Here is a 54,786-nt window from a genome sequence, read left to right as displayed (position 1 = left end):
GCCGGACCCGTTCATCGCGGTGAAGATGGGCGCGGCCAGCACGCCTGCCTATCGCGGAACGGCTTACGTGGTCTTTGAGGAACTGGCGCTCTTGACCTATGGAAACCGCCTGCCGCAACTCTCCTTCGAGGTCTTCCGGCCACTGGCCGACCCCGACACCGCCGAGGGGCTGACGCAGGCCGTCACCATGATCCCCGCCTCGGGCGAGTTCACCTACGCGACGCAGGCCATCCGCAAGACCGACGACGGCGCGACGCAGGCGGAGAACCTGAACGCGCTGGCCGACTCCACCGACATGGTGGTGGCGCTCGACCGGCTGCAGGCCATGGCCCCGGCCGCGGAGAGCGTCAGCCTCGTCGTGGCATGGTTCGGCGACGACCTGCGCGCGGGCTCCTGCAAGGTGCGGCCGGGCGTCGAGGTCTCGGCCAAGTCGACCACGCCCGCCAGCTGGTCGGTCAATGGCGTGAGCCGTGCTGGCGCCTTCCTCGTCAGCCGCGACGATCAGGATCGCCCTGTTTATGGCGGCACGCCGTCCGACTTCGCCGTGGTGCAGGCGATCCAGGAGATGAAGGCGCGCGGGCTGCGGGTGACCTTCTATCCGTTCATCCTGATGGACGTGCCGTCCGGCAACACGCTGCCGAACCCGTATTCCGACAACGCCGCCGAGACCGGCCAGCCCGCCTTTCCATGGCGCGGCCGGATCACCTGTTCGCCTGCGGCAGGCTATGCCGGCAGCGTGGATAAGACCGGTACGGCGATGGCGCAGGTCGCCGCGTTGTTCGGCACGGCCACCCCCGCGAGCTTCAGCGTCTCCGGCGAGACCGTCTCCTGGACAGGCGTCGCGGGCGACTGGGGCTTGCGGCGCATGGTGCTGCACTACGCCCATCTCTGCGCGGCGGCGGGCGGGGTCGACGCCTTCCTGATCGGCACCGAGATGCCGGGGCTGACCACCATCCGCTCGGGCGCGTCCACGTATCCGGCGGTGCAAGCCTATCGGGACCTCCTTGCGGATGTGCGGTCGATCCTCGGGCCCGGGACCAGGATCGGATACGCGGCGGACTGGTCGGAGTATTTCGGGCACCAGCCGGGCGATGGAAGCGGTGACGTGTTCTTCCACCTCGATCCGCTCTGGGCGGATCCGGAGATCGATTTCGTCGGGATCGACAACTACATGCCGCTCTCGGATTGGCGCGACGGGTTCGAGCATGCCGACGCGGCCGAAGGCTGGCCCGCGATCTACGACCGCGCCTATCTGCAGACGAACATCGCGGGCGGCGAAGGCTTCGACTGGTTCTATGCCAGCGCGGCGGATCGATCGGCGCAGGTGCGCACTCCGATCAGCGATGGCGCCGCGGCCAAGCCGTGGGTCTTCCGCTACAAGGATCTGCGCGCCTGGTGGTCAAACCCGCACTACAACCGCCCGGGTGGGGTGGAGAGCAGCACGCAGACGGCATGGGTGCCGCAGTCCAAGCCGATCTGGTTCACCGAGCTCGGATGTCCCGCCATCGACCGGGGCACGAACCAGCCGAACGTCTTCTTCGATCCGAAGTCGTCGGAGAGCTTCACGCCGCATTTCTCGCGGGGATGGCGCGATGACGCGATCCAGCGCGCCTATCTCGAGGCGACGTATCTCTGGTGGGGTGAGGCCGCGAACAACCCGGTGTCCTCGGTCTACGGCGGCCGGATGGTTCATGTGCCGGAATGCGCCGCCTGGACCTGGGACGCGCGGCCGTATCCGTTTTTTCCGGCGCTGACCGACGTCTGGACGGACGGGGCGAACTGGCGGCTGGGGCACTGGCTGACCGGGCGGCTCGGCGCGGTGTCCCTGGCGGCGCTGGTCCGGCACCTCTGCCTGCGCGCCGGGCTGGCCGAGTCCTTGATCGACGTCACCGGCCTCTGGGGCGCGGTCGAGGGCTATGCCATCACGGCGCTGGAGAGCCCGCGCGCCTCGATCACCACGCTGTCGCGGCATTTCGGCTTCGATGCCGTCGAGACCCAGGGCGTCATCCGTTTCGTCATGCGCGGCCGGGCCTCGGTCGTCACCCTCGGGCCCGACGATCTGGTGGCCACCCGCGAGGGCGACGGGTTGGAGCTGACGCGTGGCCAGGAGACCGAACTGCCGCAGGCCCTGAAATGGCAGGTCGCCCGCGCCGACGAGGATTACGATGCGGCCCTCGTCGAGGCGCGGCGCATCACCGTGGACACGACGCGCATCGCTTCCGAGTCCTTCCCGATGGCCGTGCCGCCCGAAGAGGCCGAGCGGCGCTGCCGCCGCGCGCTGATGGAGGCGTGGGTCGGGCGCGAGACGGCGGCGTTCCGTCTGCCGCACTCGCGGCTCGCGCTTGACCCGGCCGACGCGATCCGACTGGAGCATGACGGGCGGCTGGTCGATCTGCGGCTCGTCTCCATCGCCGACGCCGACGCGCGGGGCATCGAGGCGGTGCGCCAGGACCGCGCGACCTACGACCTGCCGCCCGGCGATCCGCGCGCGGCGTCGCTGACGCGCGCCGTGGTGTTCGGGGCGCCGGAGGCGGTGCTGATGGACCTGCCGCAGCTGACCGAGGACCAGCCGGCGCACAGGCCGCTGGTCGCAGCGCACGCGGTTCCCTGGCCCGGCGAGATGGCGGTGTTCCGCAGCCCCTCCACGGATGGCTTCGAACTGCTGACCACGTTCGGCAGCCGCGCCCGGCTCGGCACGCTGGTCTCTGACTTCTACACGGGCCCCACGTCGCGCTTCGATCTCGGCAACGCGCTGGTGGTCGATCTGCTGACCGGCACCCTGGAAAGCGTCACGGACCTGACGCTGTTCGGCGGGGCGAACGCGCTCGCCATCGAGAGCGCGCCAGGCGTCTGGGAGATCGTGCAGGCGGGCGCAGCGGAATTGCTGGCGCCGGGTCGGTATCGTCTGACCCGGCTCCTGCGTGGCCAGCGCGGCACCGAGGATGCCATGGGCAATCCCGCTCCGGCAGGCGCGCGGGTCGTGGTGCTCGACGACAGCCTCGCAACGCTGCCGATCGCCGAGGCCGACCTTGGGATCCCGTGGAACTGGCGCATCGGCCCGGCCAGCCGTTCGGTCAGCGACGAGACCTATGTCGCGCAGGCCTTCACGCCCGCGGGTGTGGGGCTGCGGCCGTTCTCGGTCGCTCATGTCGAGCAGCCGTGGCGCAAGCCGCGCACGCCCGGCGACCTGACGATCCGCTGGACGCGACGATCCCGCGCGCTCGCCGCCGACAGTTGGGGCGGGCTGGAGGTGCCGCTGGCAGAGGAACTGGAAGCCTACGAGGTCGAGATCCTCGACGGCGCGACCGTGAAACGGGTGCTGAGCGCGACCACCACCAGCGCGCTCTACACCACCGCCCAGCAAACCGCCGACTGGGGCGGGCCGCTCGGCCCCGGCGACACACTCGACGTCCGCATCTCCCAGCTCTCCGCCCTCGTGGGGCGGGGCGCACCCAAGACCGTCACGCTGACACTCTGAAGGCCATACCATGTCCGATGCCACGACCCATCTGCTGCTTCCCTACATCCTGGCGGCGCAGGCTCAGAAGCACGTCACCCACAACGAGGCGCTGCGGATCCTCGACGGGCTCGTCCAGCTCTCGGTGCTCGACAGGGATCTGACCGCGCCGCCCGGCAGCCCCGACGATAGCGACCGCTACATCGTCAGCTCGGGCGCGGCGGGCGACTGGGCGGGGTGGGATCTGAACGTCGCGCTTTGGACCGATGGCGCTTGGCTGCGCCTGCCGCCACGAACGGGCTGGCGAGCGTGGGTCGAGGACGAGGGGCTGCTGCTGGTCTACGACGGGTCTGGCTGGGTCGGGACAACCCCGGCATCGCTGCAGAACCTCGCGCTGCTCGGGCTGGGCACGACTGCGGATGCGTCTAACCCGTTCTCGGCCAAGCTGAACGCCGCGCTCTGGACGGCGAAAACTTTGGCCGAGGGCGGGACCGGCGATCTGTTCTACACCATGAACAAGGAGGCGGCCGGCGACGATCTGGGCCTGACGCTGCAGACCGGGTTCGTGACCAAGGCGCTGGTGGGGCTGTTCGGCTCGGACCGCTTCCGCCTCGCGGTCTCGGCCGACGGCAGCACCTTCTTCGACGGTCTGAACGTTGACAACGCCACCGGCATCGTCGACCAGCCGCGCCTGCCTCGGTTCAAGGCGTACACCAACTACGACAACTATGTCGGCGTCGGGACCTGGACGAAGATCGGTCTCAACAACACGGATTACAACGATCAGGGGGCCTTCGACGCCGCGAACAACCACTTCGTGGCCCCGGTCGACGGCACCTACCTCTTCGGCGCCACGCTCATGTACAAGGTGAACGCCAGCACGACCGCGCGCATGCGCGGCCGGCTGGCGCTGAACGGAACCACGGAAATCCGTGGCTCCCTCGGCGAAATCTCCGCCACCCACGTCTCGCTCGCCACCGCGATCTGGCTGCAGACCATGGTCCCGCTCACCGCGGGCGATACCGTCGAGCTGCAGGGGTATTTCCGCGTCGCCGACGGCTATTTCGCCGCCGATCACACGTCCTTCTGGGGCTGCAAGATCGGTTGAGGGGCGGAAGGAGGATCCCGATGACACCACCCCGATCCGAGGGCTTCGTGCGCATGCCCGACGCCGAGTTCGAGGCGATCCTGACCCGGGCGGCCGAGGAAGGCGCGAAGCGCGCGCTGGCCGATGTCGGGCTCGACGGCGACGAGGCCGCGCTCGACATCCGCGATCTCCGCTCGCTCGTCGACTGCATCCGCCTGGTGCGCCGCACCGCCATGCAGACCGCCGTCCGCATGATCACCACTGGCGTCATGCTGGCGCTGCTCGCGGGCATCGCCATCAAGCTGAAGATCTTCGGCGGCAGCCCGTAGTCGCGCCCCATCCCCATTCATCAGCCCGCAATGACCCGCCCTCGTGGCGGGGTGAGCCGTGGTCTGCCTGAAAGGCAGACGAGAAGGTCCAGTGGACCTTCCCGAACGGCGAACGCACCGAGCCCTGCGAGGGGCCGGAAACTCGTTTCTGGAGGACCCCATGACCACGACCTTCCACCGCCATTGGCGTGATGTACCGGAGAGCACCTGGCACTGGCCGAATTTCAGCCCGGCCGAAATCGCATGCAGGGGCACCGGCAAGCTGCTCGTCAACGAACCCGCGCTCGACAAGCTGCAGGCGCTCCGCGACCGGCTGGGCAAGCCACTGATCGTGCGTTCCGCCTATCGCAGCCCCGAGCACAACCGCGCTGTCGGCGGTGCTACCCGGTCGAAACACCTCGAGGGCGCCGCCTTCGATATCGCCATGGCGAACCACGACCCGGTGGCCTTCGAGGCCGCGGCGCGCGAGGTCGGGTTCCTCGGCTTCGGCTTCTACCCGCGCTCGGGGTTCATGCATGTCGATCTCGGGCCCGCGCGACAATGGGGCGAGCGGTTCCCGGTCCGGGAGACCGCATTCGCAGCGGAGACGCCGCCCGCGCGCGAAGTGCTCGCCGACAGCCGCACCATGAAGGGCGGCGGCGCGGCGGGTGTCGCGACGCTCGGCGCGGCCGGCGTGGAGGTCGCGCAGAGCGTCCTGACCGAGACCCAGACCGCCATCCTGCCGCTGGTGCCGTATCTCGACACCCTGCGCTGGGTGTTCATCGCCGTGGCGCTCGGCGGCATCGCGGTCACGATCTACGCCCGCCTCGACGACTGGAAGCGGAGGCGGCGATGATTGCCACCTTGCTCGGCGCAATAGCCGCCAGCCCCTGGATGCGGGCGGCGCTGCGCTACGGAGCCATCGCGGTCGCCGTGCTCCTCTTCCTGCTTTCGCTTCGGCGGTCCGGCGAGCGCGCGGGACGCCTCGCCGAACGCCTTGAAACAATGGAGAATGCCGATGATGTCCGACGCCGGATGCTGGAAGCGGCGGCTCGCCGCCCTCGCGATCGCAGCGATCTCGCTGACCGGCTGCGCAACGGTCGGTTCTGAGCCGCGCATCGCAATCGTCTGCCCCCCGGTGTTAGAGTATAGCCATCAGTTTCAGGCTCGGGCAGCCGAGGAACTGGCTTTGCTGCCGAAATACTCGGCGATTGCAGAGATGCTGAGCGACTACGCCGCGATGCAGGATCAATTACGCGCCTGCACAAAGTGATGCATGAGCTCGGCGTGCCGCACGGCGTCCGGATTTTCGATCCGGCGCTCAGGCAATTTGTGCTGGTTGGCTCCTTCGCGGAAAAGGGTGATGTAGCGCAGCGAAGGATTGCCGTCCTCGGAGAGACCATCGGCGACCAGGCTGAAGGTGCGGAGGTTGGCATTGAGGGAAGGTGCGGCTTACTCATCGTTGTGTGGCTTTTTTCTTGGTAGCTTCGCTATTCGAGCCGGCACAGGTGAGCTTTTGTCGACCGACCGGACCGGCTATGTTAAAGCCTCATGGCCAGCGTTTCAGACATAGAGCTTCTGCTTCCCGAACTGCGGGCTTACGCCACCGCGATCTGCGGCATGCGCGACGATGCGGAGGATCTGGTTCAGGACGCGGTCGAGCGCGCTCTGCGGAGCGGCAACCGGCCCTCGCGCCTCAATGAGCTCCGACCGTGGATGTTTCGAGTCATCCGGAACCTGCACTATGACGAGCTCAGGAAAAGACGCGTGCGGCGGGAATATCTGGCGGCCGAGAGACGTCTATCGAATGAAGCGGGTGCATCGGATGCGCCGCGGGACGTCCTGATCCGGCTGGCATTCGGAAAGCTTCCGCCTGAGACACGCGAGGTGCTCTGCCTTGTGGACATCATGGGGTTGAAATACGCGGAGGCCGCCGAGGTGATGGCCGTGCCGGTCGGGACGGTGATGAGCCGGATCAGCCGCGCCCGGAAGGCCCTGCTGGAGTTGGTCGATGGATCCGGGCAGGTCGTGGAAAAGGTAGAGCGCAGGACATGAGCGGGCTGAGCGAACGGGACTGGGAGCTTGTCAACGCCCACCACGACGGCGAGCTGGGACAGGAGGAGCGCCGTGCCTTCGAAGCGCGCCTCGGCCAGGAGCCGGCGCTCGCCGCGGCGCTTGACAGCGTCAGGGAAATCTCCGGCAGCCTCGGCGCGCTGCGGCCAGCGCTGAAGGAGACATATCCGGCAACCTCGGCAAGCTCCCCCGCCAATCGGAACCGGCATGTGGCGAGGTGGTGGATCGGCGGCGCGGTCGCTGCAGGGCTGGCGGTGGCGATAGTCTTCGGTTCCGGTCAGTTCACCCGTGAGACGCCGTATGACATCCACCGCGAGCTGGCGGCCGAGAGCTTCGCCGTCGACGCGGCAAACGTTCGGCGCGCGGCGACGGTATCCGGCGTCGGCGTTCCCGACCTCGCGGCCGCCAATCTGGCGCCGGTGGCCTTCAGGACGTTCGAAGACGGCAGCTTGACGCACTACACTGGAGCGAACGGCTGCAGGCTCACCTACTTCCGGGCACGCGACGGGCTTGATGCGATGCCGCGCCCCGACGGTTATCGGAGCGCGTCCTGGACCACGTCCGACGGGCTGCATCATGCCGTGATTGCCACTCGCATGGACCAGAACAAGTTCGACGCCATCGCCGCGTATCTCAGCTTGGTGACGCGAAAGGAGACGGGTGGCGAAGTGGTGGCCGCGCTTTCGGAGGCTGCGCGAGCCGCGGGACCCTGTATCGGCTGATCTGGGCTGCGGATAGTAGGTCAGAACCCGGCGCTTCACAGGCGCCGCACTAACGGGAGCCGCTCCCGCCGGTGCACTTTCCGACCTAGAGGGTGCAGACCGGCCCGAGCGAGGCCCCGGATCGGGAGGAACTTTGCCGCTGGGAACGCGCTCGGAGCCGCGGCGCAGAGCCGCCCTCGGCATGATTTACTGGTCCCAGCGGCCTGATCACGAACTTATCTACTGCGCGTCTGCATCCTCGTCGGCGGCCGTGCCCCCGGTGACCTTTGCGACATATAGTGAAACAGCCTCGATTTCCTCGGTGCTCAGAATTTCCTCGAAAGCCGGCATGACGCCGATCCCGCCGGTAACGGCGGCGCGGACCTGATCGGCGGTCGGCTTGAACTCGTCGAGGTTGGGACCGATCTCGCCTTCGGCTTCGGCGTCGGCAAGCGTGTGGCAGATCGCGCAAGGCGGCTGCGCGGTCTCATTGAAGATCGTGCGGCCGGCTTCGAGATCGGCTTCGGCGGCTGCGGGACTCGCCGCCAGTGACACAAAGAAAACGGCGCCCGCAAAGAGCGTTGGTCGGGTGTGCATGAAGAAGACTCCGGGAAGATGGTTGGGCCGGCGTAAGAGACCGCCGGCCGGGCTGTGTCAGGAAACGGTGACGTCGACGGCGTGGCCGCGCCAACCGTTGTGGCCATAGCCACGTTCGTTCGGCGGGAAATCCTCGGGCTGCGACAGGCCGTCCTTCGCGGTGGCGCGGCTGGCCAAGGTGTGGGTGCCTGCCGGAAGGTCGGCGATCAGCACGAAGGGTCGCCAGGCATAAGGTCCAAGCTCGGGCCCGAGGAGCTGCGCCTGGGTCCAGCTTTGGCCGTCATCGGTCGAGACCTCGACCTGTTCCAGGTCACTGACGCCACCCATGGCAACGCCGTGGATCTGCACCTTGCCGGTGGCCGCGTCCATCAGCGGTCCGGTGATCCAGGACTTCACACTCATCTCGTACATCGAGGGCTGCGAGGGGTCGCCCTTTACGCCGACGGGACGCACACGATAGCCCGTCTGCTGGATCTTGGCCGGCGATTCCTCGGACGTGAGCGCCAACCGCTTGAGATACTTCACGTTGTTGACGCCGTAGTAGCCAGGAACGATCAGACGCAGCGGGCCGCCATGGGCCAGCGGTACAGGCTCGCCATTCATTTCCCACGCGAGGATCGCGCGCTCCATGGCCTCCAGCGGAACAGAGCGTTCCACCTGCACCGTCTCGGGAGGCAGGCCCTCCGGGATCTCTTCGCCGCCGGTGCCGGTCAACCAGTTCATCCCCTCGGCCACGCCGCCCATGGCCTCGACGATGGCGCGCACCGGAACGCCGGTCCAGACGACGTTGCCTGCCGCTCCGACCGACCATTGCGTGCCGCTCGCCTCGTGGTCGAAGAACGCCCGGCCGTTGCCCGAGCATTGCAGGACGCAGACCACAGTCTCGACGCCGAGGGTCTTCATCTCACCCACCGTCAAGCTGCCGGGATTGGCGACACCCTCGATCTCGACCGTCCAGCTATCCCGGTCAGCGACAATATCGCCAGACGGCGCCGGGAGGTTGTTGCGAACGTAGAGCTCACCCGAAGGCGTAATCAGCTCCGCACCTTGCGCCGCGCGCTTCGTCTCGATCGTCTCCTTTGAATGGACGATGACGTCCTCGGCATCCTTCCAGGCGACATAGTCGGGCAGCGCCCCGTCACCGGCCTGCGCGAAGGCCGGCGCGCCGATGGCGGCGGTGCCGACCATGCCGGCCGAGCCGATCAGGAAATGGCGTCGTCCGGCGTTATGGATCATGGTCATTGTCGTCCTCCCGTTGTTTCGAGGGCGGCCGTGCTCCGCGGTGCTCGGCCGCCCATGATGAGAGACGGGTGACGGCGCAGGATTATTCGCGGCTTCAAGAAAAAATCCTCACGAGGGCGAAGTCCCTGCCTCGTCAAAGCGCGTCGTCCCTTATCTGCGCCACCCCTCCGTCGCCATGATCTCCTGCGCCTCCTCGGTCAGGAGGAAATCGAGGAATTCCTGGGCTTCCGGATCGGCATCGGGCGAAAGAACCACATTGATGTCGCGGTAGATCACGCGGTCGGGGTCGAGCTCGATCATGTCGAGATCGTCCTTGGTCAGCGGCCAGTTTGGCCAGGTGATCCAAGCGTCGGCATCCTGCTCGCCGAACTGCTGGTAGCTGGCACCGGAGCCGAGCGCATAGGCGACGATGTTCTCGCGGAACCGCGCGATGTCCTCGAGCCGGCCGAGACGTCCCGCGACGTCCTCCCAGGTGCCGGTGCCCGAGGTGTTGTAGACGCCGGCGCCCTCGGTCACGACGATCTTCATGCCGTCGGCCAGCAGGTCGTCGAAGCCTTGAATGTTCTTCGGATTGCCTGCCTTCACCGCGATCACGGCGGGGCGCAGGTAGATCGGTTGGACCCCTTCCGGATCGAAGGCCGTATAGGTCAGCAGGAACGCGGTCATCGACTGCTCGGATGTGCCCCAAAGGATGTCGGCATCGGCCTGGGCGTCCTGCGTCCACTTGGCCTCGGGCCCCGCGATCACCTCGACCCCTGTCCCCGTGCGTTCCTGCCAGACGTCCGCGACCTTCTGGAACGCGGTGTGCGGCCCACCCGCACCGTAAAGCTTCACCACGCCGTCGGCGGGCGCGTGTTCGATCGAGGGGTCGTTGAAGGCCGTATCGCCGCGGCGATCCGCGGCGGTGTCGGCCAGGGCCGGGGCGGCGGCGAGCAGGGTGGTGGCGAGAAGTGCAGTGGCACGCATGATGTCTCCTTTTCGGGATCGAGAGTATCCCGCCGCGGTGTGCGACGGGTTCCACCTGACTGACGGGCCGGAGCGCCGGACCCTTCCACGCCCAACGGTCACGGTGTCGTGATTTCAGGCTGGCTCGCCGGCGTCTTCGAACTGCGCCTGAAGGAGGTGCGCGACCTCCAGAAGCCGCGCGCGCGGCATGGCGCCGGTCAATGCGTAAGCAAAATCGCTGTCACTCCAGTAGAACGCGTTCTCCGTCGCCGATGTGGCGAAACGGAAGGCTGGATCGGCATCGACGCCGCTTTTGAGATAGAGCGTCATGCGCCGGCCGGTTTCGTCCTCGTACATCAGCTGCGCCGCCGGCTCCGTTGGCGACGGGAGGAGTCGACCGCCAATCAGTGCCAGTCCCGCAATCCGCAGATCCGGAACTATGAAGGGGCGCCCGAGCCGGTTGGTGAGCCATGTCGCCAGGTGCCCCTTGTTCTCCGCCGTCACCTCGACGGGATGCGCGACCTCCACGACGAAGGTGCGGTGCGCCGCCAGCGCCTCCGCCACGAGGCCCGGTGCGGACGCGATGGGCGACGCGGCCGGGCGCAGGGTCCAGCCCGCCGCCCCGCCGAGCAGAAGTGCGACGGCCACCGACGCCGCCCAGGCGAGGGCCATGCGAGGGCGCGTTGTTGGCCGCGGCATGGCCGGCGGCGCAGCGGCGACAAGACCTGCAAAGGCCCGGCGCAGATCACGTGCGATGGCGATGTCGGCTTCCACGCGTCGGGCGTCCTCGGGGCTTGCCCGCAGGTAGGCCTCGACTTCGCGCCGTCGATCGGGTGATAGTGCGTCGTCGACATAGGCAACCAGATCGTCTTCGCGGATGTCCGTCGGCGCGCCGCTCATTTCACGCTCCTCAGTTTCGGGAACGCGTCGCCGTTGGCCTCGCGCAGCGCCGCCCTGGCGCGGCTCACCCGGCTGAGGATCGTGCCCTCAGGCACGCCGAGCGTCTCGGCCGCCTCGCGATACGTGAAGCCCTCGACGCTGACGAGCACGAGTGCCGTGCGCTGATCCTCGGGCAGCGTCAGGACCCGGCGCAGCAGCTGGTTGAGCTCGACATGATCCTCTTGGTTCGGGGAAAGCGCGGGCAGCACCGCGACTTGGTCCAGGGGCTCGGTCACCCAGCGCCGTCCCCGCCTCCAGCCATCGATGTGAAGATTGCGCATCATCGCGAACAGCCAACTCCGGAGTGGCACGCCCTCGCGCCGCAGCGTCCACTTTCGGAGAGCGCGCTCCATGCAGTCCTGCACCAGGTCGTCGGCCGCGCTCATGTCGCGCGTCAGCGTGATCGCGTAGCGCTTCAGGGCGTCGGCTTCGCCGGCCAGGGTATCGCGTGTCGGCATGATTAGCTTTCGGTTGCTCTCGATCAGAGACGGAGCAGCGACCCAAATCATTCCCTTTTGCCCATACGAAATTTTCTTGGAAGGGTTTCTGAGGGGGAGACGTCATCTGTCCGAAGGGCCCGTGAGGCGGCGCCTTCATGTCATCAACGAAAGGAAGACTTCATGCCGAACATTAGGTCCATCACCCTCGCGATTGCCCTCGTTCCCGCGCTGAGCGGCGTTGCCGCGGCCGAGAACGCTCTCACGGCGCAGGAGCAGGATTTCGGGCAGTCGGTCACGGTCCAGTCGGTGTCGGCCGACCAGGATGGCTGGCTCGTGATCCACGCAGTGCAGGATGGCAAGCCCGTCGTGCCCGCCTCGATCGGCCACACCTATGTCAAGGCCGGCACGACCGAAAATGTCGCGGTCGCGTTGACGGAAGAGGCGGAAGACGGCCCTCTGATCGCCATGCTCCACGTCGATGACGGCGAACTGGGCGTTTACGAGTTCGGTCCCGACAGCACAGACCACGACAAACCAGTGGTGGGTGAGGGTGGCCCGCTCGTGGTCAAGTTCGAAGCGAACGACTGAGTGATCGCGCTCCCCGCTGACCGCGGGGAGCGCCGTCGAACCGGGACCAGTTTACAAGCCATTGAAACTAGCACCCGAGCAAACTGGCCTGTGTCAGGTGCGACCTACGCGTCCGCTCCTCCAGGCGCGTTCATGAACGCGTTCAAATCTCCTCGATACCTGAAGTCGGCAATCGAAGGACGAGAGCAATGATGCAGGGCGGAGCGCGCCTAGCCTGCTTATCGATAGAATCGAATGAAACATACAGAACGTTCGGTTGGATAAATTACTTCCCAAGCGCGAAGTTTGGGCATCGCATTCAAGATGAACGAGGTCGTGATGACGGACGTAGCCAGACCCCATTCCCACGCAACGCCGAGCCTGCTGGACCCGGTCCCGGGCATGGCCCTTGCCGGGGGGATTGCCGCAGCGGCCTTCGGGTTGCGCCAGCTGCCCGGCATCGGCGTCCTGTCCCCGCTGATCCTCGCCATCCTCATCGGCATGGCGTTCCACAACCTCGTCGGCACGCCCGCGGCTGCGAAGCCCGGTGTCTCCTTCAGCCTGAAGAAGATCCTGCGGGCCGGCATCGTTCTGCTCGGGTTGCAGTTGACCTTCGCCCAGGTGGCGGCGGTCGGCGGTGTCGGCGTCGGCGTAATCGTCACGACGCTGGTCGCGACGTTCGTCTTCACCAAATGGCTGGGGCGGCTGCTTGGTCTCGACCCGAAGCTGACCGAGCTGATCGCAGCCGGCACATCGATCTGCGGCGCGTCCGCGGTCATCGCCACGAATACGGTGACCCGCGGCAGCGATGAGGACGTCGCCTATGCGGTCGCCTGCGTCACCGTGTTCGGATCGCTGTCGATGGCTCTGATCCCGGTCGCCGAAACGTTTTTGCAGCTGGGGCCGCACGCCTACGGCCTCTGGACCGGCGCCTCGATCCATGAGGTCGCCCAGGTGGTCGCCGCCGCGTTCCAGCAGGGCGAGGAGGCAGGTCATTTCGGGACGATCGCCAAGCTGACGCGCGTGATGATGCTGGCGCCGATGGTGCTCGCGCTCGGCTTCTTCGCCACACGGCGCGGCGGCGAGGCGGGGGGCGCCCGTGTGCCAGTCCCCTGGTTCGTTCTGGGCTTCGTCGCGATGGTGGGCGTCGCCTCCACAGGATGGCTGCCCGCTACGGTCGCGCCCTGGACCACAGGCCTAACGCAGTTCCTGCTTGCGATGGCGCTCGCGGCGATGGGGCTTGAGACCGATGTGCGCAAGCTGGCGGCCGAAGGCCTGCGCCCGGCGCTTCTGGGCGCCGCGGCGTGGCTGTTCGTCGTCGCGCTCAGCCTCGGACTGGTCCTTTTGACACAAGGGGCCCCAGGATGACGCTCGATCAGCTCCGCATCTTCCTTGCCGTCGCCGAGCGCGAACACGTGACCCGCGCCGCGGAGGCGCTGAACCTGACCCAGAGCGCGACGAGCGCCGCGATCGCCGCCCTCGAGGAGCGGCACGCGGTCAGCCTGTTCGACCGGGTCGGCCGGCGCATCGTGCTCACGGACGCCGGGCGCAGTTTCATCGTCGAGGCGAAGGCGGTTCTGGCGCGAGCGGGTTTGGCCGAGCGCGCGCTCGAGGACATCGCCGGGCTGGTGCGCGGCCATCTGAGGATCGCGGCGAGCCAAACGGTTGCCAACTACTGGTTGCCGGGCCGTCTCGCCCGGTTCCGTGCGGCCTATCCGGGCATAGAACTTACGACGCTGATCGGCAATTCGGATCAAGCGGCTGCTGCGGTCCGCACTCTCGATGCCGATCTTGCCGTGATCGAGGGCGCATGCGACGATGATCTGCTGGATGCGACCGAGTGCGACGGTGATCGCATGGCTCTGATCTTGCCGTGCTCCGGTTCGCACCCACGGGCAGTGCTGGAAACGCCGGCCGAGGCCGACTGGGTGCTGCGCGAGCCGGGTTCGGGGACGCGAGCCGTGTTCGAGGCCTGGATCGCCGCCCGAGGACTGGCGGTGGGTGCCCTGCGCAACCCTCTCGAACTGCCCTCCAACGAGGCCGTCCTCGCCGCTGTCGAAGCGGGTGCGGGCGCGGCGATCCTGTCGGACCTTGTCGTGGCGCGATCCGTCGAAGCCGGTCGGACGCGGGTCGTCGAGATCGTCCTGACGCATCGGAAATTCCGCCTCGTCCGGCACCGGGAACGGCGCCTGACCCGAGCAGAGTCCGCCTTCTGCGCATTGCTGCCTGCATCACAGGGAAAAGCATGAAGCCATGCTGGGCGACACGCCTTGTGGGGAGCGGGTAAGGCGAGCGCGCCTCACAGCTATCACCGGGTCGTGAATGGCGGTCTCGCAATACTTTGGCCATCCCGGCCGTCTGTTACCGAGGGCGCAGATGGTCCGAACCTTTTTCTGGAGGAAATGATGACTGTCAAAAACTGGAAGCCGCTATCCATGCTCGGGGCGAGCACGATGCTGTCCGCCGTCGCGCTTGCCGGGCCCGTTGGGGCCCAGACATTGACGGCGGCCGGAACGTCGGTAGAGGCCGGCGTGCTGTCCTTCGATGTCGAAGGCATCGACGGACCCGCCTTCGTCGTTCTGCACCAGGCGGCGGAGGGCGGAGGCCCGGTGGTCCCTCAATCCATCGGACACGCCTTCGTCGACGCAGGACAGACGCGGGTGTCCGTGCCGGTGGGCGCGCAGGTGTCCGAAGGAGACACGCTCTACGCCATGCTCCACTCCGATACCGGGCGCGGGGAGATCTATGAATTTGGCCCGGGATCGACCGAAACCGACCCCCCGATCCTGCGTGACGGCGAGCCGGTGGTCATCCCGGTAGAGGTCGGCACAGTCACGGCGCGACAGGCGCCGTCGCTGCCGGGCGCGCAGCCGATCGGACCCGGCGACCGCGTCTACACGGCCGACCAAAGCTCCAACACCATCACCGTCATCAGCCCGGCAGAGGAAAGGGTGCTGGGGACCATCAGGCTGGGTGCGCAGCGCATCGAGAATAACATGGCGCCCGTCGATCAGCATCAGGAGAACGTCCACGGTCTGGGCTTCGCCCGCGACGGCAGCGGGTTGAGCGTCGTCAGCGTTCAGTCGAACGCGGTCCAGGTGATCGACCCGCAGACGAACGAGGTCGCTGTCACCGGTTATGTCGGCCGCTCGCCGCACGAGGCGTTCATCTCGCCGGATGGCGAAACCGTCTGGGTCGCGATACGCGGCGAGGATGGTGTCGACGTCGTGGACCGTGAAAGCGGTCAGTTAATCGAGCGTATCGACACGGCCCCCGGCGCATCCAAGGTGGTCTTCAGTCCCGACGGGCGCCGCGCCTTCGTCAACCATCTGTTCACCAACGTGGTGGCCGTCATCGATACCGAAAGCCGCGAGGTTATCGCAACCATCGACGTGCCCGAACAGGCCGGCGGTTCCGCGGACGAGGCAATCACCCCCGACGGGGAGGAGCTGTGGCTCGGTCATCCCGGCACGGGCCATACCACTGTCATCGACGCACGAACGCTTGAGGTGAAGGCGGTGCTCGAGACGGGACCGCGTACAAACCACCCGAACTTCGTCACCCGCGACGGCATCGACTACGCCTATGTGACCGTCGGCGGCCTCAACCAAACCAAGGTCTTCCGGCGCGGCGACGGAGAGCCCGAACAGGTGGCCGTTATCGAGCATGAGGGCGCCGCCCCGCACGGCATCTGGCCCAGCCCCGACAACAGCCGCCTCTACGTCGTGCTCCAGAAATCCGACGCGCTCGACATCATCGACACCGCCACCAACGAGGTCATCGCGACGCTCAGCGTCGGCCAGGATCCTCAGGCGCTCGTCTATGTGGCCGGCGCGGCTTCGGGCGCCGATGCCCCCAACCTCGGGCGGCAGGGACTGGACCAGCGGGTCGAGAACCTGGCGATTGAGGTTCGCGGTGCCGAAGGCGCCTCCGCGGCGGCCAACATCCGACAGGTGGCCGGCACGGAGGAGATCGACATCACCGCGCGCGGGTTGCCAGCCGGGCAGAGCTTCACCGTCTTCGCCCAGGATCAGGACGGCGGCACGAATCCCATCCGGTCGATCACCGCCGACCAGAACGGCGTCGTGGGCGAGGCGCTCGCCTATGCCGACTTCTTCGATGTCTATGACGGTCTGATCCTCGTCCCGGAGGGTGAGCGCCCTTAGTATGGCTGAGGATGGTCGGCTCGCTGCCGACCATCCTCAAGCCGCACCAGCGTGCGGTTTTCGATCCAGAGAAGGTTGGATATCAGGCCCATCCCCTCCGCCACATTCAGATACTGAATCCGTCCAGGGGCCCCGATTGGGGCCTTTTTTCTTTTTGTTTCAAAGGGCGTTGGCCGGGCCATCCGCCCTTCGGAGACTGGACGCTTGACGCAGAACGGGTCTCCGAATGGCCTGCGTCTCTCTTTGAACGCCCCTCAACGGCCACGGGACGGTGCGAAACATCCTCGTATTTCCAATGGGTTGTCAGGTTCATGAGGTCGCCCCGTTCGCGAGATAATCCGGTGACGGAGACCAACACGAAGGCGCAGGGCGGTCAGAAGGACGGCTCAGTGGCGGCCGATCTCCAAGTCCGGCGGAAGCGTCCGAAGCGAGCCAAGACCCTGCCAGAAGTCTCTGATGACAAACAGACTTCGCGCCCATAGCCTGGCGCAATGTCGAACGGGCCCTGGACGGATGCAGAGAACGACCTGATCGTCGCGGATTACTTCGCGATGCTGGCCGACGACATCTCCGCGCGCCGCTACAGCAAGGCCGAGCATCGCCGGGCGCTCCTGCCGCTACTGAACAACCGGTCCGAGGGGTCCGTCGAGTTCAAGCACCAGAACATCAGCGCGGTGCTGAAGGGCCTCGGCGAGGACTGGATCCCCGGCTACAAACCCGCGTTCAATTTCCAGATGACCTTGGTGGATGCCGTGGCCCGGTGGCTGGCTCTGAACCCCGCCTGGCTCGGGCGCCAACCGGGGCTGCACCCCGCCGCTGGCCTACGCGAGGCGGCGCAGATCTGGATCGGGCCGCCGCCGACGTTGTCGAACCAGCCGCCTCCGCAGGAACTGGACCAGATGCTGCACATCGCCCGCAAGTTCGACGTTGCTGGGCGGGACGAGCGCAACCGGGCCCTCGGCCGCGCGGGCGAGGAACGTGTGCTGGCGCATGAGCGCGCGGCACTGCGGACAGCAGGACGGGACGATCTGGCGCGCAAGGTGCGCTGGGTGTCGGAGGAGGATGGCGATGGCGCGGGCTACGACATCGCCAGTTTCGCCCCGGACGGGCTACCCCGGCTGATCGAGGTCAAGACCACGAACGGATGGGAGCGCACGCCGTTCCACATCACCCGCAACGAACTGGCCGTGGCCGATGAGCGCCGGTCGGAATGGCGTCTGTTCCGGCTGTGGAATTTCTCACGCGAGCCGAAGGCGTTCGAACTGCACCCGCCACTGGACGCGCATGTCTCGCTGACCGCAACGGCGTTTCAGGCGAGCTTTCACTGAGCCTCAGTCGAACACCCGCTCCGGCTGTGCGTGCCATGGCAGGGCCGCGACATCGGTCAGTTTCAACAGGGTCACGGCGGGCACCTCGCGCTTGTAGACCAGTCGCTTGAGGACGCCCGGCGCGAGATAGGCGAGCCGCAGCTGTCGGCTGACATGGCGTTCGGCCAGCCCTACGGCTTTCGCCAGATCGGTGACCGTGTTGAATTCACCAGTCTCCATGCGCCGCCGCCAGCCCCACGCCCGGCCGATGGCGCGCAAGATATGCGGATCCTGCGTCCGGTCTTCGCTCGGCAAATAGGTTGCGGGCGGCATGATCTTCGGTCGCCCGTTCTGCTTGCGGACCTTGAGCGGTACGAAGATCTGGATGGACTCGTCGGGTTTCATCATTCCGCCGCCACCTTCTTTCGTGGCGCCATCATGTCGCGCATGACGCCGGAGACGCCGTCAGTCCGGACATCGATGACCAGCCCCTCGGACGTGACCGTGACCCGGCGCACCAGCAACTGCACGATCCGGGTCTGCTCTGCAGGGAACAGCTGGCCCCAGACGTCATCGAACGTCTGCAGCGCGGAGATCACGTCGGCCTCGGCGAAGGCGTGACCCTCGCGCGCCAAGTGGGCAATGACCTGTGCCGTGATCGACGGCGCGCGCATCACCCGCCGCAACTCGGTCACCACAGCCGCTTCCACTAGGTCGGCAGGAAGACGGCGCGGGATGCCTTCATCGCTGGGTTCGCGGTTTTTGATGACGTCCATCGAGACGTAGTACCGGTATCGCCGCGCGCCCTTCTTCGTGCTGCTCGGGGTCATGGCGGCGCCCGTGGCCGTGAAGATCAGCCCCTTGAGCAGCGCTGGCGCCTGCGCGCGGGTGTTGTTGGCGCGCTTTCGCGGATTCTGCCGCAAGATGGCATGGACCTGATCCCACAGCTGCTCGTCGATGATGGCCTGATGCTCGCCGGGATAGGCCTTGCCCTTGTGGACCGCCTCGCCGCGATAGACGCGGTTCACCAGCACTCTGTAGAGATATCCCTTGTCGACCAAGGTGCCCTGCTTGTTGCGGAGCCCTTTGCGGCGCAGTTCGCGGGCCAGCACGGTCGCTGATCCGACCTCGACGAACCTCTCGAAGATGCCCCGCACGGTGGCAGCCTCGTCTTCATTCACCACGAGCTTGCGGTCCTTCACATCGTACCCGAGCGGGACATAGCCGCCCATCCACATGCCCTTCATGCGGGAGGCGCGGACCTTGTCCCGGATGCGCTCGGCCGTGACCTCGCGCTCGAACTGCGCGAAGCTGAGCAGGATATTCAGCGTCAGGCGCCCCATGGACGTGGTGGTGTTGAAGGACTGCGTGACCGACACGAACGTCACGCCGTTGCGGTCGAAGACCTCGACCAGCTTCGAGAAGTCCATCAGCGACCTCGACAGGCGGTCGATCTTGTAGACGACCACCACATCGATCAGGCCGTCCTCAATGTCGGCCAGAAGCTGCTTGAGACCGGGCCGTTCCAGCGTCCCGCCCGAGATGCCGCCGTCGTCATACTGATCGCGGACCAGCACCCAGCCCTCGGAGCGTTGGCTGGCGATGTAGGCCTCGCAGGCCTCTCGTTGGGCGTGCAGGCTGTTGAACTCCTGCTCCAGCCCTTCCTCGGACGACTTGCGCGTGTAGATAGCGCAGCGCTGGCGGCGGACGGGATTTGGACGCTGATCCATCAATCATTCCCCCGCTTTCGTTCACGCAACCCGAAGAAGCGGTAGCCATTCCAGCGCGTCCCGGTGATCGCCCGCGCAATCGCGGACAAGGATTTGTACGGTCGCCCTTGCCACTCGAATCCGTCCCGCAAGACCGTGATCGTGTGCTCTACCCCGTTCCATTCTCGGATCAGCCTCGTGCCGACCACGGGATTGCGAGGATCGGCGATCTGGCTCTTGCGTGTCAGGGTGCCGCCGACCTCGTCGGCTAGCAGGTCCAGCATGCGCCGGGTTTCGCGATCAGGACCGCCATAAGTCAGTTCCTGGATGCGGTAGGCCAACCGGCTCTCGAGGAACGCCCGACTATTGTTTGGCGCCGCCGTGGCAAAGATCGTCTGCCACTCCGCCTTCAACTGGGTGACGGACATGGACTTCAGCGCGGCCAGGCGCGCGGGGATGGGATCGGGCTTCGTCATGCGTTTCTCCGGTGAGTTGGAGTTGCATGACGGCATTGGTCGTCGGGATAGTGTAGGCAACGTTCTCCAGTATTGTCAGATACTTCGCGTCCATCCTGCCCGAGCAGCCGAACCAGCCCGAGCGCCAGCAGGCCGCAGAGTTCGGCGCGGCGCTCGGAGGCGGTCATCTGGTCGGGAGGGAGCGGGTTCGGGCGTTTCATGTCTCGGCAGCCGTGTTCGGTGGTGTCGTTACCGATCAAAAGCCACCCAGCCGCCCCCGACGGGACATCTCAGCTGAACGAGATGAGTGAATGCGAACAGGAAGGGAACATCAGGGCTTGCCGATCACGGATTTGTCCATGATCATCGGGAGTTGAATCAAGCGAGAGCAGTTGTTCGATGAGGTGAGTTCATGCCGTGCAAAGCAAGCCCGATCGGTCCCCGTATTTCGGCGCTGATCGAGGACGCGCGCGTGAATCTTGCCCTAACGATTCTCTCGGCCCGGGAGGGTGGTGTTAGTCAACTCGGCCCCCTGAGGCGACGTCGCGGTGTCGAGCCCCGAGCTAGGCACTACGGTCGCGATCTATAGTTCAGCTCAGTATTTTCGGAGATTTATATGGTACGCGCCCCGGCCAGAACTTGCCCCAATCTTTCTCGGCTATTCGACGATGCAGAGCCGGAACTGCTGTCCGGATTCCTCAAGAGCAAGGCTTTCGAGAGGCTGAGCTGGCTTGGGCCCTACAGGTTCGACCCCGAGAATCCGGACGGTCCGTCGGTTGCCAGAAATATGCTGCCCCAGGAAAAGAAGGACCGGCTGGGGCCTCTCGAAGCTGAAGCTGCCCGGATCGTCACAATCGCAAGCCACCGTGGCGAGTATGTCCTCGAAGGTCTCGCCAAGACCACGCTCGAACCCGAGCGCGCCAAGGAACTTCTGAACCGGCGGGACAAGCTCGCGCGAAGCCTGTGGGCTTACGCCAACGAACACGGCTTGTTTGAAGCGGCGGAGAACAGCCTGCACCTGCGTCTCTACCGGCGCTACGACAAGCACTACCAGACCTTCATGGCCGAGCCTTCGGTCGATGGGGGCCCCGACGCCGGCAGTGCATTGCTCGACGAGCTTCTGGTCGACCTCAACAAGCGTCTCGATCGCGGCGACGGCTACAGCATCGACAAGTTCGACATCCCCGAGGACGGCGATGAACCGGCGGCGGAGATGTACCTGCTATTCCATCCCGATCCCCCCACGAGCGTTCGGGAGATCGATGACGATGGCAATCGGTCGAGCATCTATTTCCGCCCGCCTGGAGAGGCGATGATCGTCTATACGCCATCGACTGGGCGGGTCCATGTCCGCGCAGGCAACCGAAAGCTCAGGCACACAGTTGCCGAACGCTTCATCGAGACTGCCCTCGAGCAGACTTACTCCAACCAGCCCGTCGACTTTCAGGCCTACGACATTTCGCAGTTCCTGCAGGGGCTCGATCTTGAACCGCCGGAACTTGACGAGGTGGTGATCGACCGCGCGCAGGTGATCCGCGCTGACATCAGCATCGGCAATCTCGCCAACCGCCTCTCGCTTTCCACCACGATCGACCAGGACATCTCAGAGATCATCGACAGCCATCCGGGCCTTCCGAGGATCTTCGAGCGGGCGCTCGCAATCCGCTTCGTCGAGATTGCGGTCCGGTATTTCCGCGCGGGACGAGATGAGGCGCAAACCCTCAACTTCACGCTCACCGACCGCAACACGAGCAGCCTTCTCAGCATCGACGACCCTTTCGAGCGCGTTCTGGGGCATCGCTTGCTCAGACACTGGAACATCCTCCGTGATGGCCGTGCACCGGGCGATGAGGAGAGCATGGCTGTCATGCCCGCCTTGCTGGCCATATGGGATATCGGAGCTGACAGGGTCACCGGCGCATGGCTCCAATCTCGCGGTGTCGATCCTGGCCTCCTGAACGATCTGGGCTTCCTCGTGCCGGCCGGCTGGGAAGGCGACGACCTGATCGACGATGAAGACGAGGTCGGCCCGGTGGCAGCCGAAGTGGTCGTTCGTATCGAGAAGGGAGATTCGGAGGAAGAAGACCGTAAGGTGGCCGACCTCAAGGTCACTGAGGGACAGGCGACGTCTGCGGGCAACCCGGATCGCTACAGGATCTATCGGGTGCGTGACGGCTGGGTCGCGCAACACCTGAAGGAAAGTCTCGAAAAGGCGCTCGATGCGCCCGCCATCGAGAAGCTGACCGATCATCTCCTCTACCTTGGAACGCTCAGCATCGATGGCGGCGATGTTCCGATCTACCTTGCGCGTGGTCTCGACCGGGAGAGGGTCCGGTCTGCCGTCGATACGGAACTTCGGGCGCGCCACAACCTCGGTATTGGACTGGTTCTGCAGGCCGGCACCGCTCCTGGACCGTGCCTGGCGGCCAATGTTCTGACGCCACTTGTTGATCAGATCGACACCAAGCAAGCCGAAATCGCGTTGGTCGCAGACAAGCTCCGGTCCGTGTTCCGGCGACATCGGATATTGGCCCGTGGAGGCATGACGGTCGGACTCACCCGTAGCGGCGATGATATCGCGACCCTCTTCGTGCCAGGGAAAGGCACCATCGACATCAAGGGCGAAAACCGCATCCAGATCATCCAGCGGCTGGTCGATGCCCACAACAACGGCCCGACGCCGATGTCGACCAAGGATCTTGTCAAGGGAATCGCTGAAGACCAGTCCCTGTCGAACATCTTCAAGCAGCCGCTGTGGGACAAGCTGAAGGCCAACTTTCTGAGAAGTCTTGGCGCCAAGGGGCCGTGGGAGATCGCAATCTGACAGCTGGCTCCGATCCGGCTCCGATTGGGGGGTCTGACGGGCTCCGATTCCTCAGGCCAATGGGAGTGCTCCATCGATCAGAGGAGCACTTCCATGCCGACTCCCTTCCCCTCGCGCCAGGCAGCCCCGACGAGCTGGTCCGGCACCGCGAAGACCAAGCCCACCAACCACAACTCGGAATGGCGCTGCACGCGCTGTGACAAGCTGCTCGGCGTCTGCCGGGACGGCCGCATGCACCTGCGCTTCGCGCGGGGGCACGAGTATCTCGTGGGCTTCCCGGTTCAGGCCACCTGCCGCGGCTGCGGCACGCTGAACAACGCGACCGCGCCCGCGCGCTGACGCGCGCATTCACCCAATCCCCTGAAATCGCAGAGACGCGCGACGTCCTGACCTGGCCACGAGAAGGCGCCGGACGCCTGGCCGCAAGGCAGGCGTCCGATGTCTATCGCGTGGCACGAGATCCGTGATCACCTCATGCATTCTTCTTCCAACCTTCACTTCCAGCGCAGTTTCGACGCCGTCCGACGTGCGCAGGCTGCCCTCACACCGTTCCGGGATCCGGCGGCCCTGCTGGACGGGCTGCACGGCACGACCGGCGATCAGGGCCAGAAGAACCTGATCCTCTCCGCGCTCGTCAGAGCGGCGCAGGGCGACGGGCCCGCGTCCGACTGTGCGCTGACGTTGCTCCTGCTGGCGCTCTGGCCCGGCCTCGACGCCATCCGCCGCCGATCGATCTGGCGCAGGCTCGGCACTGCCGATGAGATCGCGTCCGACGTTCTGGCGCGCACCACCGAGGCAGTCCGCAGCCTCGATCTCAGGCGCGTCAACTGGATCGCGGCCACGGTGCTGCGCAACGTCGAGCGCGACATGATCCGCGTGCGCCGGCGCGACACGGCACGCGAATATCTCGCCAGCTGCGCCGATCCCGACGAGGTGGCGGACAGCGGCAACCGCGGCATCGGCGCAGACGGGTACGCACTGCTGAACGGCGCCGTGCGGAAGCTGCTCGGCGACGACGCCCTGCTGGTGATCCGCGTGGCGGTCGAGGGCTTTTCCCAAGCCGAAGCGGGAGCCGCACTGGGCCTGACCGAGGCCGCCGCCCGCAAGCGGTACCAGCGCGCGATGCGCCGACTGAACGACGCCCTCGAGGAAATCCCCTGACCCGATGTCCCGATCCGGTCCCGCCGGTGGCTTTTTCCATTCGAGCGCCCCGAGCGCCTTCCCTCCAACCGAAAGCAGACACGCATGAACCGCACTGCCGATCTGTCGCTCGAGGATTTCAGGCGTCTTCCGGGGCTCTATCGCCGCTGGGAGCTGACCGAGGTCTGCGAGCCCAACCGCAACTATCAGATCGAGGACGCCGGCGCCCATGCCGACGGGACGCCGCTCTTGGCGATCTACGTCGCCGAGCCCGCGCCCGACGTCCGCGAGGCCGCGTGATGCGCCTCCTTGATCACATCATCTCACGGAGAACCGCCATGCCGGACCAGCCGGACGCCATCACCTGTCTTCGCAAGGTGAACTACGCCCTCGAAGATCTCCCCGAAACCTTCTCCCTCCCGCAGCGTCCCGGAGACGAACCGCACGAGCCGATGCCGGTCGTCGAGGCGACCGTCGACGAGATCGCCTTCGCGATCGTGGAGGCTGAGCGGGAGAGCACCGCCGCCTACCGCCGCGCCGACGCGCTGAAGCGCCTCTACAAGCTCGCCCGCGAGGCCGGGTGCATCGGCGCGGATCGCGCCGCCGCGGCAGTGATGAAGAAGGAGGGCCAGTGATGGCCCTTCCCATCATCGGCGCTGACGAACGGCTCGCTCAGCGCAAGGGTATCAAGGGCGTCATCTTCGGCCGGTCCGGCATCGGGAAGACCAGTCTGCTCTGGACGCTGAACGCCCCGACCACGCTCTTCCTCGATCTCGAGGCCGGGGATCTGGCGGTCGAGGGGCTGGAGATCGACACGCTCCGGCCCCGCACATGGAAGGAATGCCGTGATTTCGCGGTGTTCATCGGCGGGCCGAACCCGGCGCTGCGCGAGGATCAGCCCTACAGCCAGGCGCATTTCGACGAGGTCTGCGGGCGCTACGGCGATCCGGCGGTGATCGGAAAGTACGAGACCGTCTTCATCGACTCGATCACCGTGGCCGGTCGTCTCTGCTTCCAATGGTGCCGCGGCCAACCCGAGGCGTTCTCCGAGAAGACCGGCAAGCCCGACATCCGCGGCGCCTACGGGCTGCATGGCCGCGAGATGATCGGCTGGCTGACCCACCTGCAGCACACGCGCGGCAAGCATGTCTGGTTCGTGGGCATCCTCGACGAGAGGCTCGACGACTTCAATCGCAAGGTCTTCCAGCCGCAGATCGACGGCTCGAAGACCGGGCTGGAGCTGCCGGGGATCGTCGATCAGGTCATCACCATGGCCGACATCCCGGACCCCGGCGGCCAGCCGCAGCGCGCCTTCGTCTGCCAGACTCTGAACTCCTGGGGCTATCCGGCCAAGGACCGCTCGGGCCGCCTCGACAGGGTCGAGCCGCCGCATCTTGGCCGGCTGATGGAGAAGATCCATCGCCCCGCGGCGCCTGCCTCCGAACGCCTGACCTGGCCGCTGGTGACCCCGGCAGATCCCGCCCCCGCGCAGGAGCCCGGCCATGGCTGAGCGCCTCCCCCCACGCCCGGTGTCCCGATCCGGTCGCCGGGGTGGCTTTTCCCCTCTGACGCCGCTGCGCGTCCCATCCTCAACCTGAAAGGAGCCGCGCAATGTCCGGACCCTGGAACGACTTCAACTCCGCCCAATCCAACACCAACGTCATCCCCAAGGGCACGCTCGCCAAGGTGCGCCTGACGCTCCGCCCCGGCGGCTTCGACGACCCCTCGCAGGGCTGGACCGGCGGCTGGGCGCGCCGCGCCGCCACCGGCGCCGTCTATCTCGACGCCGAATACACGGTGCTCGAGGGGCCCTACGCCCGCCGCAAGGTCTGGTCGCTGATCGGCCTCTACAGCCCGAAGGGCCCTGACTGGGCCAACATGGGGCGCGGCCTGATCCGCGGCATCCTCAACTCGGCGCGCGGCGTGTCGGACAAGGACAACTCGCCCGAGGCGCAGGCGCGCCGCCGCATCAACGGCTTCGGCGATCTCGACGGCGTCGAGTTCGTCGCCCGCATCGACATCGGCACCGACACCAACGGCGAGGACAAGAACGAGATCCGCGCTGCTGTCACCCCCGATCACCGCGACTACGCCGCGCTGATGGGCACGGCCGCGCCGCAGTTCGCCGCCGCCCCGGCGCAGGGCCACGCCCCGCAGCAGCCCGCCACGGCCACCCAGCCCAGTCAGCCCGCGTCCGCCCCCGGCGCCGCCGGGCGGCCGAGCTGGGCGCAGTAAGGGGGAGACCGGCCATGCGCCTGCGCCCCCGCCAGAAGACCTTCGTCGAGCGCAGCGTGGCTGCGCTCGCCTCCCGCGGCAACACGCTGGGCGTGGCGCCCACCGGTGCGGGCAAGACCATCATGCTCTCGGCGGTCACCGGCGAGATGATCGGCGACGGCGCCAAGGCCTGCGTGCTCGCCCATCGCGACGAGCTGACGGCGCAAAACCGCGCCAAGTTCCAGCGCGTGGTGCCGGGCGTCGCCACCTCGGTCATCGACGCCACGGAGAAGTCCTGGGGCGGCAAGGTCGCCTTCGCCATGGTGCCGACGCTGGCGCGGGCTTCGAACCTGGCCGACATGCCGCGTCTCGACCTGCTGGTCGTGGATGAGGCGCACCATGCCGTCGCCGACAGCTACCGCCGCATCATCGATCGGGTGCGCGAGGCCAATCCCGACGCCCGGATCTTCGGGGTCACGGCGACGCCGAACCGGGGCGACAGGAAGGGCCTGCGCGAGGTCTTCGACAATGTCGCCGATCAGGTGCGGCTGGGCGAGCTGATCGCCTCGGGCCATCTCGTGCCGCCGCGCACCTTCGTCATCGACGTGGGCGTGCAGGACGAGCTGCGTTCTGTCCGCAAGACCATGTCGGATTTCGACATGGCAGAGGTGGCCGGCATCATGGACCGCGCCCCCGTCACCGACGAGGTGATCCGGCACTGGAAGGAGAAGGCGGGCGACCGGCAGACCGTAGTGTTCTGCTCCACCGTCGCGCATGCCGAACACGTCACCGACGCCTTCAGGGCGGCGGGCGTTTCCGCCGCGCTGATCCATGGCGATCTGGCGGCCGAGACCCGCAAGGCGATCCTCGCCGACTACGCGGCGGGGGACATCCGCGTCGTCGTCAACGTCGCGGTGCTGACCGAGGGCTGGGACCACCCGCCCACCTCCTGCGTCGTGCTGCTGCGGCCCAGTTCCTACAAGTCCACCATGATCCAGATGGTCGGGCGCGGCCTGCGCACCGTCGATCCCGAGGAACACCCCGGCATCGTCAAGACCGACTGCGTCGTGCTGGACTTCGGGACGTCGAGCCTGATCCACGGCACGCTGGAACAGGATGTCGATCTCGACGGCAAGACCGAAACCGGCGAGGCGCCGACCAAGACCTGCCCCGGCTGCGGCGCCGATATTCCGCTCGCCGCCACCGAATGCCCGCTTTGCGGCGAGGTGTTCCCGCGCGAGGACGAAGAGGCCGGTGAAGGTGACGGTGCCGCGCCGCTGTCGGGCTTCATGATGACCGAGATCGACCTGCTGAAGCGGTCCAGCTTCGCGTGGGTCGACCTCTACGGCACGGACGACGCGCTGATGGCCACGGGCTTCGCAGCCTGGGGCGGCATCTTCTGGCTGGACGGGGTCTGGTACGCAATCGGCGGGGCCAAAGGCGAACGCCCGCATCTGCTCGGCGTCGGCGAGCGCACGGTCTGCCTAGCGCAGGCCGACGACTGGCTGAACACCCACGAGACCGACGAGAGCGCCTTCAAGACCCGCTCCTGGCTGCGCCAGCCGCCGACCGAAAAGCAGCTGCAGTACCTACCGCCCGAGTGCCGCCACGACTTCGGCCTGACGCGCTACCGCGCCTCGGCGCTGATGACCTTCGGCTTCAACAAGCGCGCCATCCGCCAGCTGATCGACACGGCGGCCAGCCCCGCACGGAGGGCGGCATGACCCATGTCCACCTTCATCCCCATCACGGCCGAGGACCGGCGGCGACTCTGGCATCCGCGTGGAACGCTCTGTGCTGTCTGCCGGCAACCCACCCGTGGCTTCGGCTGGTTCGATCCGCACCGGTCGAAGCGACCCCGGCCCTCGGTCTGGTTCTGCTCGATGTCCTGCCAGTCCTTCTGGACGCGCTTGGCGCGGGAGCATTTCGCCATGGTTGATCTGACCGAGGAGGAGCGCGCCGCGATCACCGCCACCATGAAGCGCGTGGCGCTGCTGATGGACGAGATCGGCTGGGCCACCCCGCTTGCGGATCTGACCGAGGCGCAGGTGCGCGCGCTGATCGAGGACGCCGTCGAGGGCTTCCGCGAGGCCATGTCCGACATCGCCCGGGCGCAGACGCCGGAGGTGCCGTTTTGACCAAGCTCTGCACAAAATGCGGCGTCGAGAAGGACGTCTGCGAGTTCGGACGCCGCCGGCTCAGTCCCGATGGTCGGCAGACCTGGTGCCGCGACTGCCGCCGGGAATACCAGCGCGCCTACGCGCAGAAATTCAGGAACCCCGAGAAGCATCGGGAGGCGCAGCGTCGCTATCGCCTGCGCCACGCCGAGAAATATCGGGCCCACAGCATCGTCAGGCGTGCCGTCAAGGCTTGTCGGATCGTCGTGCCGGTCTGGTGTCAGCGATGTGGCTGCGTGACCGACCTCGAAGCGCATCACCACGACTATGACGCGCCGCTCTCGGTCGAATGGCTCTGCTCGACCTGCCACGGGCTCGCCCACCGCAGCTACGAGGGAGGCCAGCATGCTGGACTATAACCGCCGCCCCAGCTTTGCCGACCGGGTCAACGCCGCCGTTGATCGGGCCCTCACCGCCGATCAGGCGACGCGGCCGCCCCGCGACTATCTCGGCGGCTCGCGCCTCGGCCATGCCTGCGAGCGCGCCCTGCAATTCGAGTTCACGGCGACGCCGAAGGACGAAGGCCAGGATTTCAGAGGCCAGTCGCTGCGCATCTTCGCCATCGGCCACGCGCTCGAGGATCTGGCCGTCACCTGGCTGCGTGGCGCGGGCTTCGACCTCTACACCCGCAAGGGCAACCGGCCCGATGGCGGCCAGTTCGGGTTCTCCGTCGCGGGCGGGCGCATCCGCGGTCATGTCGACGGCATCATCGCTGCTGGGCCGGAGGGGTTCGGTCTCGCCGTTCCCGCCCTCTGGGAATGCAAGACGATGAACGCGAAGAACTGGCGCGCCTGCGTCAAGGACGGCGTGACCAAGTCGAAGCCGGTCTACGCCGCCCAGATCGCAGTCTATCAGGCCTACATGGAGGCGACGGTCCCCGGCATCTCGACCGCGCCCGCGCTCTTCACCGCGATCAACAAGGACACGGCCGAGCTGCACCACGAGCAGGTCGCCTTCGATGCCGATCTCGCGCAGCGCATGTCCGACCGGGGCGTGCGGATCCTGCAGGCGACCGATGCGGGCGAGCTTCTGTCACGCGTCGCCACCACGCCCGACTTCTTCGAATGCCGGTTCTGCCCTTGGTCCGCGCGCTGCTGGGGGCTTCCCGCATGAACGACGACGGCATCCTGCATTTCAACCCGTGGATGGACTTCAACGACGGGCCGCCGTCGGAGAATCCCTTCGGCTGTGATCCCGATCCCGACCAGATCGCCGTCTTTCTCGACACGGTGTTCAGCTGGTGCGAGGGGCTGATCCCGCTCCGCGGTTTCGTCGACAAGGGTCAGGGCCGAGACGGCAAGCCGCACAACATCTGGATCCCCGCCGACGACACCGCGCCGGGGAAACTCACGACCTTTGCCGCATGGGCCAACCGTGAAGGCGCTGCGGTTTATGTCATCCCCGGCACGGTCGCCGAGCAGGGCCAGGCCCGCGCCGCCGACGTGCTGCAGATGCAGGCCATCGTCGTCGATCTCGATGCGGGCGACATCCCGGCCAAGCTCGACCATGTCACCCGCCACATCGGAACGCCGACGCTGATCATCGAAAGCGGCGGGCGCACGCCAGAGGGCGCCGCGAAGCTCCATGTCTGGTGGAAACTGACCGAACCCGCTGAGGGAGAGGACCTGGTCACCCTCTGTCGCCTGCGGGGCGAGATCGCGGTGAAGGTCGGCGGCGACACGCATTTCCGCTCCGCGCACCAGCCGATCCGGGTGCCAGGCACCGTCTATCACAAGCACGGCCATCAACGCCTCGTGCAGATCCGCGAGCATCGCTCGGTCGAAGTGGATCTTGCCGATTTCGCGGAAAAGGTCGCCGACATGCCGCCGCTGCCAGGCGTAGGCTTCGCCAGCGACGTTGCCACACCAGCATCGAAGCCCGGCATCGACGCGGTGCTCACCACGCCGGTGCGCGAAGGCGCGGTGGACGACTGGTCCCGCTTCCAGGGGGCCAGCGCCGCCATCGGCCATTACGTACGCCTCGTCCACGAGGGCCGCCTCGATCCCTTCGCGGGCTGGGAGGCGATCTGCGGCTACAACGCCGCCATGCTGCGCCCGTCCTGGCCGCTCGATCGGCTGATGGCCGAGTCCGAACGGCTCTGGGCGCTGCATGTGAAGCGCAACGGTCCGCCGCTCCTGCGCACAGCCCACGCCGATGCCCCGGCCAGCCCATTGCCGACCTTCAGCCTTGGCGCGCTCCTCGACGACACGAGCCCGATGCCCGAGGACATCATCGGGCCGCGCGTGCTGACCCCGGGCGGACTCCTGGTGCTGGGCGGCGCGCCCAAGGTCGGCAAGAGCGACTTCCTGATCTGCTGGCTCGTGCACATGGCCGCTGGCGTGCCGTTCCTCGACTTCACGCCGCCCCGGCCGCTGCGCGTGTTCTATCTGCAGGCCGAGATCCAGTATCACTATCTGCGCGAGCGCATGCAGCAGATCGCGCTGCCCGCCGTCGTGATCGCCGCCGCGCGCGACACCTTCATCGCCACGCCGAAGCTGAAGCTGCTGCTCGACGCGGAGGGCGTCGCCCGCGTGGCCGAGGCGATCCGGGCCGCATTCCCCGACGCGCCGCCCGACATCATCGTCATCGACCCGATCCGCAACCTCTTCGATGGCGGACCTGAGGGGGGCGGCGAGAACGACAACACCGCCATGATGTTCTTCCTGAAGGACCGGGTGGAGCTCCTGCGCGAGGCGGTCAATCCGGATTCGGGCGTCATCCTCGCTCACCACACCCGCAAGGCCACCAAGCACCAGGTCAAGGACGATCCTTTCCTCGCCCTCTCCGGCGCCAGCGCGCTGCGGGGCTTCTATTCCTCCGGGCTGCTCATGCACCGGCCCGACGAGGACAGCAGCGTCCGCAGGCTGGAAATCGAACTGCGGAACGGCCCCGCGCTGCCGGGCAAGCTCATCGACAAGGTGAAGGGCGAATGGGTCGAGCTGAACCCGATGAACGAACGCCTGGTGCGCAAGGAGGTTGGCGCCAGGCTCGATGCCGAGCGGCTGCGCAAGCACGATGTCATCCTCGGCATGCTGCTGGATGAAGCGGCGAGCGAGCGCCTGTACACCGCCATGCAGTTCGCCGAGACCTTCGAGAACCGGGGCGGTCTGGGCAGCAAGCACACGATCCGCGAGCGCCTCAGCGTGCTGGCGACCAAGGGCTTCGTGAAGTTCCTGCGCGACCCCTCGGGGTTCGGCTTCCCCGTCACCCGGTCCCGGTTCGGCTACCTCTGCGTGGAAGGCATGCAGTTCGGCGCGCCCGACGAGCATGTCGATCCGGACACCGGCGAGGTCACCACGACCGCCCGTCCGGTCCTGCCCAGCCACTTCAAATGCCCCCAGTCCGGGCTCTGCCTGCAGGTCGAAAACCCCGCCGTCTGGGTCTACCCGGAGGGGCTCGAAGACGACCTGACTCATATGAGTGAGGCCTGACTCATATGACAGCGCCAACTGTGCACTCAACGAAATCAACAGGTTACGGGCAAATAAGAGTTAGGTCCCTGACTCATGCCCGAAGACTTCATGAAGTCTTATTCCGCAATGATTCCAGCCACTTGAACACCCCGGAACAGTTAGGTGTCAAACCCCCATACTACGTATGGGAGGGCCACCCCACGGGGGTGGCCACTCCTCCCATACGTCCGGGCCAGCCGCGCGCGCCGCCGTGACGCTTCCTTGCGCTTCCCGATCCGACGACGGCGGCCCCGTACCGCCAAGCACCAGACCGCCGTCGTCTTCCACCACCACAGGCCACCGGCAAAGGAGACCCATCATGGCTCAGCCGACTCTGATCCCGAATTGCGACGGCGCAAGGTTTGAATCGCTGCCGCTCGACACGCCCCGCAACCGCTGCATCCTTGCGCTCGACCTCGGCACCTCGACCGGCTGGGCGATCCGCGGCCATGACGGCCTGATCACCAGCGGCACCGTTTCGCTGCGCCCGGGCCGCTTCGACGGCGGCGGCATGCGCTACCTGCGCTTCACCAACTGGCTGACCGAGATCGACCGGCTGTCGGGGCCCGTCGCCACGATCTGGTTCGAGGAAGTCCGCCGCCACGCAGGCACCGATGCGAGCCACATCTACGGCGGGCTCATGGCCACGCTGACTGCATGGGCCGAGCTGCGCGGCGTTCCCTACGAGGGCGTCCCGGTTGGCACGATCAAGCGTCACGCCGCTGGCAAGGGCAACGCCGACAAAGCCGCCATGGTCGCCGCCGTCACCGCCCGCGGCTTCAGCCCGGCAGACGACAACGAGGCCGACGCCATCGCGATCCTGCTCTGGGCGATCGAGACGAACGGGGGTGTCGCATGAGATGGCATCCCCACGGTTACGGCGGCCGCCGCCGGGATCCCGAGCAGGTCAAGCGCGAGGGCTGGCGGGAACAGGGCGTCCTCGCGGTCTCCGCCGATGACGACCGCCTCACCTGGCCCGAGCGTGAACTGGTCCGCCAGCTCGGCGAAAAGCTCTACGGCCCGCGTCCTTCCGACAGGGAGGCGCGCCATGGCTGATCGCGAATGGACCGCCGACTGCGTCGCCGATCATTTCGAGGAGGCGTTCCGCACCCTGCGCAAGCTGCCGCCGGTGAAGGCGCAGGGCTACTTCAACACCTGGCCCGACATCGTGCGGACCAGCCGCGAGATCGCGGCGATGGAGCCGCAGCCGATGCGGGTCTGGCCGTCGGCCGCCGCGATCACCCGGCTCGAGCAGACCTTCGACTGGGTGCTCTGGATCGAGGAGGCGGAGCGCAAGCTCGTCTGGTCGCGCGCGGCCCGTGTGCCGTGGAAGCAGATCAGCGGGGAACTCGGCTGCGACCGCACGACCGCCTGGCGGCGTTGGCAGCTGGCGCTGACCAAGATCGCCGCGCGCCTGAATGTGCAGTGACTCCAATGTGTTGCAACACTTTTTCCTTCGACATCTGCAACATGATCGTGCTATTCCGACGGCAAGATGGGGAGAGTGCGCCGAAGGGCTCGCTCTCCCCTTTGCGTTGACAGGGGCCACCTGGACCCCGGTATCCAGCGAGGGTCCGGCCGGGGTCCAGCCCACAGCAGTTTCCGGTTCCTTCCTGGCGATATTCGTATGCTGGCGGGCGAAGCGCGGGACATCGCCAGCGACAGGGCCGGATTTTTGGGAAGCCACCCGGAAGCCAGCCCCACTCACGCCCCGCGCAAACACCAATGAACGCTGGCCTTCCGACCGGACACCGCTGGTAGCCGCTGGACCCCGCTTGGAGTCCAGCGCGGCATCCGGAGTCCGGAAGCCACCGGCATCCACCCGACCGAGGAACCTTGCCCACCATGACGCTGAGCTTCGCCCCGGACGCGATCGAGACGTGGCCGCTGGCCAAGCTCCAGCCCTACGCGAAGAACGCGAAGGCGCATGGCGCGGACCAGGTCGCCAAGATCGCCGCCAGCATGGCCGAGTTCGGCTGGACCGTGCCCTGCCTCGTCGCCGAGGACGGCGAACTGATCGCAGGGCATGGGCGCGTGCTGGCCGCGACGCAGCTCGGGCTGACCGAAGCGCCGGTGATCGTGCTGGGCCACCTGACCGAGGCGCAGCGCCGGGCCTATCGCATCGCGGACAACAAGCTGACGGAACTCGGCACCTGGGACGAAGCGCTGCTGTCGGCGGAACTGAACGATCTGCTGGCTGATGATTTCGACCTGTCGCTGGTCGGCTTTTCCGACGGCGAGTTGGACAAGCTGCTGGCCTTCGTGCCGGAGGGGAACGGTGAAGAGGGTGGCGCCGGGGGCTCCGTGCCGCCGGTGACCATCCCCGAACCGCCGCGCAATCCTGCGGCGCGCACTGGCGATCTGTGGATCCTCGGCGACCACCGTCTGCTCTGCGGTGACAGCACCAGCGCGGCCGACGTGCGCCGTCTGATGAACGGCGAGCGGGCGATCTTGTTCGCGACCGACCCGCCCTATCTGGTGGACTACGACGGCTCGAACCATCCGACCCGCAACAAGGATTGGTCTTCGTCCTATGGCACGACCTGGGACGACAGTTCGCAGGGGGCGGAACTCTACGACGGCTTCATCGCGGCGGCCGTGGCGGAAGCCATCGCCGATGATGCAGCCTGGTATTGCTGGCACGCATCGCGCCGCCAGGCGATGCTGGAGGCTTGCTGGGAAAAGGCTGGGGCGTTCGTGCACCAGCAGATCATCTGGGTGAAGGACCGCGGGGTTCTGACCCGGTCGCATTATTTGTGGAAGCACGAGCCCTGTTTCATGGGCTGGCGCCGCCCCAACCGTCCGCCGAAGGTTGCCGAGGAAACCCTACCGTCGACATGGGCGCTACCGAGCTTTGCGAAAGACGACCGGCCCGACCACCCGACGCCGAAGCCGCTCGACGCCTTCGGCATCCCGATGCGCCAGCATGTGGCGCGGGACGGCCTCTGCTACGAGCCCTTCTCGGGCTCCGGCTCGCAGATCATGGCGGGCGAGGCCAACGGCCGCCGTGTCTTCGCGATGGAGATCAGCCCCGCCTATGTCGATGTCGCCGTGGAACGCTGGCAGGCCGAAACCGGCAAGGATGCGATCCTCGACGGCGATGGCCACACCTTCACCGAGGTGAAGGCCGAGCGGCTGGGCAACAAAACTGGCTTCGAGTAGGACTGGCCTGTACAATGGAATGAAGGCACTCTTTACGGGCAGACCTTCCCCATGGAATTGTTAAAGGCAATCTGGCTAGAGTTTTCAGGCGCGAGTTTTCTTGAGCAACTCGGAGCAGTGGCAGCATTGCTTGGCGTTTTGGGTGTTCTCAATGGGTTGACTGCTAAGCTTGCAAAACGGGTTCCACTTCGAGATCTGGCTCGGGCGAGAGCGCGCATTGACGCTCTTGATGCGGAATTATCAGCGCTAAAGCAGAAGCTTGATGTTGAAAAGGCTGATGGAGCTGCTTTCCGAAATCGCGCTGAGAGCCTTGAGGAAAGGCATTCCAAAGAATCTCCAATAGCATGGAGAGAGAGCCAGCAATTTGACTCAGGGATCGATGACGTTGATGGTCGTTCACGCCAGCTAAAGACGATGGCGCTTGGTTTCGACGCAATCCGCGAAGATCTGCGCTCGGCAGCTTTTGAACTGGCCATTTACTATGATGCCGAAGCCGCTTTCGACCCTGACTCGGGTCCGCGCGCACAGTATTTTGCCAACCTTGCAACGGCATTGCGAAGTGGCGATGACACGCAATACCTCCACGATCTTTTAAAGGAAAGCGCAGCGGCAGATGCGCGTGAGCAAGGAGCATATGATCCGGAGGCACCAGAATGGAAAAGTTTCGAACTGGCCCCGGCCGGTCTAGACAAAGAGGGTGCGTCTAGGCTGGCTACAAGACTGAGCAACCGTGCGAAGTTCTTCTCTCAAACTGGCGAAAATCATGCTGCGCACCGTTTACTTGCTCGAGCGGTGTTTGTCGCTAAACAACATTTTGGAGAAGGCGAAAACTTCCTAATTCACTTGGTGAAAAACTACAGTGCAGAACTGTTTATTTCAGGTTTTTATAAGTCCGCACTTCTTCATTTCGAAGAGTTGGAGCGCATAATGGAAGCGTCGAGCGATTCCGAATTCTCTCCAACGAGCTATGCGCGACTACAGCTGCGGCATTGGATCTGTGGATGTCTTCTACACACCGGTCGGGAGGATGAGGCTCGTCGAGAAGCTCTCACCTTGCTTCCCGAGATTGAAGCTTCATTGGGTTCTGAAGAACCACTTGCCATTGGCACGCGATCGATCGCCCTTGGAAAGCGCAGTCGTGTCGGCGCTAAGACTTCACACGTAACGAAATACGGGTCATTTGCGGTTCAGGACCAAGGTAACATCAATGCCCCGGCTCGGATCGAAAACAAAGGTATGCGTCTTGAGCCAATCGGACCAAGCCGAAACGACCCGTGTCCATGCGGATCCGGGAAAAAATTCAAGCACTGTCACGGCCGCTTAGCCTGATTTTTCGGCCTTGCCGAGGCGCTGATTGGCTGGCCAACGGGTGGATTGGCTTCGGCTTTGTGGCAACGGAGTGGTCACGCGGGTCGCGGCGCATGCGCTCCGAAGTCTCGCAGTTGAACTGCTGGCCGATGGTTGAGGGTGGGCGATGAAGCAGAGCCGGGCCATGTCGCTGGTCGAGGCCGTTGTCAATGTCGCGATAGGCTACGGCTTCGCTGTCGTTACGCAGATCCTCGTCTTCCCAATCTTCGGGCTGCACACGACGCTGGCGCAGAACCTGAAAATGGGCGCGGTGTTCACGGTGGTGAGCATTGCGAGGTCCTTCGCCCTGCGGCGGGTGTTCGAGGCAATCCGGATGCGGACCACCAAATGATCGACCGCCGCCCCGGAGGGACGGCGGTCATCAGCTTGTCGGGGTCCGGTGCCTCAGGCGGCGGGGAGCTTGTACACGCGCCCCCGGTTCTCGACCTTCTCCGAGGTCACCTCGAGCCCGAGTTTCTTCTTCAGCGCCCCGGCCATCGCGCCGCGCACCGTGTGCGACTGCCAGCCTGTCGCGGCCATGATCTCCTCGATGGTCGCGCCGTCCGGCGCGCGCAGCATGGCGATCAGCCTGGCCTGCTTGGTGCCCTCGGGCGGCGTGCGCGTCTTGGGCGCGGCCTTCGGTTCGGTGGGAGTGTCCGGCACGGGCTCCTCGGTCGGCGCGTCCGTCGCGCCCGCAGGCGCTGGGTTCGCGTCCTCGGGCTCGATGCCGATGGCGGCGAGGCCTGCGTCAGTGGCGACCAGCGTAGTGCCGTGGCCGTCGCCGGTTTCGCGCCACATGGGCTCGCCCTTGCGCATTTCGGTGTCGACCTCTTCGAGGAAGCCCGTGGCGAGCATCGCGCCGACCACCTTGGCGGCAACGCCGCCGCGCAGGCTCTCGGGCAGCGGCAGGGCGATAAGCTCGGGCCGCTGGGCGGCGGCGCTCAGGATCAGGGCTTGGGTGTCGGAAAGCTTGGTCATCGTCGTCTCCCGTATCGGGCGCGCGGGATGCGGGCCCTTCTACGAGGTCGAGCCCGCCAGTCGGCGGGCGGGACCGGGAGCAGGTCGTCTCACTCGGCGTGTTCGCCTTCGCTGAAGGCCATGTCGGTAATCTCGCGCAGCTTGGCGCGGTAGTGGTTCAGGGTGCCGACATGGCCCCAGTTGATCTCGTCGGGGCTGGTCTCGAAGTGGTCGGCGCTAAGGGCGGCGAGCCGCTCCAGCATCGAGTCGATCTCCGTCTTCGCGGCGATGAAGGCGTCGAGGGCTTTGTTCGACCGCTCCCTCGAACCGGTGGCGGGAGCGGTCTCACTGTCAGTCGCGCGGCGGGTCATCGTGGTGGCTCCGTGGTGAGTTGCATCGTCCTTCTGGAGACACGTTCCCTCTGTCGGCGACGCTTATCAACTCGATAAGCACATGAGTTTGAATGATAATCGGAGCTGTCGATGCAAGGCATGAGCGAGCGCCAGTACGCCGTGCATGTCGGGCTGTCGCGCGGCGCGATCCAGAAGGCGAAGACGGCCGAGCGGCTGGTCCTTTATCCGGACGGCAGCATCAACGCGGCCGCCAGCGATGCCCGGCGGGCGGAAACCACCGATCCGTCCAAGACCCGCAAATCGCCCGCGCCGAAGCTGAAGCCCGTCCCCGAGGCGGCGGTGGCCGCTGTCGGCGACACGCTCCGCGAACAGGGTCTGGCGGTCCCGGCGGTCGGCGGCGGGACGACCTTCCTGCAGGCCAAGACCGCGAACGAGGTGCTGAAGGCGCAGGAGCGGCGCATCCGGCTCCAGAAGCTGAAGGGGGAGCTGATCGAGCGGGCCCGCGCGCTGGCGCTGGTGTTCCGACTGGCGCGGGAGGAACGGGACGCGTGGGTGAACTGGCCCGCGCGTGCGGCGGCTCTTATGGCGGCCGAGCTCTCTGCCTCATGCAGCGACGCGACAGGCCAGCAGATCACCGTGGAGCCAGCCGCGATGCAGAAGGTCCTCGAGAAACATGTACGCGCCCACCTCGACGAACTCGCCGAGGTCCGGCCCGATTTCCGGTGAGAGCGGCGATGATCCTGGCGGCCTGACGGACTTCGACGGCGCGGGCGAGATCCTGCGCGCCTGGGGTAACGGGCTGCGGCCCGACCCGGACCTGACCGTCTCGGAATGGGCGGACCGGCACCGCATGCTCTCGGGCCGCGCCTCGGCCGAACCCGGGCGGTATCGCACGGTACGCACGCCCTACATGCGCGAGATCATGGACCGGCTGTCGCCGGGCGATCCCACGCAGCGCGTCGTGTTCATGAAAGCCGCGCAGGTCGGTGCGACCGAGGCGGGCAACAACTGGATCGGGTTCGTCATCCACCAGGCGCCGGGGCCGATGCTGGCGGTCCAGCCGACGGTGGAACTGGCCAAGCGAAACTCGCGCCAGCGGATCGACCCGCTGATCGACGAGAGCCCGGAGCTGCGGGAGCGGGTGAAACCCGCCCGGTCGCGCGACGCGGGCAACACCATGCTGTCCAAGGAATTCGCGGGCGGCATCCTGATCATGACGGGGGCGAACTCGGCCGTTGGGCTGCGGTCCACCCCGGCGCGGTACATCTTCCTCGACGAGGTCGACGCCTATCCGGCCTCGGCGGACGAGGAAGGCGACCCGGTCACGCTGGCGGAAGCGCGGTCGCTGACCTTCGCCCATCGGCGCAAGGTCTTCTTGGTCTCGACGCCGACGATCCGGGGGCTGTCGCGCATCGAGCGGGAATATGAGGCGAGCGACCAGCGGCGGTTCTTCGTGCCGTGCCCGCACTGTGGCCATGCGCAATGGCTGAAGTTCGACCGGCTGCGCTGGCAGAAGGGTCGTCCGGAGACGGCGGAATATCACTGCGAGGGCTGCGACGCGGCAATCGCGGAGCACCACAAGACGGCGATGCTGGAGGGCGGCGAATGGCGGGCGACCGCCACGGCCGCCGATCCGACCACGGTCGGGTATCACCTCTCGGCGCTCTATTCGCCGATCGGCTGGCTGAGCTGGGAGCGGATCGTGCGGTCATGGGAAGCGGCGCAGGGGTCCGACGAGGCGATCAAGGCCTTCCGCAACACGATCCTCGGCGAGACATGGGTCGAGACCGGAGAAGCGCCGGACTGGCAGCGGCTCTACGACCGGCGCGAGCGCTGGACATCCGGCATGGTGCCGGCGGGCGGGCTGTTCCTGACCGCGGGGGCCGACGTCCAGAAGGACCGCATCGAGGTCGATGTCTGGGCCTGGGGTCGTGGCTTGGAGTCCTGGCTCGTCGATCACGTCGTCATCGAGGGCGGGCCGGACCGGCACGACGCCTGGTCGGAACTGACCGCGCTGCTCGACCGAAGCTGGCCGCACGAACGCGGCGCGCATCTCAGGATCGCGCGGCTGGCCATCGACACCGGCTACGAGGCCCCGGCGGTCTATTCCTGGTCGCGGGCGCAGGGGTTCGCACAGGTATCGCCGGTCAAGGGTGTAGAGGGGTTCAACCGCTCCAGCCCCGTTTCGGGTCCGACCTTTGTCGACGCGACCGAGGGCGGCAAACGCCTGCGGCGCGGCGCGCGTCTCTGGACCGTGGCGGTGTCGACCTTCAAGGCCGAGACCTACCGCTTCCTGCGGCTCGCGCGGCCGACCGAGGAGGACACGGCCGAAGGGGCGGCGTTTTCGCCGGGATCGGTGCATCTGCCGCACTGGGTCGAGAACGAATGGCTGAAGCAGTTCGTGGCCGAGCAGCTGGTGACGGTGCGCACGAAGCGCGGCTTCGCCCGGCTGGAATGGCAGAAGCTGCGGGAACGCAACGAGGCGCTGGATTGCCGGGTCTATGCCCGCGCCGCCGCCTGGATCGCGGGCGCGGACCGCTGGCCCGACGAGAAATGGCGTGACCTCGAGGATCAGCTCGGGGCCGCCCCCACCGACACCGATCCCGCCGGGCAGATCAACCGGCCGGGACAGGCCCCGCAGGGCAAACGCCGCTCCGACTGGCTCGGGCGGCGCGGAGGATGGTTTTGAACATGACCGACTGGACGGAATCCGAGCTTTCGGCGCTGCGCCGGGCCTATGCCAGCGGCACGACGCGGGTCAGCTATGACGGCAAGTCGGTCGATTACGGCTCGGCCGAGGATCTGTTGGCCCGCATCCGGACCATCGAACGCGCCATCGCGGGGATCACGCGGCCGCTGCCGGTGGCCGGGCTCGCGGGCTTCAGCCGCGGGGATCGCTGATGTCGGCAAACTGGTTCGATCACGCCATCGCCACGGTGGCGCCGCGCATGGCCGCGCGCCGCGTGATGGCGCGTCAGGCCTTCGAGACCCTGACGCGCGGCTATGACGGCGCCGCGCGCGGGCGGCGGACGGAGGGCTGGCGCGCGCCGGGATCCTCGGCCGACACCGAGATCGGAGTCGCCGGGGCGCTGTTGCGCGACAGAATGCGCGATCTCGTGCGCAACAACCCGCATGCGGCCAAGGCCGTGGCGGTGCTGGTGAACAACATCATCGGCGCGGGGATCATGCCGCGCGCCGCGAGTGGCGACGACAAGCTGGACCGGAAGGTCGATGCTCTCTTCGAGCGCTGGACGGCGGAGTGCGACGCAGATGGCCAGCTCGATTTCTACGGCCTGCAGACGCTGATCTGCCGCGAGATGGTCGAAGCGGGCGAAGTCCTGGTGCGCCGAAGGCTGCGGCGCGCCAGCGACGGACTGCCAGTGCCGCTGCAATTGCAGGTGCTGGAGGCCGACTTCCTCGACGCGACCAAGTCCGGCGTCCTCGGCGCAGGGCGGCTGGTGCAGGGGATCGAGTTCGACCCGGTCGGCAAACGCCGGGCGTACTGGCTCCATGCCGAACATCCCGGCGACGCCTATGGCGCCTTGCAGAACGGGTTGCAGAGCCGCCCGGTGCCCGCGACCGAGATCGCCCATGTCTACGAGAAGCAGCGCACGCAGGCGCGCGGCGTTCCCTGGGGCGCGCCGGTGATCCGGTCCTTGCGCGATCTCGACGACTACGAGGTCGCCGAACTGGTCCGCAAGAAGACCGAGGCCTGCGTCACCGCCATCGTCTTTGGCGATGACGAGGCGCAGCAGGGCATCGCGCCTGCGGTGGTCGATACCGACGGGAACCGGGTGGAGCAGTTCGAGCCGGGGCTCATCGCCTATGCGCGCGGCGGCAAGGACATCCGCTTCAACCAGCCCTCCGCCACGGGCGGTTACGGCGAATACAAGCGGGCCAGCCTGCACACGATCTCGGCCGGGTTCCGGGTGCCCTACGAGCTGCTGACCGGGGACCTGTCTCAGGTGAACTATTCCTCGATCCGGGCGGGGCTCGTGGAGTTCCGCCGCCAGATCGACGCCGTCCAATGGCAGCTGTTCATTCCGATGTTCTGCGCGCCAGTGTGGCGCTGGTTCACCGAGGCCGCATGGGCGGCGGGTCAGATCCCGTCGCCGATCGTGCCGGTCGAATGGTCGCCGCCGAAGTTCGAGGCGGTCGATCCGCAGAAGGACGCGATGGCGAACCTGCTGTCGATCCGCTCGGGCACCATGACGCTGGCCGAGGTGATCGCGAAACAGGGCCGCAACCCCGACGCGGTGCTGGCCGAGATCGCCGCGACCAACGCCAAGCTCGACGCGCTGGGGCTGGTGCTCGACAGCGACCCACGCCGCGTCACCAAGACGGGCAGTGCACAGACCAGCGATCCGGCGACCGATACCGCCGACGACGACCCCTCCGCCGACGCGGATGAAACCGACCCGGCGCAGGCCGACCAACAGGACTGATCTTCATGGACACGATGATCGAACTGCCGGCCATGCGCCGGTCGGCGGAGCTTGCGCCGAACACGGCCGATGCCGACACCCGCACCGTCGAGGTGGTCTGGTCGGCCGGGGCCCGCGTCCGGCGCGCCACCTTCTTCGGCGAGCCCTATGACGAGGAACTGAGCCTCGACCCGGCCCATGTCCGTCTCGACCGGCTGAACGCGGGCGCGCCGTTCCTGAAGGTGCACGAGCTCGACACGCTCGACGCGGTGATCGGCTCGGTCGTACCGGGTTCCGCCCGGATCGAGAACGGCCGCGGGATCGCGCTGGTGCGCATCTCCGAACGCGCCGATGTCGAGCCGATCTGGCGCGACATCCAGGCTGGGCACATCCGGGCGGTCTCCATCGGCTACCAGGTCCACCGCTTCGAGGTCTCGAAACCCGAGGCTGCGCGCGAACTCTGGCGCGCGGTGGACTGGACCCCCTTCGAGGTCTCCGCCGTCGCGGTCGGCGCCGACCCTGCCGCGGGCTTTCGCGCCCAGCATCCCCTTCACGACTGCGTCCTCCACCGCCGGGACGCCCCTTCCACCACGAAAGGACCGATCCCGATGACGGACAAGACCCAGACCCCGGCGAGCGACGCCGCAACCCCCGCCACCCCCCATCCGACCGAGCCGAAACCGGCTGCGCCCGAGCCGAAGGCCGCCGCCAGTGAGACGCGCACCCAGCCGAAGCTTCAGAATTCCGATGCCCCCGCTGCGCCCGACACCGAAGCGATTGCCACTCGCGCCCGCGAGGCCGAGCGGGACCGCGTCTCCACCATCTACGATCTGGCCGGGCGGCTGAACCTCGAGCGCGGCTTCGCCGAGGATCTGGTCAAGCGCGGGGTCAGCGTCGACGAGTCCCGCCGCCTGATCCTCGATCAGGTCGCCGCGAAGTCGGACGAGACCCGGACCTTCCCCCATGTCTCTGTACCGCTCGGCGGCCGGGACGAGCGCATCACCCGCCGCGACGCCGTGGCGAATGCGCTGCTGCACCGCTACAGCCCGACGCTCTTCCAGCTGGAGGACGCCGCCCGCCAGTATCGCGGCATGACGCTGCTGGAGCTCGCCCGGGAAAGCCTCGGCAATGCCGGGGTCAACACGCGCGGCCTGTCGCGCGACGAGGTGGCGACGCGCGCGCTGCACTCGACCTCCGACTTCCCCGAGATCCTGTCGGCGGTCACCAACAAGACCTTGCGCCAAGCCTACGAGGCCTATCCCCGTACCTTCATGCTGTTCTGCCGCCAGGTGCTGGCTACCGACTTCAAGGCGATGCATCGGGTGCAGCTCGGTGAAGCGCCGCAGCTGCTCGAGGTCGGCGAAAGCGGCGAGTTCAAGCGCGGCACGCTCGGCGAGAGCAAGGAGAGCTACAAGGTCAAGACCTATGGCCGGGTGGTCGCGATCACCCGCCAGACGCTGATCAACGACGATCTCGACGCCTTCACCCGGATCCCGGCGATGTACGGTAACTCCATCGCGCAGCTTGAGAGCGACGTGGTCTGGGGGATCATCACCGCCAACCCGGCGATGGCCGACGGCAACGCGCTGTTCCACACCACCCACAAGAACCTCGCGGGCACCGGCGCGGCGCTCGATGTGAGCAGCGTCGGTGCGGCGCGCGCGGCGATGGCCAAGCAGACGGGGCTCGACAAGAAGACGGTGCTGAACGTTCGGCCCGCCTTCCTGATCGTGCCCGCCTCGCTGGAACTGAAGGCCGAGCAGCTGGTCGCCCAGAACCTGGTGCCCGCCGCGACGTCCAGCGTGGTGCCGCAGTCGATCCGCACGCTCGCGCCGATCAGCGAGCCGCGGCTCGATGCCGCCAGCGAGACTGCATGGTATCTGGCGGCCAGTCCGAACCAGATCGACACCATCGAGTACGCCTATCTCGAGGGTCAGCAGGGCGCCTACATCGAGACCCGCAACGGCTTCGACGTCGACGGCGTCGAGATCAAGTGCCGCCTCGACTTCGGCGCGAAGGCCATCGACTGGCGCGGTCTCTACAAGAACCCGGGCGCATAACCAGCACCCATCATGAACCCTGACATGCGGGCGGTCCTGACGGGCCGCCCTTCGTCTTTCCACGAGGATCCCCGTTATGAAAACCTACGTCCAGCCCGGCAACACCATCACCCTGACCGCACCCTACGCCGTCGCCTCCGGCGATGGCTTGCTCGTCGGCTCGACCTTCGGCATCGCGGCCGGGGACGCTGGCAGCGGCGAGCCCGTCGAGACCGCGCTCGTCGGCGTGTTCGACATCACCAAGGTCGGCTCCCAGGCCTGGACCGTCGGCGCCAGGGTCTATTGGGACGACACCAACAAGCGCTGCACCACGGTCGCGACCGACAACACGCTGATCGGCGTGGCCGTCGAGGCGGTGGCGAGCGGCGCGGGCGACACCATCGGCCGGGTGCGGCTTAACGCAACGTTCTGATGAGCGCCTTTGCTGCCGCCGTCGGCGCACTCTTCGCCGATCCGAACATCGGCCGGGACGCGGTCTATATCGCCGACGGCGGCGCGCCCGTCCTGGTGCGCGCCGTCGCCCGGCGCGCCGATGCGATCACCGACTTCGGCGATGCGCAGCTCTGGTCCGAGACCACGCGGATCGACCTGCGCGTGGCCGAGGTGGCGAACCCGCGCCCCGGTGACAGGATCGAGATCGACGGCGACGCCTTCCTCATTCAGGGCGAGCCCGTCCGCGACCGCGAGCGGCTGGTCTGGACCGTCGACCTGAGGCCCGCGTGAAACTGAAGCTCGACATCGATCCCGACATCGTCGCGATGATGGCGGCGGAGGTGGCGGCGGGCGAACGTGCCGTGACCGCCGCCATGCGCGAGGCCGGGACCGGGCTCAAGTCGGCCTGGCGGTTGCAGATCACCGGCGCGGGGCTCGGGCCCCGGCTGGCCAACTCGATCCGGAGCCAGAACTTCCCGAGGTCCGGCGAAAGCCTCGACGCCGCAGCGCTGGTCTGGTCGAAGGCGCCGGTCATCGTCGGCGCGCATGACACTGGCCCGCTGATCCGCTCGAAGGACGGGTTATGGCTGGCGATCCCGCTGCCCGCGGCGGGCAAGTCCCTGCGCGGCGGTAGGATCACGCCCGGCGAATGGGAGCGCCGCCGCGGCCTGCGCCTGCGCTTCGTCTACCGCCGTACCGGACCGAGCTTGCTGGTCGCGGAGGGGCGGCTGAACACGAGGGGTCAGGCAGTGGTGTCGCGCTCGAAGACCGGGCGCGGCAAGGTCACCGTGCCGATCTTCCTGCTGGTGCCGCAGGTCAAGCTGCCGAAGCGGCTGGATCTGGCCCGGGATGCGGACCGGGCTTTGGACAGCGTGCCAGGGCTGATCGTGGCGAACTGGGTCGACGCGAAGCTATGATCAGCACCGTGACAAGAGCAGCCTCAGGTCAGGCCGATGGACGCCAGCGCGACACCGGCCAGCGCACAGCCCGTAAGGACCGTCACGGCGCCCAGCCTGAAGCGGAAAACCGCCACAAGCGCGGCAAGCACCAGCGCCGCAGCCGCCAGGTTCACCGTGGACCAGACGGGCACATCCAGATCGAGGCCGTATGCTGTAACGGTCCGCACCTCGTCGAAGACGACATGCAGACCGAACCAGACGGCAAGGTTCAGAATGACGCCCACCACGGCCGCAGTGATGGCGGTCAGGGCGGCGGTCAGCACCGCGTTGTCGCGAAGCCGTTCGATGAAGGGGGCGCCGAGGAAAATCCACAGGAAACAGGGAACGAAGGTAACCCATGTCGTCAGAAGCCCGCCCAGCGTCGCGGCCACAAGGGGCGACAGGCCGCTCGCCTCGCGGAAGGCACCCATGAAGCCCACGAATTGCGTCACCATGATCAGCGGGCCGGGCGTGGTCTCCGCCATGCCGAGTCCGTCGAGCATCTCGCCGGGGGCGAGCCAGCCATAGTTCTGAACAGCCTCCTGCGCGACATAAGCCAGCACCGCATAGGCGCCGCCGAAGGTGACCACGGCCATGACGCTGAAAAAGCCCGCGATCTGCGAAAAAACGTTCTCTGGCCCAAGTGACGCGAACAACAGCCCAACAGGGGCCAGCCAGAGGACGAGAAAGACGCCCGAAATGCGAAACGCCCAACCCCGATTGACCTGTGTATGATCCGGCGACTCCTCGCCCAGCAAGGTATCGGCGTCATCGACCTGCACCTTGCCCACCTTGCCGTGTCCGCCACCACCGTGGAATGCAGGCAGGCCCGCACGCGCGCCGAAGAAGCCGATCAGGCCAGCGATCAAGATTAGCAGCGGGAACGGCACCGCGAAGCCGAAGATCGCCACGAAGGAAGCGGCGGCGATTGCGACCATCGCGCCGTTCTTGAGCGCACGCGAGCCGATGCGGATGACCGCCTGCACGACGATCGCCAGCACCGCGGCCTTGAGCCCAAAGAACATGGCCTCGACCGGCCCGACATTGCCGTAGAGCGCATAGATCCAACTGAGCGCCATGATCGCCACGACGCCGGGCAGAACGAAGAGGACGCCCGCGATGATGCCGCCCAGCGTGCGATGCATCAGCCAGCCGATATAGACGGCGAGCTGCATCGCTTCCGGACCCGGCAGCAGCATGCAGTAGTTGAGCGCATGCAGGAATCGCTTCTCGCCTAGCCAGCGCTGCTCCTCGACCAGGATCCGGTGCATGAGCGCGATCTGTCCGGCGGGGCCGCCGAAGCTCAAGAGGCCAATTCGAGCCCAGATGCGGGTGGCTTCGGTCAGCGTGGGGTATGCTCGGTCCTGCATCAGTCTGCCTTCGGCTTGTTGGTGGGCCAGTTGTGGGTCTCGTCGGTGGCGTCCCGCGCCCAGCGATAGAAGGCGTCGAAGAGCAGCATCCCGGCGTCCAGCTGCTCAAGATCGTCGGAATACATCCGCGACAGACCGAGCGAGGCCGCCAGGAGGCCAGCGGCCTCGGGTGCAAGGTCGAGCCGGGCGGTATCGGCGCCGCGCACGATGGTCCCCAGGCGATCGAGCGCGGGAATCGTCAGGCCGAACTCGGAAAGCATGACCTCGAAGGTGCAGAGGTCGTCCCGGTGGCTCCAGAACACGTCCTCGATGTCGAAGGGCGCGGCGTTGTAGCGCTCTGCGACGCCCACCACTTCGGCGGGCGCCACGAACAGGATGATCGCACGGGGATCGAGAAACCGCCGGATCAGCCAGGGGCACGCGATGCGGTCGATCTTGGGCCGGGAGCGCGTCACCCAGACGGTGCGGCCCTGCGCGTCACGCGCGGGCAGCTTCGCCAAATCGATCAGTGGCAGACCTGCGGAGCGCCAGGCCTCGAACCCGCCGTCGAGATACTCCGAGGCGCAGCCCTCGGCGCGCAGCCAGGCGGCCGCGCCCTGAGAGCGCCGATGGCCGGCCTGGCAGACGGCGATCGAAGGCTGGCCGCCGAGCTGTGGCGCGAGGGAGGCGAGCGCCTGGTCGTCGACCCGGACAGCACCTGGGAGCAATCGTGGATCGGCGGCGAAATCATCCTCGGACCGCACGTCGAGCAAAAGCGGTGCGCGGGGGGTTCCGATGATGCGGGTGAGCTTGTCGAACGAAATGGCATTGGGCGCAGGCATGTGCGTTCCTCCGTCGCCGGGGTTGAACAGGAACGCGATCTTCGGCTGGCGCCTCGTGGGGAGCTCGCAATCCCCATGGGTCCAGTTATCCGAAATACTCTGAAACTGTCAAGATTTGCAAAGGTCAAGCTGCCCATGCTCGGGCGCTTCGGAAACCAAGAAGGCCCTCCATGCCCAGCCCTCGTGAGACCATCCTCACCGCGCTGCACGCGCGGCTTTCGGCGCTGCCCGCCACCGCCTTGCGCGGTGAGGTCTTGCCCGAGCGCGTGCCCACAGCCGGCCTGCTGATCCTGCGCGACGGAGAGCCGGGGGAGCCCGATGTGACGCTGTCGCCGCTGGCCTATCACTACCAGCACCGCGCCGAGATCGAAGCCGTCGTACAGGGAGCCGACCGTGACGTCGCCTTCGATACGCTCTGCGCCAGCGTGGGCGGAGCGATTGCTACAAACCGCACGCTGGGCGGCCTCTGCGACTGGGTCGAGGCCGAAGCGCCGCGCCCCGTGGACCTGCCGGTCGAGGGCGCGGCCAGCCTGAAGGCCGCCGTGATCCCGGTCGTCCTGCACTACACCACGGCCGACCAGCTGGCCTGACCCCGACAATCCGAGGAGAACACCATGGCACGAGCCCAGGGGGCGCGGGCGCTGATGGCGCTTGCGTTCGAGACGACCTATGGAACGCCGCCCGCCGGCGGCTTCACCCGCATGCCCTTCGCCAGCACCTCGCTGGGGGCCGAGCAGCCACTGCTGAATTCGGAGCTTCTCGGCTACGGCCGGGATCCGCTGGCGCCGATCAAGGACGCGGTGACGGCCGATGGCGATGTCGTGGTGCCACTCGACGCTGAAGCCTTCGGGTTCTGGCTGAAGGCGGCCTTCGGGGCGCCGACCACGACCGGCACCGGTCCCTGGACGCACGAATTCCAGTCGGGGTCCTGGTCGCTGCCCAGCATGTCGATCGAGACCGGCATGCCGGAGGTGCCGCGCTACGCGATATATTCCGGCTGCGTGCTCGACCAGATCACCTGGCAGATGCAGCGATCTGGCCTGCTGACCGCAACCGCACGGCTAGTGGCGCAGGGTGAGAGTGTGGGCACGACCACCGGCGCCGGCACCCCCGCCGCGCTGGAACTGAAGCGCTTCGGGCACTTCAACGGGTCGATCACGCGCAACGGGACTGCCCTCGGAAACGTGGTCTCAGCCGAGATCACCTATGCCAACAACCTTGACCGGATCGAGACGATCCGCTCGGACGGCCGCATCGACGGGGCGGACCCGTCCATCGCGGCGCTGACCGGTCGGATCGAGGTCCGCTTCGCCGACCAGACGCTAGTGACGCAGGCGATCAACGGCGAGGCCTGCGAGATGGAGTTCGCCTACGTCCTGCCCTCGGGCGAGAGCTTCACTTTCACCGTGCACGCCGTCTACCTGCCGCGCCCGCGCATCGAGATTTCCGGGCCGCAGGGCGTGCAGGCGACCTTCGACTGGCAGGCCGCCCGCGACAGCGTGGTCGGCCGGATGTGCACCGCCACCCTCGTGAATGATCTGGAGTCCTACTGATGCTCACGCTCGATCTGACGAACGCGCCGCGCTGGCATGATCTCGCGCCCGGCGTCCGGGTGCAGCTGCTACCGCTGACCACGGCGCTGATGGTGGCGACCCGAAGCGATCCGGCCGTCGAGGCGGTGCCCGAGGAGGCCTCGGACGAGGAACGCGCCGTCGCCTTCGCCAAGGCGCTGGCGCGGCGGGCCGTGCTCGCCTGGGACGGGATCGGCGATGCGGAGGGCAATCCCATCGACCCGATTCCCGAGGCCATCGACGCGCTGCTCGATGTCTGGCCGATCTTCGAGGCCTTCCAGCTGACCTACGTCTCGAAGGGCCTGCTGCTGGAGCAGGAAAAAAACGCCTCCGCGCTCTCGCCGAATGGTCCTTCGGCGGGGGCGACCGATACTGCGAAGCCTGCCCACTCTACGAGGGACGCGAGCAAGCCTGCCCGGACTGCCCGGCGCGGCTGAACCGGCCGCTGACCCATGAGGGCTGGCAGGTCTGGGACCTGGTCGGCCGCCTCCGCGGCCAGCTGCGTGTGCTGCCCGGCGCGGTAATCGGCTGGGACATGTCGGCGGCGCTGGCGCTCGGTGACGCGCTCGGCGTGCCGCCCGTCGTCATGGCCGAACTGCTGCCCGTCATCGAAGCGGTGATGGTCGCCAAGCTCAACGAACAGATGGATCACTCCGATGGCGGAAAAACGGGTTAGCGTCCGCCTCGCGGCCCTGGGCGGACGGCAGGTGCGCGCCGAACTGGAAGGCGTCGGCGAGGCCGGGTCGCGCGGCTTCGGGCGGCTGAGCCGGGAGATGGAGGCGGCCAACGCCCGGCTCGCGGCCTTCTCGCGGCGGGTGCGCGTGGCCGCCGTTGCCGCCGTGGCGGCTGCAGCCGCCGCTGGCGTGGCGATGGTTCGCTCCGGCCTCTCGAGCGTCGATGCGCAGGCGAAGCTCGCACAGTCGCTTGGTACCACGGTCGCCTCGATCCAGACGCTGGAGCGCGGGGGCGAGCTGGCCGGTGTGTCGATGTCCGGCATCGAGCAGGCGACCAAGGATCTGACGCGCCGCCTCAGCCAGGCGGCCGCCGGGACCGGCCCTGCTGCCGATGCGCTGGACCGGCTGGGGCTCTCGGCCAATGAGCTGATCGCGCTGCCGCTGGACCAGCGGGTTGGTGCCATCAACGCAGCAATCGAGAGCTTCGTGCCTGCCGCCGAGCGCGCGGCCGTCGCGGGCCAGCTCTTCGGCGAGGAAGGCTCGATCGCCATGTCGCGGATCGACACCGCGACGCTGCGCCAGGCGACCGAGGACGTCCTCGCCTTCGGTGTCGTCGTCTCCGAACAGGATGCCGAACAGATCGAGCGGACGAACGACGCCATCTCTCGGCTTGGGCTGATCTGGCGCGGGCTGTCGAACCAGCTGGCGGTCGCAGCGGCGCCGGCGCTGGAAGCCGTCGCCAACGCCATGGCGGCGGTCGCCAGCCGGACCGGTCCGCTCGGCATCGCCATCCGCGGTCTCTTCGACAACATCGGCCGCCTGACCACCTATGCCGCCACCTTCGCCGCCTTTCTCGCGGGCCGCTGGGTCGCCGGGATGGCCGCTGCCGCCCTGTCTGTGCGCGGCCTTGCCACGGCGCTGGTCGTCCTGCGCAGCGCGCTGATCCGCACCGGCATCGGGGCGCTGATCGTTGGCGCGGGCGAGCTCGTGTACCAGTTCACCCGCCTCGTCTCCGGTGCGGGTGGGTTCGGCGAAGCGATGTCACTCCTGAAGGACGTCGCCGTCGAGGTCTGGGAGCGGATCCGCATGGGCGCCGCTGCGGCGGGCGCGGCCGCCACGGCGATGTTCTTCGACCTGAAGGCGGACGCCGCATCGGCCATGCAGAGCGCCATCGAGAGCGTGGTGGGCTTCGGCAACACCGCCGCGAACACTTTCGAGGGCGCCTACGAGGCGATCAAGGCGATCTGGGGCTTGCTGCCCGCCGCTATTGGCGATCTGGCGTTTCAGGCCGCGAACAGCCTGGTCGATGGCGTAGAGGCGATGTTGAACGGCGTGGTCTCACGCATCAACGGCTTCATCGGCGGCATCAACCAGGGGCTCGAAGCGCTCGGGTCGGAGCGGCGCATCTCGCTGGTGCCCGACCTCGACCTCGGCGAGATCGAGAACCGCTTCGAGGGCGCGGCGACGGCCGCGACCACTGCAGCGCAGGCGGCGTTCGACCGGGCCTTCGAGTACAACCCGCTGACCGCGCCCGATCTCGGACTGACGGATGCGGCAAGCCGCGCGCTCGAGTCTGCGAATGTCTATCGCGGGGCTGCGCGCGATCTGGCCGAGGGCGCCCGCGCGCCGCTCGCAAGCTGGCAGGCCCTGCGCGACGTGGTGCGCGGCACCGATGAAGGCAGTGCGGATGCGCTGACCGAGGCCACCGGTGCTGCCGAACGGCTGGAGACGGCGCTCGGCGATGCCGGACGCACCGCGACGGATGCAGGCGCGGCGGCCGGAGCTGCCGCCGCTGCGGCCGAGCCCGCGACCGAGGCCGCCGTCACCGGGTGGCAGGCGGTCACGGCGGCGCTCTCCGACTATGCCAGCAAGGCCCGCGACATCGGCGGCGACATTGGCCAGAGCCTCGTCGGCGCCTTCCAGTCGGCCGAGAACGCGGTGGGCCAGTTCGTGAAGACCGGCAAGCTCGACTTCCGCGACCTCGTCACCTCGCTGCTCGCCGACCTCGCTAAGCTGGCTGCCCGGCGCTTCATCCTCGGGCCGATCGCCAATGCGCTATCCGGCGTGTTCTCCGGGGCGGGCGGCATCTTCGCCAACATCCTGCACGCAGGTGGAATGGTCGGGTCCGCGGGCCCCTCACGCATGGTCCCGGCCATGGCCTTCGCCGCCGCGCCTCGGATGCACGGCGGCGGCATGGCTGGACTTCGCCATGACGAGGTGCCCGCGATCCTGCAACGCGGCGAACGGGTTCTGTCGCGACGCGAGGCGCAGAGCTACGGCGCTGGTGGCGGCGTCAACGTCACCATCATGGCGCGCGACGCCGAAAGCTTCCGGCAATCGCGCACGCAGGTCGCCGCCGACATCGCTCGGGCGGTCTCGCTCGGGCGGAGGGGCATGTGAGTGCGACCCCGCAAGTGGGAACCGGTTGCGGGGGCCAGAGCACGAACCATGGAGAGACTTGATGGCGTTTCACGAGGTCCGGTTTCCTGACAACATCAGTCGCGGCGCGCGCGGCGGGCCAGAAAGACGCACACAGATCGTCGAGCTCGCCTCGGGCGACGAGGAGCGCAACGCCAGCTGGGCCAATTCGCGGCGTCGCTACGATGTGGCCTACGGCATCCGCCGCGCGGACGATCTGGCGGCGGTCGTCGCCTTCTTCGAAGCGCGCAACGGACGGCTCCACGGTTTCCGCTTCAAGGACTGGGGCGATCACAAGTCCTGCCTGCCTTCGGGCACGCCATCGCCCACCGATCAGTCGATCGGCACCGGCGACGGCGCGACGACCGCCTTCCAGTTGGTCAAGCGCTATGCCTCGGGCAGTCAGACATGGGTGCGTGCGATCACAAAGCCGGTGACCGGAACCGTGCGCATCGCGCTGTCGGGCGTAGAGCAGCCCTCCGGCTGGTCAGTCGACACCACGACCGGCCTCGTCACCTTCGGCCCCGCGCCGGGCGCTGGCGTCGCGATCACCGCGGGCTTCGAGTTCGACGTGCCCGTCCGCTTCGACACCGACGCGCTCGACGTGACGCTCGATCTCGAGCGGCTGGGCTCGATCACCTCTATTCCGCTTCTGGAGCTGCGCCGATGAAGACCCTCGATCCCGCCCTGCAGACCCATCTCGACGAGGGCACGACGACGCTCGCCTGGTGCTGGCGGATCGCCCGCGCCGATGGCGTGAGCTTCGGCTTCACCGATCACGACCGGACGCTCGCCTTCGATGGCACCGACTTCGAGCCCGAGAGCGGGCTGACGGCCTCCGAGGTGCGCTCGGGGTCGGACCTCTCGGTCGATGCGCAGGATGCCGAAGGGGTGCTGACCTCGGACCGCATCACCGAGACCGATATCCTCGATGGCCGCTGGGACGCGGCGCAAGTCGAGGTCTGGCGCGTGAACTGGACCGACACCGGTCAGCGCGTGCTGATGCGCCGCGGGGCCATCGGCCAGATCCGGCGCGGGCGGCTCGCGTTCGTAGCGGAGGTCCGCTCGCTCGCCCACGTCCTCGGCCAGACGGTCGGGCGAACCTTCCAGGCGACCTGCGATGCCGCGCTCGGCGATGCGCGTTGCGGCGTCGATCTCGAGGATCCGGCCTACAAGGGCACCGGTGCTGTGATCGATCTGCTGCGGGATCGCGCCTTCACCGCCTCGGGGCTCGGCGGGTTCGCCTCCGGCTGGTTTACCTTCGGCACGCTCGAATGGACGAGCGGCGCGAATGCCGGCCGGCGCACCGAGGTGCTCGGCCATGACGTGACGGACGGCATCGCATTGCTGACCCTGCTCGAAGCGCCGGTGCGCGCGATCGCCGAGGGCGACGCCTTCACCATCCGCGCGGGCTGCGACAAGCGCATGGAGACCTGCGGGGCGAAGTTCGCCAACACCGCCAACTTCCGCGGCTTCCCGCACATCCCCGGCCAGGACGCGGTTCTCCGTTACGCCACCAAGGATGGCGGGCACGAGGGGGGCGTGCTGTGACCTCAGCCGATCCCGCCCGTGTCATCGCCATCGCACGCTCCTGGCTCGGCACGCCGTATCACGACCAGGCCAGCCTGCGCGGCGTCGGTTGCGATTGCCTTGGTCTCGCGCGGGGCGTCTGGCGCGAGGTCGTCGGCCCTGAGCCGTTCCCGATCCCGCCCTACAGCCGCGACTGGGGCGAGACCGGCCCGCGCGAGGTGCTGGCCGAGGGCGCGCGGCGCATGATGATCGAGGTCGCGCCCGCCGAGGCCGGTCCGGGCGCGCTGGTGCTGTTTCGCATGATGCCCCGCGCCATCGCCAAGCATGTCGGGATCCTGACCGCGCCCGACAGCTTCCTCCACGCCTACGAGCGGCTCGGCGTGATCGAGGAACCGCTCAACAACGCCTGGCGGCGGCGCATCGCCTTCGCCTTCCTGTTCCCGCAACGCTGAGACCCCGACATGGCAACGCTCGTTCTTGGTGCCGCTGGCGCCGCCATTGGCGGCAGCATCGGCGGTGCGATCCTCGGCGTCAGCGCCGCCACCATCGGCGGCTTCATCGGCTCGACTATCGGCTCGGTCGTCGACAGCTGGATCATCTCGTCACTGGCGCCCACGCAGCGCATCGAAGGCGCGCGTCTCGACACGCTGCGTATCACCTCGGCCACCGAAGGCGCGGTGATCCCGCGGCTCTACGGCCGGATGCGCATGGGCGGCAACATCATCTGGGCGACCGATTTCCGCGAGGAGACGAAGACCACCACGCAGGGCGGCGGCAAGGGCGGCGGAGGCGGCAAGGTCAAGACCACTGAATATCTCTACTACGCCTCATTCGCGGTGGCGCTCTGCGAAGGGCCGATCACCGGCATCGGCCGCATCTGGGCCGACGGCAAGCCGATGGACCTCTCCGGCGTCACCTGGCGCTGGTAT

At 67.2% G+C, this 54,786-nt stretch carries 58 protein-coding genes and 2 pseudogenes; 48 read left to right on the top strand and 12 right to left on the bottom strand.

Features of this window, described 5'->3' with window-relative positions:
• The 8 genes from AC13CR_RS01515 to AC13CR_RS01480 all read left to right on the top strand — a co-directional run.
• Window positions 1-3,478: baseplate multidomain protein megatron (locus AC13CR_RS01515; protein ID WP_482900758.1), on the top strand; the 3,478-nt coding region annotated here is incomplete at its 5' end.
• A 10-nt stretch (window positions 3,479-3,488) separates the two neighbouring features.
• Window positions 3,489-4,565, top strand: coding sequence for a DUF2793 domain-containing protein (locus AC13CR_RS01510; RefSeq protein ID WP_482900757.1), 1,077 nt, complete (start codon window positions 3,489-3,491; stop codon window positions 4,563-4,565).
• A 20-nt stretch (window positions 4,566-4,585) separates the two neighbouring features.
• Window positions 4,586-4,873 carry a DUF6127 family protein gene (locus AC13CR_RS01505; protein WP_085378178.1) on the top strand — a complete coding sequence of 96 codons (288 nt, stop codon included), beginning with the start codon at window positions 4,586-4,588 and terminating at the stop codon, window positions 4,871-4,873.
• A 160-nt stretch (window positions 4,874-5,033) separates the two neighbouring features.
• A complete protein-coding gene (locus AC13CR_RS01500; RefSeq protein WP_482900756.1) occupies window positions 5,034-5,708 on the top strand; it encodes a YcbK family protein in 675 nt (224 codons plus the stop codon).
• Between the two features lie 162 nt (window positions 5,709-5,870).
• The gene (locus AC13CR_RS01495; RefSeq protein WP_482900755.1) at window positions 5,871-6,125 is read left to right on the top strand and encodes a hypothetical protein; all 255 of its coding nucleotides are present in this window, start codon (window positions 5,871-5,873) and stop codon (window positions 6,123-6,125) included.
• Window positions 6,125-6,337: a hypothetical protein gene (locus AC13CR_RS01490; RefSeq protein ID WP_482900754.1), complete on the top strand. Its 213-nt coding sequence runs from the start codon at window positions 6,125-6,127 to the stop codon at window positions 6,335-6,337. Before AC13CR_RS01495 ends, AC13CR_RS01490 begins: the two co-directional genes overlap by 1 nt.
• A gap of 66 nt (window positions 6,338-6,403) precedes the next feature.
• Entirely contained in the window at window positions 6,404-6,907 is a 504-nt protein-coding gene (locus AC13CR_RS01485) for an RNA polymerase sigma factor (protein WP_482900753.1), read from the top strand.
• Window positions 6,904-7,647 carry an anti-sigma factor gene (locus AC13CR_RS01480; RefSeq protein ID WP_482900752.1) on the top strand — a complete coding sequence of 248 codons (744 nt, stop codon included), beginning with the start codon at window positions 6,904-6,906 and terminating at the stop codon, window positions 7,645-7,647. The genes AC13CR_RS01485 and AC13CR_RS01480 overlap by 4 nt, the downstream gene beginning before the upstream one ends.
• 219 nt (window positions 7,648-7,866) lie before the next feature.
• Here AC13CR_RS01480 and sorU read toward each other — a convergent pair whose 3' ends face one another.
• The 5 genes from sorU to AC13CR_RS01455 form a co-directional block, all read right to left on the bottom strand.
• On the bottom strand, window positions 7,867-8,223 hold the full coding sequence (gene sorU, locus AC13CR_RS01475) for a SorU family sulfite dehydrogenase c-type cytochrome subunit (RefSeq protein WP_482900751.1): 357 nt from the start codon (window positions 8,221-8,223) through the stop codon (window positions 7,867-7,869).
• A 57-nt stretch (window positions 8,224-8,280) separates the two neighbouring features.
• Window positions 8,281-9,465, bottom strand: a complete 1,185-nt coding sequence (gene sorT, locus AC13CR_RS01470; RefSeq protein WP_482900750.1) for a SorT family sulfite dehydrogenase catalytic subunit — start codon at window positions 9,463-9,465, stop codon at window positions 8,281-8,283.
• Window positions 9,466-9,615: 150 nt separating this feature from the next.
• Window positions 9,616-10,431, bottom strand: coding sequence for an extracellular solute-binding protein (locus tag AC13CR_RS01465; RefSeq protein WP_482900749.1), 816 nt, complete (start codon window positions 10,429-10,431; stop codon window positions 9,616-9,618).
• A 114-nt stretch (window positions 10,432-10,545) separates the two neighbouring features.
• On the bottom strand, window positions 10,546-11,310 hold the full coding sequence (locus tag AC13CR_RS01460) for an anti-sigma factor family protein (protein WP_482900748.1): 765 nt from the start codon (window positions 11,308-11,310) through the stop codon (window positions 10,546-10,548).
• Window positions 11,307-11,807 (bottom strand): sigma-70 family RNA polymerase sigma factor, encoded by a 501-nt coding sequence (locus tag AC13CR_RS01455; RefSeq protein WP_482900747.1) that lies wholly within the window; start codon window positions 11,805-11,807, stop codon window positions 11,307-11,309. The genes AC13CR_RS01460 and AC13CR_RS01455 overlap by 4 nt, the downstream gene beginning before the upstream one ends.
• A gap of 162 nt (window positions 11,808-11,969) precedes the next feature.
• Between AC13CR_RS01455 and AC13CR_RS01450 the strand changes: the two genes are divergently transcribed.
• From AC13CR_RS01450 to AC13CR_RS01430, 5 genes are all read left to right on the top strand, one after another.
• Window positions 11,970-12,377, top strand: coding sequence for a DUF7282 domain-containing protein (locus AC13CR_RS01450; RefSeq protein ID WP_482900746.1), 408 nt, complete (start codon window positions 11,970-11,972; stop codon window positions 12,375-12,377).
• Between the two features lie 303 nt (window positions 12,378-12,680).
• Window positions 12,681-13,724, top strand: a complete 1,044-nt coding sequence (locus tag AC13CR_RS01445; RefSeq protein WP_482900745.1) for a YeiH family protein — start codon at window positions 12,681-12,683, stop codon at window positions 13,722-13,724.
• Window positions 13,721-14,605 (top strand): LysR substrate-binding domain-containing protein, encoded by an 885-nt coding sequence (locus AC13CR_RS01440; protein ID WP_482900744.1) that lies wholly within the window; start codon window positions 13,721-13,723, stop codon window positions 14,603-14,605. The genes AC13CR_RS01445 and AC13CR_RS01440 overlap by 4 nt, the downstream gene beginning before the upstream one ends.
• A gap of 156 nt (window positions 14,606-14,761) precedes the next feature.
• Window positions 14,762-16,522, top strand: coding sequence for a DUF7282 domain-containing protein (locus AC13CR_RS01435; protein WP_482900743.1), 1,761 nt, complete (start codon window positions 14,762-14,764; stop codon window positions 16,520-16,522).
• A 491-nt stretch (window positions 16,523-17,013) separates the two neighbouring features.
• Entirely contained in the window at window positions 17,014-17,850 is an 837-nt protein-coding gene (locus AC13CR_RS01430; protein ID WP_036732838.1) for a protein NO VEIN domain-containing protein, read from the top strand.
• A 3-nt stretch (window positions 17,851-17,853) separates the two neighbouring features.
• Here the strand turns inward: AC13CR_RS01430 and AC13CR_RS01425 are convergent, their stop codons facing one another.
• From AC13CR_RS01425 to AC13CR_RS01415, 3 genes are read right to left on the bottom strand one after another with little or no spacing between them, the layout of a single operon-like run.
• Window positions 17,854-18,237 carry a hypothetical protein gene (locus AC13CR_RS01425; RefSeq protein WP_036732840.1) on the bottom strand — a complete coding sequence of 128 codons (384 nt, stop codon included), beginning with the start codon at window positions 18,235-18,237 and terminating at the stop codon, window positions 17,854-17,856.
• Window positions 18,234-19,559, bottom strand: coding sequence for a recombinase family protein (locus AC13CR_RS01420; protein ID WP_036732844.1), 1,326 nt, complete (start codon window positions 19,557-19,559; stop codon window positions 18,234-18,236). The genes AC13CR_RS01425 and AC13CR_RS01420 overlap by 4 nt, the downstream gene beginning before the upstream one ends.
• Entirely contained in the window at window positions 19,559-20,014 is a 456-nt protein-coding gene (locus tag AC13CR_RS01415; protein WP_036732847.1) for a DUF2924 domain-containing protein, read from the bottom strand. Before AC13CR_RS01415 ends, AC13CR_RS01420 begins: the two co-directional genes overlap by 1 nt.
• A gap of 595 nt (window positions 20,015-20,609) precedes the next feature.
• On the opposite strand from AC13CR_RS01415, the gene AC13CR_RS01410 reads away from it, so the two are divergent.
• The 18 genes and pseudogenes from AC13CR_RS01410 (at window position 20,610) to AC13CR_RS01325 (ending at window position 36,661) form a co-directional block, all read left to right on the top strand.
• On the top strand, window positions 20,610-22,817 hold the full coding sequence (locus tag AC13CR_RS01410; RefSeq protein WP_482900742.1) for a hypothetical protein: 2,208 nt from the start codon (window positions 20,610-20,612) through the stop codon (window positions 22,815-22,817).
• Window positions 22,818-22,910: 93 nt separating this feature from the next.
• Window positions 22,911-23,156, top strand: coding sequence for a hypothetical protein (locus tag AC13CR_RS01405; RefSeq protein WP_036732858.1), 246 nt, complete (start codon window positions 22,911-22,913; stop codon window positions 23,154-23,156).
• Window positions 23,157-23,255: 99 nt separating this feature from the next.
• On the top strand, window positions 23,256-23,978 hold the full coding sequence (locus AC13CR_RS01400) for an RNA polymerase sigma factor (protein ID WP_036732862.1): 723 nt from the start codon (window positions 23,256-23,258) through the stop codon (window positions 23,976-23,978).
• A gap of 84 nt (window positions 23,979-24,062) precedes the next feature.
• Window positions 24,063-24,257: a hypothetical protein gene (locus AC13CR_RS01395; protein ID WP_018303655.1), complete on the top strand. Its 195-nt coding sequence runs from the start codon at window positions 24,063-24,065 to the stop codon at window positions 24,255-24,257.
• Between the two features lie 38 nt (window positions 24,258-24,295).
• Window positions 24,296-24,592, top strand: coding sequence for a hypothetical protein (locus tag AC13CR_RS01390; RefSeq protein WP_036732865.1), 297 nt, complete (start codon window positions 24,296-24,298; stop codon window positions 24,590-24,592).
• On the top strand, window positions 24,592-25,467 hold the full coding sequence (locus AC13CR_RS01385; RefSeq protein ID WP_482900741.1) for an ATP-binding protein: 876 nt from the start codon (window positions 24,592-24,594) through the stop codon (window positions 25,465-25,467). Before AC13CR_RS01390 ends, AC13CR_RS01385 begins: the two co-directional genes overlap by 1 nt.
• 101 nt (window positions 25,468-25,568) lie before the next feature.
• A complete protein-coding gene (locus AC13CR_RS01380; RefSeq protein ID WP_036732867.1) occupies window positions 25,569-26,192 on the top strand; it encodes a hypothetical protein in 624 nt (207 codons plus the stop codon).
• 14 nt (window positions 26,193-26,206) lie between these two features.
• Window positions 26,207-27,895 (top strand): DEAD/DEAH box helicase, encoded by a 1,689-nt coding sequence (locus AC13CR_RS01375; RefSeq protein ID WP_036732869.1) that lies wholly within the window; start codon window positions 26,207-26,209, stop codon window positions 27,893-27,895.
• A gap of 3 nt (window positions 27,896-27,898) precedes the next feature.
• Window positions 27,899-28,309, top strand: coding sequence for a DUF6511 domain-containing protein (locus AC13CR_RS01370; protein ID WP_482900740.1), 411 nt, complete (start codon window positions 27,899-27,901; stop codon window positions 28,307-28,309).
• Entirely contained in the window at window positions 28,306-28,707 is a 402-nt protein-coding gene (locus tag AC13CR_RS01365) for a hypothetical protein (RefSeq protein WP_157814984.1), read from the top strand. Before AC13CR_RS01370 ends, AC13CR_RS01365 begins: the two co-directional genes overlap by 4 nt.
• Entirely contained in the window at window positions 28,694-29,461 is a 768-nt protein-coding gene (locus AC13CR_RS01360) for a PD-(D/E)XK nuclease family protein (RefSeq protein WP_482900739.1), read from the top strand. The genes AC13CR_RS01365 and AC13CR_RS01360 overlap by 14 nt, the downstream gene beginning before the upstream one ends.
• The gene (locus AC13CR_RS01355) at window positions 29,458-31,779 is read left to right on the top strand and encodes an AAA family ATPase (RefSeq protein ID WP_482900738.1); all 2,322 of its coding nucleotides are present in this window, start codon (window positions 29,458-29,460) and stop codon (window positions 31,777-31,779) included. Before AC13CR_RS01360 ends, AC13CR_RS01355 begins: the two co-directional genes overlap by 4 nt.
• Before the next feature lie 340 nt (window positions 31,780-32,119).
• Window positions 32,120-32,659 carry a crossover junction endodeoxyribonuclease RuvC gene (locus AC13CR_RS01350; protein WP_482900737.1) on the top strand — a complete coding sequence of 180 codons (540 nt, stop codon included), beginning with the start codon at window positions 32,120-32,122 and terminating at the stop codon, window positions 32,657-32,659.
• Window positions 32,656-32,856, top strand: coding sequence for a hypothetical protein (locus AC13CR_RS01345; protein WP_071796301.1), 201 nt, complete (start codon window positions 32,656-32,658; stop codon window positions 32,854-32,856). The genes AC13CR_RS01350 and AC13CR_RS01345 overlap by 4 nt, the downstream gene beginning before the upstream one ends.
• Window positions 32,849-33,229 (top strand): DUF6362 family protein, encoded by a 381-nt coding sequence (locus tag AC13CR_RS01340; RefSeq protein ID WP_482900736.1) that lies wholly within the window; start codon window positions 32,849-32,851, stop codon window positions 33,227-33,229. Before AC13CR_RS01345 ends, AC13CR_RS01340 begins: the two co-directional genes overlap by 8 nt.
• A 416-nt stretch (window positions 33,230-33,645) precedes the next feature.
• Complete coding sequence (locus tag AC13CR_RS01335; RefSeq protein WP_482900735.1) at window positions 33,646-34,962, top strand: site-specific DNA-methyltransferase; 1,317 nt, start codon at window positions 33,646-33,648, stop codon at window positions 34,960-34,962.
• A gap of 1,257 nt (window positions 34,963-36,219) precedes the next feature.
• Window positions 36,220-36,291, top strand: a pseudogene (locus tag AC13CR_RS01330) (SEC-C metal-binding domain-containing protein); the annotation flags it as partial.
• A 145-nt stretch (window positions 36,292-36,436) separates the two neighbouring features.
• Window positions 36,437-36,661, top strand: coding sequence for a DUF7220 family protein (locus AC13CR_RS01325; protein ID WP_482900734.1), 225 nt, complete (start codon window positions 36,437-36,439; stop codon window positions 36,659-36,661).
• Window positions 36,662-36,714: 53 nt separating this feature from the next.
• On the opposite strand, the gene AC13CR_RS01320 is transcribed toward AC13CR_RS01325, so the two are convergent.
• Window positions 36,715-37,287 carry a DUF3489 domain-containing protein gene (locus tag AC13CR_RS01320; RefSeq protein WP_482900733.1) on the bottom strand — a complete coding sequence of 191 codons (573 nt, stop codon included), beginning with the start codon at window positions 37,285-37,287 and terminating at the stop codon, window positions 36,715-36,717.
• Between the two features lie 89 nt (window positions 37,288-37,376).
• On the bottom strand, window positions 37,377-37,637 hold the full coding sequence (locus AC13CR_RS01315) for a hypothetical protein (RefSeq protein WP_482900732.1): 261 nt from the start codon (window positions 37,635-37,637) through the stop codon (window positions 37,377-37,379).
• A 111-nt stretch (window positions 37,638-37,748) separates the two neighbouring features.
• On the opposite strand from AC13CR_RS01315, the gene AC13CR_RS01310 reads away from it, so the two are divergent.
• From AC13CR_RS01310 to AC13CR_RS01275, 8 genes are all read left to right on the top strand, one after another.
• Window positions 37,749-38,345, top strand: coding sequence for a hypothetical protein (locus tag AC13CR_RS01310; protein ID WP_482900731.1), 597 nt, complete (start codon window positions 37,749-37,751; stop codon window positions 38,343-38,345).
• Window positions 38,293-40,308, top strand: coding sequence for a phage terminase large subunit family protein (locus AC13CR_RS01305; protein WP_482900730.1), 2,016 nt, complete (start codon window positions 38,293-38,295; stop codon window positions 40,306-40,308). The genes AC13CR_RS01310 and AC13CR_RS01305 overlap by 53 nt, the downstream gene beginning before the upstream one ends.
• 2 nt (window positions 40,309-40,310) lie before the next feature.
• On the top strand, window positions 40,311-40,520 hold the full coding sequence (locus AC13CR_RS01300) for a phage head-tail joining protein (RefSeq protein ID WP_482900729.1): 210 nt from the start codon (window positions 40,311-40,313) through the stop codon (window positions 40,518-40,520).
• Window positions 40,520-42,064 (top strand): phage portal protein, encoded by a 1,545-nt coding sequence (locus AC13CR_RS01295; protein WP_482900728.1) that lies wholly within the window; start codon window positions 40,520-40,522, stop codon window positions 42,062-42,064. Before AC13CR_RS01300 ends, AC13CR_RS01295 begins: the two co-directional genes overlap by 1 nt.
• Before the next feature lie 5 nt (window positions 42,065-42,069).
• A complete protein-coding gene (locus AC13CR_RS01290) occupies window positions 42,070-44,103 on the top strand; it encodes a prohead protease/major capsid protein fusion protein (protein ID WP_482900727.1) in 2,034 nt (677 codons plus the stop codon).
• 76 nt (window positions 44,104-44,179) lie between these two features.
• The gene (locus AC13CR_RS01285; RefSeq protein ID WP_482919982.1) at window positions 44,180-44,515 is read left to right on the top strand and encodes a DUF2190 family protein; all 336 of its coding nucleotides are present in this window, start codon (window positions 44,180-44,182) and stop codon (window positions 44,513-44,515) included.
• Window positions 44,515-44,826 carry a head-tail joining protein gene (locus tag AC13CR_RS01280; protein WP_482900802.1) on the top strand — a complete coding sequence of 104 codons (312 nt, stop codon included), beginning with the start codon at window positions 44,515-44,517 and terminating at the stop codon, window positions 44,824-44,826. Before AC13CR_RS01285 ends, AC13CR_RS01280 begins: the two co-directional genes overlap by 1 nt.
• The gene (locus tag AC13CR_RS01275) at window positions 44,823-45,452 is read left to right on the top strand and encodes a DUF6441 family protein (RefSeq protein ID WP_482900801.1); all 630 of its coding nucleotides are present in this window, start codon (window positions 44,823-44,825) and stop codon (window positions 45,450-45,452) included. The genes AC13CR_RS01280 and AC13CR_RS01275 overlap by 4 nt, the downstream gene beginning before the upstream one ends.
• A 23-nt stretch (window positions 45,453-45,475) precedes the next feature.
• Here the strand turns inward: AC13CR_RS01275 and chrA are convergent, their stop codons facing one another.
• Entirely contained in the window at window positions 45,476-46,843 is a 1,368-nt protein-coding gene (chrA, locus tag AC13CR_RS01270; protein WP_482900800.1) for a chromate efflux transporter, read from the bottom strand.
• On the bottom strand, window positions 46,843-47,664 hold the full coding sequence (locus AC13CR_RS01265) for a chromate resistance protein ChrB domain-containing protein (protein WP_482900799.1): 822 nt from the start codon (window positions 47,662-47,664) through the stop codon (window positions 46,843-46,845). Before AC13CR_RS01265 ends, chrA begins: the two co-directional genes overlap by 1 nt.
• Before the next feature lie 170 nt (window positions 47,665-47,834).
• Between AC13CR_RS01265 and AC13CR_RS01260 the strand changes: the two genes are divergently transcribed.
• From AC13CR_RS01260 to AC13CR_RS01220, 9 genes and pseudogenes are all read left to right on the top strand, one after another.
• The gene (locus tag AC13CR_RS01260) at window positions 47,835-48,254 is read left to right on the top strand and encodes an acyl-CoA transferase (protein WP_482900798.1); all 420 of its coding nucleotides are present in this window, start codon (window positions 47,835-47,837) and stop codon (window positions 48,252-48,254) included.
• A 24-nt stretch (window positions 48,255-48,278) separates the two neighbouring features.
• The gene (locus AC13CR_RS01255) at window positions 48,279-49,217 is read left to right on the top strand and encodes a phage tail tube protein (RefSeq protein ID WP_482900797.1); all 939 of its coding nucleotides are present in this window, start codon (window positions 48,279-48,281) and stop codon (window positions 49,215-49,217) included.
• Complete coding sequence (locus AC13CR_RS01250) at window positions 49,217-49,672, top strand: hypothetical protein (RefSeq protein WP_482900796.1); 456 nt, start codon at window positions 49,217-49,219, stop codon at window positions 49,670-49,672. The genes AC13CR_RS01255 and AC13CR_RS01250 overlap by 1 nt, the downstream gene beginning before the upstream one ends.
• A gap of 98 nt (window positions 49,673-49,770) precedes the next feature.
• Window positions 49,771-49,911: a DUF7697 family protein gene (locus AC13CR_RS01245; protein WP_482919981.1), complete on the top strand. Its 141-nt coding sequence runs from the start codon at window positions 49,771-49,773 to the stop codon at window positions 49,909-49,911.
• Window positions 49,892-52,309: a phage tail tape measure C-terminal domain-containing protein gene (locus AC13CR_RS01240; protein ID WP_482919980.1), complete on the top strand. Its 2,418-nt coding sequence runs from the start codon at window positions 49,892-49,894 to the stop codon at window positions 52,307-52,309. Before AC13CR_RS01245 ends, AC13CR_RS01240 begins: the two co-directional genes overlap by 20 nt.
• Before the next feature lie 61 nt (window positions 52,310-52,370).
• Window positions 52,371-52,997 (top strand): phage distal tail protein, Rcc01695 family, encoded by a 627-nt coding sequence (locus AC13CR_RS01235; RefSeq protein WP_482900793.1) that lies wholly within the window; start codon window positions 52,371-52,373, stop codon window positions 52,995-52,997.
• Complete coding sequence (locus AC13CR_RS01230; protein WP_482900792.1) at window positions 52,994-53,878, top strand: DUF2163 domain-containing protein; 885 nt, start codon at window positions 52,994-52,996, stop codon at window positions 53,876-53,878. The genes AC13CR_RS01235 and AC13CR_RS01230 overlap by 4 nt, the downstream gene beginning before the upstream one ends.
• Window positions 53,875-54,309, top strand: coding sequence for an NlpC/P60 family protein (locus tag AC13CR_RS01225; RefSeq protein ID WP_482900791.1), 435 nt, complete (start codon window positions 53,875-53,877; stop codon window positions 54,307-54,309). Before AC13CR_RS01230 ends, AC13CR_RS01225 begins: the two co-directional genes overlap by 4 nt.
• 9 nt (window positions 54,310-54,318) lie before the next feature.
• A pseudogene (locus tag AC13CR_RS01220) lies at window positions 54,319-54,786 on the top strand (baseplate multidomain protein megatron); the annotation flags it as partial.

Source organism: Paracoccus sp. L-17 (assembly GCF_056857655.1).
The sequence above is the reverse complement of the archived record's forward strand: the minus strand, read 5'-3'. Positions and strand labels throughout refer to the sequence as shown.

Bases quoted from the DNA above. Each gene is read 5' to 3' on its own strand.
- AC13CR_RS01450 (WP_482900746.1), top strand. From the start codon at position 11,970: ATGCCGAACATTAGGTCCATCACCCTCGCGATTGCCCTCGTTCCCGCG.
- AC13CR_RS01485 (WP_482900753.1), top strand. From the start codon at position 6,404: ATGGCCAGCGTTTCAGACATAGAGCTTCTGCTTCCCGAACTGCGGGCT.
- AC13CR_RS01420 (WP_036732844.1), bottom strand. From the start codon at position 19,559: ATGGATCAGCGTCCAAATCCCGTCCGCCGCCAGCGCTGCGCTATCTAC.
- sorU (WP_482900751.1), bottom strand. From the start codon at position 8,223: ATGCACACCCGACCAACGCTCTTTGCGGGCGCCGTTTTCTTTGTGTCA.
- AC13CR_RS01250 (WP_482900796.1), top strand. From the start codon at position 49,217: ATGCTCACGCTCGATCTGACGAACGCGCCGCGCTGGCATGATCTCGCG.
- sorT (WP_482900750.1), bottom strand. From the start codon at position 9,465: ATGACCATGATCCATAACGCCGGACGACGCCATTTCCTGATCGGCTCG.
- AC13CR_RS01465 (WP_482900749.1), bottom strand. From the start codon at position 10,431: ATGCGTGCCACTGCACTTCTCGCCACCACCCTGCTCGCCGCCGCCCCG.
- AC13CR_RS01315 (WP_482900732.1), bottom strand. From the start codon at position 37,637: ATGACCCGCCGCGCGACTGACAGTGAGACCGCTCCCGCCACCGGTTCG.
- AC13CR_RS01360 (WP_482900739.1), top strand. From the start codon at position 28,694: ATGCTGGACTATAACCGCCGCCCCAGCTTTGCCGACCGGGTCAACGCC.
- AC13CR_RS01245 (WP_482919981.1), top strand. From the start codon at position 49,771: ATGTCGGCGGCGCTGGCGCTCGGTGACGCGCTCGGCGTGCCGCCCGTC.
- AC13CR_RS01400 (WP_036732862.1), top strand. From the start codon at position 23,256: ATGTCTATCGCGTGGCACGAGATCCGTGATCACCTCATGCATTCTTCT.
- AC13CR_RS01430 (WP_036732838.1), top strand. From the start codon at position 17,014: ATGTCGAACGGGCCCTGGACGGATGCAGAGAACGACCTGATCGTCGCG.
- AC13CR_RS01415 (WP_036732847.1), bottom strand. From the start codon at position 20,014: ATGACGAAGCCCGATCCCATCCCCGCGCGCCTGGCCGCGCTGAAGTCC.
- AC13CR_RS01285 (WP_482919982.1), top strand. From the start codon at position 44,180: ATGAAAACCTACGTCCAGCCCGGCAACACCATCACCCTGACCGCACCC.
- AC13CR_RS01390 (WP_036732865.1), top strand. From the start codon at position 24,296: ATGCCGGACCAGCCGGACGCCATCACCTGTCTTCGCAAGGTGAACTAC.
- AC13CR_RS01305 (WP_482900730.1), top strand. From the start codon at position 38,293: ATGTACGCGCCCACCTCGACGAACTCGCCGAGGTCCGGCCCGATTTCC.
- AC13CR_RS01435 (WP_482900743.1), top strand. From the start codon at position 14,762: ATGACTGTCAAAAACTGGAAGCCGCTATCCATGCTCGGGGCGAGCACG.
- AC13CR_RS01300 (WP_482900729.1), top strand. From the start codon at position 40,311: ATGACCGACTGGACGGAATCCGAGCTTTCGGCGCTGCGCCGGGCCTAT.
- AC13CR_RS01255 (WP_482900797.1), top strand. From the start codon at position 48,279: ATGGCACGAGCCCAGGGGGCGCGGGCGCTGATGGCGCTTGCGTTCGAG.
- AC13CR_RS01385 (WP_482900741.1), top strand. From the start codon at position 24,592: ATGGCCCTTCCCATCATCGGCGCTGACGAACGGCTCGCTCAGCGCAAG.
- AC13CR_RS01405 (WP_036732858.1), top strand. From the start codon at position 22,911: ATGCCGACTCCCTTCCCCTCGCGCCAGGCAGCCCCGACGAGCTGGTCC.
- AC13CR_RS01355 (WP_482900738.1), top strand. From the start codon at position 29,458: ATGAACGACGACGGCATCCTGCATTTCAACCCGTGGATGGACTTCAAC.
- AC13CR_RS01375 (WP_036732869.1), top strand. From the start codon at position 26,207: ATGCGCCTGCGCCCCCGCCAGAAGACCTTCGTCGAGCGCAGCGTGGCT.
- AC13CR_RS01380 (WP_036732867.1), top strand. From the start codon at position 25,569: ATGTCCGGACCCTGGAACGACTTCAACTCCGCCCAATCCAACACCAAC.
- AC13CR_RS01490 (WP_482900754.1), top strand. From the start codon at position 6,125: ATGCATGAGCTCGGCGTGCCGCACGGCGTCCGGATTTTCGATCCGGCG.
- AC13CR_RS01235 (WP_482900793.1), top strand. From the start codon at position 52,371: ATGGCGTTTCACGAGGTCCGGTTTCCTGACAACATCAGTCGCGGCGCG.
- AC13CR_RS01230 (WP_482900792.1), top strand. From the start codon at position 52,994: ATGAAGACCCTCGATCCCGCCCTGCAGACCCATCTCGACGAGGGCACG.
- AC13CR_RS01290 (WP_482900727.1), top strand. From the start codon at position 42,070: ATGGACACGATGATCGAACTGCCGGCCATGCGCCGGTCGGCGGAGCTT.
- AC13CR_RS01445 (WP_482900745.1), top strand. From the start codon at position 12,681: ATGAACGAGGTCGTGATGACGGACGTAGCCAGACCCCATTCCCACGCA.
- AC13CR_RS01370 (WP_482900740.1), top strand. From the start codon at position 27,899: ATGTCCACCTTCATCCCCATCACGGCCGAGGACCGGCGGCGACTCTGG.
- AC13CR_RS01320 (WP_482900733.1), bottom strand. From the start codon at position 37,287: ATGACCAAGCTTTCCGACACCCAAGCCCTGATCCTGAGCGCCGCCGCC.
- AC13CR_RS01345 (WP_071796301.1), top strand. From the start codon at position 32,656: ATGAGATGGCATCCCCACGGTTACGGCGGCCGCCGCCGGGATCCCGAG.
- AC13CR_RS01460 (WP_482900748.1), bottom strand. From the start codon at position 11,310: ATGAGCGGCGCGCCGACGGACATCCGCGAAGACGATCTGGTTGCCTAT.
- AC13CR_RS01295 (WP_482900728.1), top strand. From the start codon at position 40,520: ATGTCGGCAAACTGGTTCGATCACGCCATCGCCACGGTGGCGCCGCGC.
- AC13CR_RS01440 (WP_482900744.1), top strand. From the start codon at position 13,721: ATGACGCTCGATCAGCTCCGCATCTTCCTTGCCGTCGCCGAGCGCGAA.
- AC13CR_RS01510 (WP_482900757.1), top strand. From the start codon at position 3,489: ATGTCCGATGCCACGACCCATCTGCTGCTTCCCTACATCCTGGCGGCG.
- AC13CR_RS01395 (WP_018303655.1), top strand. From the start codon at position 24,063: ATGAACCGCACTGCCGATCTGTCGCTCGAGGATTTCAGGCGTCTTCCG.
- AC13CR_RS01495 (WP_482900755.1), top strand. From the start codon at position 5,871: ATGATGTCCGACGCCGGATGCTGGAAGCGGCGGCTCGCCGCCCTCGCG.
- chrA (WP_482900800.1), bottom strand. From the start codon at position 46,843: ATGCAGGACCGAGCATACCCCACGCTGACCGAAGCCACCCGCATCTGG.
- AC13CR_RS01260 (WP_482900798.1), top strand. From the start codon at position 47,835: ATGCCCAGCCCTCGTGAGACCATCCTCACCGCGCTGCACGCGCGGCTT.
- AC13CR_RS01265 (WP_482900799.1), bottom strand. From the start codon at position 47,664: ATGCCTGCGCCCAATGCCATTTCGTTCGACAAGCTCACCCGCATCATC.
- AC13CR_RS01280 (WP_482900802.1), top strand. From the start codon at position 44,515: ATGAGCGCCTTTGCTGCCGCCGTCGGCGCACTCTTCGCCGATCCGAAC.
- AC13CR_RS01310 (WP_482900731.1), top strand. From the start codon at position 37,749: ATGCAAGGCATGAGCGAGCGCCAGTACGCCGTGCATGTCGGGCTGTCG.
- AC13CR_RS01480 (WP_482900752.1), top strand. From the start codon at position 6,904: ATGAGCGGGCTGAGCGAACGGGACTGGGAGCTTGTCAACGCCCACCAC.
- AC13CR_RS01240 (WP_482919980.1), top strand. From the start codon at position 49,892: ATGGCGGAAAAACGGGTTAGCGTCCGCCTCGCGGCCCTGGGCGGACGG.
- AC13CR_RS01350 (WP_482900737.1), top strand. From the start codon at position 32,120: ATGGCTCAGCCGACTCTGATCCCGAATTGCGACGGCGCAAGGTTTGAA.
- AC13CR_RS01335 (WP_482900735.1), top strand. From the start codon at position 33,646: ATGACGCTGAGCTTCGCCCCGGACGCGATCGAGACGTGGCCGCTGGCC.
- AC13CR_RS01325 (WP_482900734.1), top strand. From the start codon at position 36,437: ATGAAGCAGAGCCGGGCCATGTCGCTGGTCGAGGCCGTTGTCAATGTC.
- AC13CR_RS01455 (WP_482900747.1), bottom strand. From the start codon at position 11,807: ATGCCGACACGCGATACCCTGGCCGGCGAAGCCGACGCCCTGAAGCGC.
- AC13CR_RS01410 (WP_482900742.1), top strand. From the start codon at position 20,610: ATGGTACGCGCCCCGGCCAGAACTTGCCCCAATCTTTCTCGGCTATTC.
- AC13CR_RS01425 (WP_036732840.1), bottom strand. From the start codon at position 18,237: ATGATGAAACCCGACGAGTCCATCCAGATCTTCGTACCGCTCAAGGTC.
- AC13CR_RS01505 (WP_085378178.1), top strand. From the start codon at position 4,586: ATGACACCACCCCGATCCGAGGGCTTCGTGCGCATGCCCGACGCCGAG.
- AC13CR_RS01500 (WP_482900756.1), top strand. From the start codon at position 5,034: ATGACCACGACCTTCCACCGCCATTGGCGTGATGTACCGGAGAGCACC.
- AC13CR_RS01340 (WP_482900736.1), top strand. From the start codon at position 32,849: ATGGCTGATCGCGAATGGACCGCCGACTGCGTCGCCGATCATTTCGAG.